Below are 45,554 nucleotides of genomic sequence, written 5' to 3' on the forward strand. Positions count from 1 at the left end.
GCTTCGCCCGTCGCCACGCCGACCGAGACGGCAAGCCCCATCTCCGTGATATGGCGACCGATGGCGCGGGCGGCATCCACGGCGCGGGCCGGGTCGTCGCGGTGAAACGTCCCGCGTGTCCCGAAAGCGCAAAGGTAAACGAGCCCCTTGTCGTCGAAGAGGAGTTCGCCCGGAGGACCGCCGTAGCGGTGCGAAATCGCCTGAAGCGTTGCGCAGAGGTTCTGGTGTCGGACGAGCGCTTGGGCATCTTGATGTTGCAGACCGATTATCCGGACGAAAATGACGGACACTGGTCTGATCTCCGCAAGCGTGTCCAGCCGTGCATCGCGATGGACATTGCCTTCGGCTAAGGCGTTGGGGGATGCGGGTTCGATGCCCATCATCGTCGGCGAGGGGCCAAGCAACTCCTGAAGCTGCATCGGCAGGAATGCGACGAGCCATTCGTGCGCGATGTGCGGATGCGCTGGAGCGGCGACGGGCGCGCGCGCATTTGCCTCGCCATCGGTCAGGACATTTGCCGCCTCTGGTGACAGAACGACTTCCCAGCGATGGGCAAGTGTCTGCGCACTTGCGGCCTGAACGACGGCATCGCCCCCAGCCACAAGGTTCCAGACCGGCTGGCCGCCGATGGCGGCCGCCCAGAGCTGCCCGGCGCCGATGCCGATATGTAGGGTAGGTCCGATTTCGCCTGCACCCGGATTTCGCTGCTCGCGGCTCTCCTTGCAGATCGCTTCGGCGCACTCGGCCGCACTCTTGACCGCGCGCGCCAGACCCGTTTCGTCGGCGGGCCAATAGGCCAGTAGCGAGTCACCCGCAAAGAGGAGGACTTCGCCGCCCCGGTCGCAGACATGGTCGGCGCAACGCGCGTAGGAAATACTGAGCAGCTTCGGGATCTGCACCAGCCCTTCCTTGCCGCGCCGCGCCAGTTGCTCGACGAGGGCCGTATAGCGCGAGACGTCGACAAAGATCACGGCGGCCGGAAACTCTACCGCCGACGGCCGCTCTCCGTGAGAGCCGTGAAGCCGGCCAAGCAAGTTCAGCGGCAAAAACCCTTCGAGCGATTTTGCGATCGTCTCCATGTTTCCTTCGCGCGGTGATTGATCACGAAATGCGCGAAACAGGGGCCATCTTCGCGCAGAAGTGCATTTATCCCTCGCCGATTTGCTGACTCTCGCATATTATTTAGCAATCGCTAAGAGGGCTAGCCGACTTCGATCGATCGGCTTTGGCGGAAACCGCACACGTTTCGGATTTTTGCATTCTTCCCGGATGTCGATGCCCCCTGTTGGGGATCACCGAAAGACATGAGCCATCGCGGCTCGCACACCGAGTTCAGGCGTCAGACGCATCTTATGGAGAGCGTTATGTCCGATTGGAGCTACGGATACCCGCACCGTGCCCGAGACCGACGTCCCGGAGGCGACCATGGCCAGCATTGACTTCGACAACACCTCGCACACCGCGTGGATTTCCCAGGGTTTCGAAAGGCTGGTCGACCGGGTTCGGAAGACGCCGGCGGCGCTCCACTTTGATGTTCTGGTCGTCGGCAGTGGCTATGGCGGCGCAATCGCTGCCGCCACCATGGCCGGCCGCACGAAGGGAGGCGCTCCGATCAAGGTCGGGGTGCTCGAGCGGGGCAAGGAGTATCTGCCGGGCGCGTTTCCAACAGGTCTTGGCGAACTGCCTCGCCATATCCGCCGCGATCGCAACAAGGAAGGGCTGGTCGACGTGCGGATCGGCCCGGAGGTCGTCACGGTGGTCGCAAACGGCGTCGGCGGCGGTTCGCTGATCAATGCCGGCGTCATGGAAGTTCCCGACGAGCGCGTGTTTCACACGCGCTGGCCCGACGACCTCAAGGACCTGACGACCTGGCGGCAGTATTATGATCGTGCGGGCGAGCTTCTGGGCGGCACCGCAAACGGCGTCCCGAACAGCATCTCGAAACATCCCGACGGCATTCCCCAGAAACACAAGTCCTTCCGCAGCATCGCGTCGACGGGTTTTCGCGAGGCAGCGATTACGGTCGCGATGACCGACACGGTGAGCTCGGGAAATGTCAGGCTCAATAAATGCGTGCGCTGCGGCGACTGCGCGACGGGCTGTAATTTCGGCGCAAAGAACTCGCTCGACGTCAACCTGCTCGTGACGGCGCTGCGCAACGAGGCAGAGATCTTCAGCGGCGCGACCGTGCTCAGCGTCAAGCCGGACGGCGGCAACTGGATCGTCGATTGCGTCTACACCGACGCGGCCCTGCGCGCACGCGACGGCGACGTGCTGCAGGTGCGCGCAGACAAGGTCGTGCTGGCGGCGGGCACGCTCGGCTCGTTCGAAATCCTGAAGCGCTCACAGGCCAAAGGCCTCAGCCTCTCGGTGCATTTTGGCAACCATTGCTCGACCAATGGCGACATGCTGGTGACCGATTATGCCACGTCAAATCCGGTCAATACCGTCTCGGACGAGGCCGTGCAGCCCTCCAAGCGTGCGATCGGTCCCACGATCACCGGCGTGCTCGATCTTCGAAAAACGGCCGGTGTTCTGATCGAGGAACTCTCCGTTCCAGCTGGCCTGCGCCTCGCCTTCACCGAGATCTTTGCAACGCTCAACACGCTTCACGGGCTCGACCGGTTCGACTGGTCCACGCATACGCGGGGTTTTCCGGACGACGACGCCTATGTGGCGCCGACCGCCAGGATCGAACATTCCGCCGTCTATGCCGTCATGGCCGATGACGGCGCCGCCGGTCGTATGGAACTGGATGAAACGGCTTCCGACAGCGATGACGGCGCGGCGCGGATGCGCTGGGACGATCTGCCGTCCCTGCCGATCTTCGACACCGAGGTTGAGGCGCTGGCGCGGCTGGCGAAGAATACGGGCGGGCGCGTCATCGCCAATCCCGTCTGGAAGCTCCTGCCGGCCAGCCTGAACTGGCTGCTGCAAAACAAGCGCGGTCCGCTCACGACCGTGCATCCGCTCGGTGGCTGCGTGATGGGCAACACCGGCGCGACGGGCGTCGTCGATCATTTGGGGCGTGTTTTCAAATCGGAGCTCCCGAACGACTTCCATAATGGCCTCGTGGTCCTCGACGGCTCGATTATCCCGACGGCGCTTGGCACCAATCCGGCGCTCACCATAGCGGCAGTGGCCCTGCGCGCCTCGGAGACACTCGCGGCCGCCTGGAATTATGTCGCCCCGGCCCCTGCGGCGCCCGGCCTAGCTTTGGTCCGCCCGGTGTTTCGTGAAACCGATGCCGCTGCATCTGCCCCTGATACCGATGCCGAGATCATCGAGCGCCTTGCCGGCCGGGTCAGGTTTTCAGCGCCCGGGACGGCCTCTGAAACGAGAGTTGTCGAGCTCACACTGCGTTTCGAGCCGAAGGCGCTGGCCGATTTGGCGCCAAGCAATGGTGGCGATGGAACCCTTGAGGTCGCGACCGACGCCTCCGTGCCGTTGGCCCGTAGCATGATCCGAATTTTTCCGGCGGATCAGTGGGACAATCTCCATCAGACATGGGCGCCCGCCGGTCTGATGGAGCAGAAGCTCCAGGCGATCGCCGTCTTTACGGCGCCCCTGACCGGCAGCCTGCGGGTCCTCGAGCGCCAGTCGACGTGGGTCGGCGGCAGGATCTGGCGTGCCGGCAAGGCATGGGTGCTCAACCGAGGCCTGCGCGACAGCTATCAGGCGATCGTCGACGGCGACGGTGGGCCCGGCTTCTTTGAGCGCGTCCGCTCAGGTCTTGCCATCGCCAGCCGGTCCGGCGAGATCCGCGCCTTCGTCTATGATCTGAAGGTCGGCGCGCCGGACCCGATCACCGGTGGCATCTCGCTTGCGGGCGATCGTATCGTCGGCACCAAGCGCTTCACCTATGATCGGCGTTCCAATCCCTGGCGTCAGCTCATGGAAGTCGCGCTGGAGCAATTTCCGGGGTTGGAGGCAGCGTCCGGCGGGCGCGTGCTGACGCTCGACCTCGACTATCTCGCCCGTATCGGCGTGCCGCTCGTGCGCATCACGGAACAGCGCGACGGCGTCGCCGCGATCGGAGCGCTCCTGACTTTCCTCGGGTATTTTCTCCGGCTGCTTTTGGGAATGCATATCTGGAGTTTCCGCGCACCCGATAAAGACAAGGACCCGGCAAACGACGCGGTGGATTTCCGCCCGCCGGCGCAGTTGAAGATCAAGGGCGGCGGCACGGTCGCGGCGCAACGACAGACGCTCGTCGTCGGAACGAGCAAGCCTCAACTCGGCGGCCCGCCGGTTGTCGGGAAAGTACTGCTAACCCGCTATCCCTATCCGGGCACGACGAAGCGGCCGCTGGTGATGATCCACGGATACAGCGCCGGCGGGACGACCTTTGCCCACCACGCCGTCAATCCCAACTTCGCCAGCCATTTCTGGAAGACGGGGCGTGATGTCTGGATCGCCGACCTCAGAACCAGCCCGGCGCACCCGACCGCAAGTGCGGCCTGGAGCTTCGACGAAATCGGCAAGGAAGACGTGCCCTTGGTGTTGCGGACGATCGCCACACAGACCGGTGTGCCGAAACTCGACGTCATCGCCCATTGCATGGGCACGATGGTTTTCAGCATCGCCACACTGGAGGGTAAGATCCAGGACCTCGTCGACCGGGTGGCCTTCACGCAGGTCGGTCCGCTGGTGGTCTTTACGCCTGCCAACATCTTCCGCGCCTATGCGGTGCGTTACCTTCTCGGCTTCCTGCCCGACAGCTACAGCTTCAATCCGGATAAGCCGACGCTCGCCGATGACCTTTGGGACCGCGTGCTTTCGACGCTTCCTTACCCGGTCGAGGAGTTCGACGTGGAAAATCCGATCTGGCCATGGAAGCGGACGCCGTGGACAAGAACCCGGCACCGGATGGACGCGCTCTACGGACGCGACTTCAACGTCGCCAACATGGAGCCTGAAATGCTGCGCTTCATCAACGAGCATTTCGGCGCGCTCAGCCTCAATACGGTCTCCACGACGGTGCATTTCGTGCGTAATGCCATGCTCACCGACTTCCGGGGGCAAAACCGACTGGTGTCACGAGAAGTCCTGCAGGATAAGTGGAAGTTCCCCACCTTTAGCGTCCATGGATCGGGCAACGGTCTCACGGATCCTGCCACCGTCGACCGCATGCGCCGCGTCTTCGACGATGCAGGTCGTGTCTACCTGGAACCCTATCTCAACCCTGGCGCCGGTCACCAGGACGCCCTTATCGGGACGACCCGGCATGCGACCTTGCAGAAGATCGAAGCTTTCCTCGACCAGAACATCCAACGCCAGCCTGTGGCCGCAGACACCGAGATGACGGCCTACCCGCCCTGGATCGGGCCGATCATTACCGAGGAGAACGGCGAGCTGACCATTCGCCTTGGCACGCTGCCGTCAATCCGCCAGACCGAGGGCGTGATCATGCTGCGCGTGCTGGTAAACGGCGACGACATCCAGCGCCCGGATGGCCAACCCTGGGATCTGCCTTACATCGTCAGCCACATGATGGTCTACTGGTCCCCGGCGTTGCGCGACAACCACTGGGATGCGTTCAAGGCGCCGCTCCCGACATCGATGCCGGGGTATGATCCGAACTTCCCGGGAAACGCGTTGCTCGTCTTGCTTGCCTACGCGGAAGACAAGCTTCTGCCGCCGTTCATTGAGGAGACATACTACGCGCTCGCCAAGAATGGCGTCGTCTATCGGGCGCTGCTTCGCGAGTCGAACGAGAACCCGGAGAGGGTGCTGGAGATACTTCCCTATCAGCGTTTCGAGCGGATCTCGCAGGCCGCCTCGCGGATGATGGATGCGCCGCAGCCCGACATCAATCCGGGCAAGGCTGTGAAATTTTCGCCGAACCGCCTCGTCTACAAGGACACGACCCCGACGACCAACCTGACGGTCGGCGCCGCTCCGCAGATGGCGACGCCTGCAAGTTCCTCGATGAACCTCAACTTCCTTATGGGAGCGTCGGTTCTGGAAAATCTGGTCGAGCAGGACCGGGCAATGATGGACGGCGTTATCCCCTACGATTCCCCGCTCGCTCCTCCTGTTCAGCCTTCGCCCGCCGGCACCAGCTTCATCCTGGCTTCGTGCCAGTACCCGGCCGGGTTCATCGACAGGAAGGTTGCCTATCGCTCCTATGCCGAGGTCGCTGACAGAATAGGGGCGGGGGTGGGTATCCAGCCGAAGTTCGCGCTCCTCGTCGGCGATCAGGTCTATGTGGATCCGACCGCAGGGCTCTACGATCCGGCCGCGAGCGATGACAGGTATCGCCTCCCTTACGAAGCTTGGTTGCAGGAACGCAGCGTGCGCGAGGTCCTGCGCCGCATACCGTCGTTCATGCTGCTCGACGACCATGAGATCGACGACAACTGGGAGCCGCTTGCCTCTCCGAACGATATCGATACGAATGCCAAGCTGAAGAAGGAGGGTTTCGCGGCCTTCGAGAAATACCAGCGTGGAGTGGATCCCAAGCTGAAGACGTTCGACTACGAGGGCTTCCATTTCTTCCTGCTCGACACGCGCAGCGAAAGGACGCACCGCAAGATCGGCGCCGGGCTTGCCAATGCGACCCTGTTCAAGACGGGCGTCGGCGAGACGATGAGCGACCTGGAGACGTGGCTTTTAAAAAATGGCCCGAAGTTCATAGCGTCGCCATCGATGTTTCTCCCGCGTCATCGCCGGGCGATCCAGCGCGATGCCAGCCTCAGCCCGGACAACCTGAGTGCGCTGCGTTCCGATGGCTGGGATGGCTATCCGAACAGTCTGCGTGATGTTCTCGGCGCCATCGCCGCCGGAAAGATCAAGCATGTCGTGCTCCTCTCCGGTGATGAACACCGGGGCTGCATTGCAACGGCGCTTCTGACGGAAATGGACGGCACGCCGATCACGACCGTGCATTCGATCCACACCGCGGCAATGTATGCGCCTTATCCTTTTGCAAACGGGATCGACGAGGATATCGTCGAGCAGGAGACGTTCGAGTTCGACTACAAGGCCAAGCGCTATCACTGCATCGTCGACGCGACCCGGCCGGCTCCCGGCGACGGTGCGACTTTTCTCCACGTCCGGCAGGATGGCGCCGATTGGAAGCTCGACTGCGAATATGCGGGGACTGTGCAGACGCTCACGCTCTGATCCCATCTCCTGGCGCGTTACTGGTTCAAATCCTTACGGGAAGGCTCGAGCGGGCCCGTTCACGAGGACGTGTCCGGGTGATCCGCCATGCCGTTTTGTCGCCCGATGCCGTCGCTTGACAGTCGGTTCAAAATAAACTTAACATGTTAATGGATTGAAGCTTTCCGATGAGGAGCAAAGGGAAGTTTCAAGCGACCGGGGAGATCTGCCCGCCGGATGGCCGTGAAGGATCAGGTGCGTGCATGCGATGTTCGCCGCGCGTGAATGTGGGGTCGACAGGGAGGAACCTATGAAACTGAGCAGACGGAATTTGATGAAGACCGGCGGCGCTCTGCTTGCAGCGCCCTTCGTTCTGAAAATCGGTGCGGCGCGCGCCCAGGAAACAGTCACGCTGAAGCTGCACCATTTCCTGCCGCCGGCATCCAACGTTCATCAGCGGCTGTTGACGCCATGGGCGAAATTGCTGGCAGAACAAAGCGGCGGTGCGCTGAAGGTCGACATCTTCCCGGCCATGCAACTCGGCGGAAAGCCGCCGCAGCTCTACGATCAGGCGTCGAACGGCGTCGTCGATATCGTCTGGACCTTGCCCGGCAACACGCCCGGACGTTTCCCGTCCACGGAAGTGTTCGAACTGCCATTCGTCGCCGCCAAGGAGGCGACCGTCAACGCGCAAGCCTGCCAGGAATATGGCCAGACGCACGTACTGAAGGAAACTGGCGATACCCAGCTCTTGTGCTTCTGGGCGCATGATCAGGGCCTGATCCACACCAATAAGGAAGTGAAGACCGGAGCGGACCTCGCGGGGCTGAAGCTTCGCAATCCGACGCGCCTTGCCGGTGAGGCGCTGGCGGCACTCGGGGCGACGCCGGTCGGCATGCCCATTCCGCAGGTGCCCGAAGCACTGGCCCAGCGGTCGATCGACGGCTGCGTGCTCCCGTGGGAAGTGGTTCCCTCGATCAAGGTGAACGAGCTCACCAAGTTCCATACCGAAATCCCGGGCTCGCCGACGCTCTATACCGCAACCTTCTTCCTGGCGATGAACAAGGGCAAGTACGACGGGTTGCCGGCCGACCTCAAGGACGTGCTGGACGCCAACAGCGGCATGGCCTTCGCCAAGAAGGCCGGCGAGATGTGGGACAGCGTCGGTGCCGAAGTGCGCGCGGCAATCGAGACATCCGGTGAAGGAACAATCAGCACGATCAGCGAGGACGAAAAGGCGAAGTGGGTGGAGGCAACCAGACCCGTCCACGACAAGTGGATCGAGGACATGAAGGCCAAGGACCTCGACGGCAAGGCGCTGATCGCCACGGCGCAGGCGCTTGTGCAGAAATATTCGAGCGCCTGAGCGCACTGCCGGCCGTACTCGCCTGAACGTGGCGCCTGAACGCGCCGCTGCATGAACCAACAGCTCGAGGCCTCAACAATGGAAGACGTAGGATACGAGGACGCGGTGAGGGTGCCGCGCCGCAGGGAAGTCGAACGCCTCGCGGCCGGTTTGGCACTGATCGGCGGCACGCTTCTTTGCCTTGCGGCGGGATTGGTCACCGTCAGCGTGCTGGGCCGATGGCTGTTCAATCGGCCGGTGCCGGCCGACTACGAGCTGGTGGAGGTGGCGGTCGGCGTCGCCGCCTTCTCCTTTCTCGCATACACACAGGCCCGCAACGGCCATATTGCCGTCGATACCTTCACGTTGGCTCTCCCCGCACGCGTCACGCGGGTCATCGACGGCCTTTGGGACCTGCTTTTGGCCGGCTGCCTGGCGTTTTTTGCCTGGGGTCTGTTTACTGGTGGCCTGGAGGCGAGGGGATACGGGACGACGCTGATCCAGCTGCCCTGGCCGATCTGGCCAGTCTATCTGACCTGTGCGGCGCTGGCGGCGCTCGCAGCCATCATCGGAGTTTCCGTTTCCCTCTTGAAAATCGGAGGCGGCCGATGAGCGGTTTTGCCATTGCCTTCGTCGGATTCGCAGCCATGCTGCTCTTGATCGCCATCCGGATGCCGATCGCCCTTGCCATGCTTGCGGTGGGCGCTGCCGGTTATGCCTATCTCTCTGGCCCGCATGCGCTGGTCTACTATCTGCAGACCAACACCTACAGCCAGTTTGCCAGCTACACGCTTTCCGTGATACCGCTCTTCATCCTGATGGGCGCGCTTGCCGAGCAATCGGGCATCGCCGCAACGCTCTTTCGCGTCGCCGAGCGAGGCTTCGGACGGTTCAAGGGCGGAATGCCAATGGCGGTCATCGCCGCCTGCACCGGATTCGGCGCGATCTGCGGCTCGTCGGTCGCAACCACGGCGACCTTCGGGCGTGCGGCCCTGCCGGAACTGCGCCGGGCGCGCGTCGATGTCGGTCTTGGCACCGGGACGATTGCCGCTGGTGGCACGCTCGGCATCCTCATTCCCCCATCCGTCATCCTGGTGATCTATGCGATCACCGCCGAGCAGAACATCGCCAAGCTGTTTCAGGCCGCCCTGGTGCCGGGGCTGCTGGCGGCCGCCTTCTATCTGATCGCGATCGCCGTCGTCGTCCGGCGCAAACCCGATCTCGCGCCGCCGGTCACGGCGACCGAGGCGGTTCGAACCCCCCGTCCTTTCTGGGCGAGGCCCGTAGGGCTGATCATCTTTGCCGGTGGCGCGATCGGCTGGCTGCTCGGCTCGCTCGGGACGGTAGGGGGCGTATTGCTGGCGATATTCGGCCTGCTGCTGCTGGCTGCGGACTTTGCGATCGTGCCCGCGGCGGCGGTTGCCGTCACGGTGGTCGGCGGCATCTATGGCGAAGTGTTCACACCGACGGAAGGTGCCGCGGTGGGTGCCGCCGTAACGCTGCTGGTGGGGCTGCTGCAACGGACCCTGAGCCTTGGCGCCCTGAAAAACGCGCTGCTGCAGACGGCTGAAACGAGCGGGATGATCTTCCTGATCCTGCTCGGCGCCGAGGTCTTTGGCGCGTTTCTGGCGCTAACGCAGATGCCGGCGACGCTGGCCTCAATGGTCGGACAGTCGGGCCTGCCGCCCTATGTCGTCATCTGCGGCATGCTCGTCACCTATTTGGTGCTCGGCGCCGTCATGGATGAACTGGCGATGATCCTGCTGACGTTGCCGGTCTTCATTCCGATCATCCTGACGCTGGACTTGGGCATGCCGACCGAGGACGTTGCCATCTGGTTCGGCATTCTCGTGCTCATCGTCGTCGGCATCGGTCTTTCCGCCCCGCCGATCGGCCTCAACGTCTTCATCATCAACAAGCTGGCGACCGACGTTCCGATCGTTGAGACCTATCGTGGCGTCATGCCCTTCGTCATTGCCGACCTCATCCGATTGGCGATCATCACGCTGTCGCCCGGTGTCGCTTTGGCACTGGTCCGGCTGTTGAATTGAGAGGAAGCAGACAGGAGCACACCCTCCGCCTTGGGCAGCGCGCTTACAAATCCTTCCAGCTGTGGAACATGGCGGCCTGGCCGGCATGTTCGCCGTTGGCCCGCACCAATTGCCAGACGATGGCGTTCTCGATCCAGAAGCGGCGTCCGGATTTTGCGATCCGAAGGCCGCGATAGCTGTCGATGAAGCCCTTGGTGGAGACGCTGTCTAAAAGACGCTGCCGTTCCTCGCGGTTCGGCGCCTCGGCCGAGAGGCGCGACGGCATGCCGATGAACTCCTGCCAACTGTAGCCGAAGCAGGCCTGGGCGGTTTTGTTCGCGTAGAAGAAACGCGGGTCCTCCGACCGGTCGTGCGCCAAAAGCGCAAAGGGTGCGCTCTCGTAGAGCCAGCGGCCGTCGAACGGATGGTCGACCAGCTCTTTGCCGGTCACCTGGCGGTAACTTGCAACGATCAGGGCGAAGGCGTCATCGGCATCATATTCGGTTGTCATCGCCCTTCGACTCAATGGCCCAGGGTAGGGGCGTCAGGCGTTCAAGGACGGAATGAACTTCCCGTCATAACGCACGCGGAAATTCCGGCGTTGCGCATCTTCCTGGAAGCAGACGAACACCAGCTCGAGGTCATTTGCGCTGCTGCGCCTTCCAAGCAGGCTGAGCGTGATCACGACCACGCCGCCATAGGTGCGGGTCAGGGCGATCGCTGCCCTTCGAATTTCGTTGGTGCCGGCGTCGTCCCGCTCTTCGCGGCGCTCATAGACCTGCCAGAAGGGCGAAGCTTCCCAGGCCGCGCGCAGCGCCTCGGTGATCTGGTCCTTGAACTCCTCAACGGATCTGCCCTTGCTCCACGAGACGGTCTTTTCGGTGTAGTCGGCAAAAATGTCGAGATAGCCGTCATAGTCGTTCGCATCGGAGAAACAACGCTCGATCATCCCGAGCGCCATTTCATCGGAAATTCCTGCCTTGAAGTATATCGTCATCGAATCGCCAACCCTGCCTTGAACGCCTATCTAGTCAAAGCGCTAAGGATGTATCTAGTCCCCGATTGTCATATTGCTGCGGCCGAGAGGTTCCCCGCGTAAGGCGATCGGCTCTGGTGTTAAAGATCACCATTCATGCCAGTTTTTGCCGAATGCGCTATTCTGCCACCCATGAACACCATGAACATTTCCCTCCCGGACTCTCTCAAAAGCTTCGTCGACGAGCAGGTCGCCCGGCGAGGCTATGGTACGAGCAGCGAGTCTATCCGGGAGTTGATCCGCCGGGATCAGGACTGGCACAATCTGCGTCGGCTATTGCTCGATGGTGCCTCTTCCGCACAAGCCGACCCGACCGACGCTGGCTACTTCGCCGATTTGCGTGACCGAGTTCGTGGTCGATCGGCCAAGTGAGCAACAAGCCGGTCATTTCGCGTCAACCGGCCAGCAGCGACGTCGAGGCGGCGATCGAGTGTTATGCAACGTAGGCTGGGGCTGACGTCGCTCACGCTTTTGGCGACGCGTTTCAGGCTGCCTATGCGTTGATTGTTGCGCGTCCGGAATCCGGTTCGTTGCGCTTTGCCTACGAACTGGCGCTCCCTCATTGGCGAAGTGTCGGTCTGAAGGGGTACCCATACCTCGTGTTCTATCGTCAACGGGCCGACCATATCGACGTGTGGCGCGTGCTGAATAAGCCCTGACTGTAAGCTATTGGTTGCCTTGGGAAAGCTGAGGCAAAAACTCCGCGAAACTGAGCGGAAACGAGACGAAATTTCTAAGGCTTGGCACAACCAGGGTCCGCGTTCCCTCGCGCTCCCACACGCCTGCCGATAGGTTCTGGGTCAGCATCAACACCGGAGAACCGCATGAAACGCCTCCTCATTCTCGGCGCCACCCTTGTCGCGCACTTTGTGACCCCTGCGCTGGCACAGGAGCCGACGAAGCTTCTCAACGCCTCCTACGACGTTTCCCGCGAGCTCTTCGTTGCCGAGAACGAGGCCTTCATCAAGCAGCATCCGGGCGTGACCATCGACCAGTCGCATGCCGGCACGTCGAAGCAGGCCCGCTCGATCCTCGAAGGCCTGGAAGCCGACGTCGTCACCTTCAACCAGACCACCGATATCGAGTTCCTGGCCAAGAACGGCTTTGTCTCCAAGGATTGGGCGAAGGCGTTCCCGAACAATGCCTCGCCGTTCTATTCCTTCCCGTCCTTCCTGGTGCGCAAGGGCAACCCGAAGAACATCAAGGACTGGTCCGATCTCGCCCGTGACGATGTTCACGCTGTCTTCCCCAATCCGAAAACGTCGGGCAATGCGCGCTACACCTATCTGGCGGCCTATGCCTGGGCCAAGGAGGCCTATGAAGGCGACGAGGCGAAGATCGAAGCCTACATTACCAAGATCTTCGACAACGTTCCGGTGTTCGACACCGGCGGCCGCGCCTCGACAACCACCTTCGTCGAGCGCGAAACCGGCGACGTCCTGATCACCTTCGAGGCAGAGACCCGCAGCATCGCCAAACAGTATGGCGCCGACAAGGTCGAGGCCGTCATCCCGTCGGTCAGCCTGCTCGCCGAGTTCCCGGTCGCGGTCGTCGACAAGGTCGCCGAGAAGCACGGCACTCAGGCGCTCGCCAAGACCTATCTCGATTTCCTCTATACCGAGGAAGGCCAGCGCATCGCCGCCGAGTTCGGCCACCGCGTCCGCAACGAAAAGGTTGCCGGCGAATTCAAGGCGCAGTTCCCCGACATTCGCCTCGTCAATGTCGATGACGTCTTTGGCGGCTGGAGCAAGATCCAGGCAGAGCACTTCGCCTCGGGCGGCGTTCTGGACAAGCTCTACGGCAGCCGCTGATCGCTCTTTAAACTCGCATTCAGTCAGCCCGGCAGACGAACCGTCTGCCGGGTTTCACCATGACATGACAAGGAAATGAACGCTTGAGACGCAATGTCCTGCCCGGGTTACGCCTGTCGCTGGGGGTGACGCTGCTCTATGTGAGCCTGATCGTCGTTCTGCCGCTGGCAGCCCTCGTGTTCAAGGCCGCAAGCCTCGGCCCTCTCGACTACTGGCAGATCGTCTCGTCGCCGCGGGCACTCGCAAGCTATCGCGTCACCGTGACGGCCGCCCTTGGCGCGACGCTCTTCAATCTCTTCTTCGGCCTGGCGCTCGCCTGGGTGCTGGTGCGCTACCGCTTTCCGGGGCGCCGCATCGTCGATGCCATGGTCGACCTGCCTTTTGCCTTGCCGACGGCCGTTGCCGGCATTTCGCTGACCGCACTTTTCACGACCAACGGCGTGTTTGGCTCAATCCTCGAAAACTACGGCATCAAGGTTGCCTATACGCCTATCGGCATCATGATCGCCATGTGCTTCACCTCGCTGCCCTTCATCGTGCGCACGGTGCAACCGGTACTGGAGGATCTCGATCCGGCGCTGGAGGAGGCAGCCCAGTCGCTTGGCGGCTCGGACCTCGCGATCTTCCGCAAGGTCATTCTGCCGCTACTGACACCGGCGCTTCTCGCCGGCGTCTCTTTGTCCTTCGCCCGCTCGCTCGGCGAATTCGGCGCGATCATCTTCATCGCCGGCAACCAGCCGATGTCGACCGAGATCACCGCGCTGCTGATCTTCATCCGGCTTGAGGAATACGACTATCAGGCAGCGGCGGCGATCGCGTCCGTCCTGCTGCTCACGGCGTTCCTCATGCTCGCGGTAACCAACTGGCTGCAGGCGCGGGCGCTGCGCTACACCCGGAGGTCTTGACGATGAGTTTCAAAAAGACCGTACGCACGCTGCCGCGGGTCGGTGACGGCCCCGTGTTCCGCCGCGCCCTTATCGGTATCGTGCTGATCATCGGCGCATTCCTCATTCTCGCGCCGCTGCTGATCATCGGTGTCGAAGCCTTTGCCAAAGGCTGGCAGGTCTATCGCGACACGATCCTGCATCCCGACACGCGCCATGCGATCATGCTGACCGTGCTTGCGGCGCTGATCGCCGTACCCATCAACACCGCCTTCGGCGTCGCCGCCGCCTGGGCGATCACCAAATTCGATTTCCGCGGCAAGGGCTTCCTGCTGGTGGTGATCGAGATCCCGTTCTCGGTTTCACCGATCGTCGCGGGTGTTGCCTATCTCTTGGTCTACGGGCTGCAGGGCCTGTTTGGTCCGACACTTGATGCCTATGGCATCAAGATCCTGTTTGCCATTCCAGGCATCGTGCTCGCCTCGATGTTCGTCACCGCGCCGTTTGTCGCCCGGGAGCTCATTCCGCTGATGCAGGCCCAGGGGCGCGATCTCGAAGAGGCGGCCGTTTCCCTCGGCGCTTCCGGCTTCCGCACCTTCTTTTCGGTGACGTTGCCCAACATCAAGTGGGCGCTGCTCTACGGCGTCGTCCTTTGTAATGCGCGCGTGATGGGCGAGTTCGGCGCGGTTTCGGTCGTCTCTGGTAACATCCGTGGCCAGACCAACACCCTGCCGCTCCATATCGAGCTGCTCTATCACGACTATCAGGCGGCGGGCGCTTTTGCGTCGGCGTCCATTCTGGCGCTCATCGCCGTCTTCACCATCATCGCCAAGGTCGCTCTGGAGCGCCAAGGGGCGGGCCGCGTCCGCCCAGTTGCCAATTCCGCGGAGAATGCATCATGAAGATCCGCCTTGACCACGTCGTCAAGACTTTCCAAACCTTCCGTGCCGTCAAGGACGTCTCCCTGGAGATCGAAAGCGGCGAGCTCGTCGCGCTGCTTGGGCCCTCCGGTTCTGGCAAGACGACGATATTGCGCATGGTTGCCGGCCTCGAATTCGCCGATGGCGGTCACATCTATTTCGGCGACCAGGATGCGACCGACATCCCGGTGCGCGATCGCGGCGTCGGCTTCGTGTTCCAGCACTACGCGCTTTTCCCGCATATGACCGTGGCGCAGAACATCGCCTTCGGCATGGAGGTCTCGAAGGTCAAGCGCGACAAGGCGGCCATCCATGCGCGGGTCGCTGAACTGTTGCGCCTGGTTCGCCTCGAAGGGCTCGGCGACCGGTTTCCGGCGCAGATCTCCGGCGGTCAGCGCCAGCGCGTCGCACTTGCCCGCGCGCTTGCCGTCGATCCAAAGGTGCTGCTGCTGGACGAGCCTTTCGGCGCGCTTGATGCCAATGTCCGGCGTGAGCTGCGGCGCTGGCTGCGCGAAATCCATAGTGAGCTCGGCATCACCACGCTCTTCGTCACGCACGACCAGGAAGAGGCGCTCGATCTCGCCGACCGCGTGGTGATCCTGAAGGATGGCCATATCGTTCAACAGGGGACGCCGGAGGAGGTCTGCCGCGAGCCGAAATCGGCCTTCGTCATGAAGTTCCTCGGCGATGCCAACATGCTTCCCGCCGAGGTGCGCGATGGTCGGGCCTATGCCGATGGCGCGGTCATCGATGCCGCAGGGATCGCCGACGGCAAGGCCGAGCTTTACGCCCGGCCGGTCGATCTCGACTGGGCGGCGGGAGGCCCGGGTATCGCGGCCAATATCAGCCGGGTGATGGATCGCCCTGGCGGCCGCCGGGTGGTCGCGACGACGGAGCGTGGCGTGCCGCTGGAGTTGGACCTGGAGCCGGAGCGGATCGTGAAGGCCGGCGACACCGGTTACGTGACGCTGCGCCGGGCAACGGTATTTGCGATTTAGGCTGAGCGCGCGGCCAGCCTCTTGCCGCCGTCAGGCGAAGCGGAGGGCGGACCGAGCGCGCGCCTTGGCTGCTTCTTCTTCCCGGTTGCGTGGGGGCTGTGACGTCTCGAGCGCATCGAGCAGTTCTTGCGCGCATGCCGCAATCGAATTGACCGCGTGCTCGAACGCCGCTTCGTTCCGCTTGGACGGCTTGCTCGTTCCGCTTAGCTTGCGCACGAACTGCAGCGCAGCGTCATGGATCTCGGCGTTCGTCGCCGGCGGCTCGAAATTGAACAGGGGTTTGATGTTTCGGCACATGACGGGCTCCCGGTCCTCTTCGTTCTCGCTCCTGTCGAGGGCCGGATCTTAGTGCCCGTTCCTCGTCAGCGAAAGACCTTTACCGTCCGCTGCCTGCAATCCGACCGTTGGCCGGCTCCGCTCAGGAGTTCCGGCCGTTCTGTGCCAGGCGCATGCCGGCCGCGCGTCCGCCGCTCGGCACCACGACGATCTGCTTGACCTTGCCCTGCTTGAAGGCGGTCAGGAATCGCGGATAGTCGGCGAAGGCGACGCAGCCATGGGATTCCGCGCGCTTGCCGCGCAGCAGGTAGCTATGCGTCAGGAAGCCGTCGCGGCCGTGCTTGTTCCTTCCGTCGACCGGCAGCATGCGGATTGCCTCAACCCCATGGAAACGCGTTTCGCGCATCCTGAGATTGTAGGTGTGCGGCGGGGTCGGTCCGGTCATTTTGACGTCGACGTAGCGCGGGTTGTCGGCCATCTTGCCGATACCGGAATGCGCCTCGAGCACGCTGCCGTCAGGCATATAGACCTTGGCAGCGGTGATGTCGTAGACGGCGACGCCGTTGCCGGCCTTCGCTCCGCCGCCAAACATGTTACGCAACGCCTGGCCGAAACCGGTGCCGGCACTGTTCTCGGTCGGATCTTCCGGCCGTGCATAGGCAAGTTTCTGCTTCTTCGGCGCTTCGTCCGCGTCTGCCTTGGCGGTCTCTTCTTCCTTTTTCACCGCTGCGTCTTCCGCCTGCTTGGTCGCAGGTTTTTCGTCTTCGGCGGGCGGCTTTTCCGCTTGCGCGGTGCGGGGGCGGAATTGCGGCATGGGACCGACCGAGGGCGTGTCCTCATGGCTCGGCAGGGCGGCCGTGTCTTCAGCCTGGTCCTGGTCCGGTTGTTCGGCGAGATCGTCCTCGGACGGCGCCGTCAACAGAGCCGAAAAGGCGCTGCCTTCTACGTGGCTCTGGGAGGGGGTGGCGTAGGCGAGCTGGACCGGGTTCTTGGCAATGGCAACAGACGCCACCGGCGCGAAGCGTTCTGGCGCCGGGAGCTTTACCGTGGCGATCTGATGGTGAACCTGGGTAGCGGGAACGGGGATGCTCGCGACTTTCTCGGACGAGAGAACAGCCTTTTTCACCGCGGCTGCAATCCGGGCGCTCTTGCCGATCGTTTCCGCATCTATCGGGAACAGGGCATCGTGCCCGAACCTCGCCTCGCTGGGAGCGAGGCTTGCGACCATGACGGGCTGCGCCGCGGCGGCGGCCACGAGCCGCGTCGCCTGGTTGGTTCTGGCGTGCTTGTCCCAGGCGCGCTCTTTGGTCGTCTCGGCCAAATGCAGCTGCGGCTTCGGCAGCAGGCGGCCGGAACCATGCGCGTAGGAACTGCCGATCGCGGCCATGCCGACAAGCGACCACGCAGCCGCGCCGACGAGGGCGGTGCCGCAGCAAGTGATCAGCAATGGGCGCAACAGACGGTGCAAAGACTGTGGGCGAATGATCTTACTCAACAACGCAAATCAAGCCAGAAAATCTCACAAAGGCTCTCAGCCCGGCGAGCGAACGCCGCTGCGCGATTTCTGGATTGTCCCCTTCTTGACGACTGATGGACAAAAGATGGAGAAGTATGGTTAAATTTTGCTTTCCAACCGCCGAAATAGATCCCGGATCGATTTTTTTCCGCCGAAAAGGCCCATTTCGGCCCCTTTCCGGGCGACTAGTACTCGGACTACGCTCACACTTGCCTGTTGGGGGTACTACGGATTGCAGCTCAGATGCGTCCGTTCTCAAAGGCCAGCCGGAAGCAGGCACCGCCGCTCTGTGAGGTGAGGATGCTCACGCGGCCTCTGTGTCGCTGCGCGATCTGCAGAACGAGATTGAGGCCGAGACCAGCGCCACGTTCGCGCGGCTTGAGGCGGTAAAAAGCCTCGAAGACGCGCTCGCGTTCCCCCTCCGGGATGCCCGGGCCGTCGTCGCTGACTTCAATCACGCCGTCCGGTGCGACCCGTACGACGATCACGCCCTGGTTTCCGGCATGCTCGATCGCGTTCTGGACGAGATTGGTAACCGCCCGTTCAAGCGAGACTGCGTCGCCCTGTATCAGCGACTGCTCGGTGTTTTGTTCAAACGACAGGTCGTAGCCTTCGTCGATGGCGAGCGGAGCAAGGTCGGCAACGACGTTGCGGCAGAGCGCGACGAGGTCCACGGCGGTGAAGGGCCTGGCGTCGGCTTCCAGCCGTTGCAGATCGAGCAACTGCTCGGCAAGCGCTGAAATCCTCTCGCAGTCGGAGATCAACCGGTCGCGCTCCGGCCCTGAGGCGAGCAAGTCGAGCCGCGCCTGAAGAATGGCCACAGGCGTCCGCAGCTCATGGGCGGCGTCGAGAATGAAGCGCTGATGTTGGCCATAGGATTGATCGAGCCGGTGAAGGGCGCTGTTGATGCCGCGCACGAGCGGGCGGACCTCGCTCGGAACCGCCGTTTCGGCCAGCCGGTGGCTCCGGTGCGTAATGTTGATCTCATCCGTTTCGCGGGCGAGATCGGAGATGCCCCGGATCGCCCGGTTGACGATGCGGGGCACCGCGAAGATCGTGACGAGCGCGAGCAGCACCAGCATCGGCGCGACGAACAGGCGTGAGAACGAGAGGATGAGCGAAGGTTGGCTCAGAAGCGTTCCCTGTCCGAATACGGTGAAGCTGCCTTCCTCGTTTGTCATGCGCCGGATGACGGCGAGATAGTTCGATGGCGGGCCGTCGTCGCGGATGTCCGAATAGGTCATTCGGTCGAGGGCCACGGTCATGCCGCGGTAGATCTCCGGTACGTCGCCGGACTGAACGATCTCGCCCCCGTCGCTGCGCGCGATGAACCAGAAATGCGGTTGCTCGCGACGAACGCGTGCCAGTTCCGCGGTGTCAGCGAGTTCGAGCTTGCCGCTGGCACTCCGCTTGATCGCGCGGAACGCCGTCTCGACCGGGGCGGGACTGACGAGCGCGCCGCCTTCGTCAGCGACGACGAGCAGCGTGACGAAGGATAGGCCGAACGCAAGAAGCACCGCCAGCTGCAGAACCAGCAAGTGTGCAATGAGACGTTGCTTGAGAGACCGTGGCCAGAGCTTCCACACTATCCGCACCATGTTGTTGGACCGGCAACGCCGTTCGGCTTACGCTTTTATTGAGGCGGCATAGACCGATGTCAGTAAAACCTTGCCGAGACGATTGTAAACGCGAGGTTGCACGGACATTACGCGGAAAGGCGGGAGAGCAGCGAGCGGGCTCGACGATCGCTTGCGCTGTTCCGACTCAAGGCGTTGACTTGTCCCAGACCCTGGCGAAATCGACGAATGCCCTGAGCGCCGCCGGCATCTGGCGTCGGCTCGGATAATAGAGATAGAAGCCACCATAATAGGGGCACCAGTCTTCAAGGACGCGGACCAGCTTGCCCTCGTCGATGAGCGCGCGCACCTGGTCCTCGAAGGCAAAGGCGATCCCCGCGCCGAGAAGGGCCGCGTCGACCATCATGTCCTGGTCATCGACGATCAGGGCACCGGTCACCTCGACCTGAACTTCGACACCGCCGCGCTCGAACTCCCAGGCATAGAGCCTTCCGCTGCCGAAGCGCAGTCCGATGCAGGACAGCGCCTTCAGATGCCCGGGAGCGGTAGGCCTTGCGTGGCGCTCGAAGAAGGAAGGTGTTGCCACGATCGCGGTACGCTGGCGCGGACCGATCGGGACGGCGATCATGTCCTGCGCGACGATCTCGCCAAAGCGAACACCCGCATCGAAACCCTCCGACACCATGTCGACAAGGTCGTTATCGACGACGATCTCGATGTTGACCTTCGGATGACTTTCGAGAAACCGCGCAACGATTGGCAGGAGAACCATTTTTGCCGAAGCGCGCGCCGTGTTGAACCTCAACCGTCCGATCGGCGCTCCCCGGAAATTGTTGAGATCGTCAAGGGCGTCCTCGATGTCGCGGAAGGCGGGCGCCACGCGGGCAAGCAGAAGTTCTCCCGCCTCGGTCAGCGCAACGCTGCGGGTGGTCCGGTTGAAGAGCCTAAGGTCCAGGCGCTCCTCAAGCGCCTTCAAGGCGTGGCTGAGTGCGGACGGCGTGCAGCCGATCTCGTCGGCGGCACGGCGGAAGCTCTGGTGGCGGGCGAGCGCAAGGAAAGGCGACAGGTCGGACGGCGATATGGTTCGCATTGATGAATGCTATTCAACAACTCAACAAGAATCCAGTCGATTATCTCAGCAGACGTCTCGCAGTACAACCTTCCCAGCCGCCGACGATGGAGCGGCGAAACAACCCGGAGGTTCACATGCATACGTGGTTCATCACTGGCGCATCCCGTGGATTTGGTGCTCTTATCGTTGAAAAGGCCCTGGCGAAGGGTGATCAGGTGGTCGCGACGGCGCGCAATCCCAGGGCGATCGCGGACCGCTTCAGGGATCATCCCAATCTCCTGGCCGTCGCGCTCGACGTCACTGACGAGGCCCAGGCGCATCAGGCTGTGGGCCAGGCGATCGCGCGCTTCGGGCGCATCGACATCCTGGTCAACAACGCCGGCTACGGTCTCCTGGGCGCGGTCGAGGAAGCGACAGGTCCCGAGATTGAAGCGCTCTATCGGACCAACGTCTTCGGACTTCTGGCCGTGACCCGCGCGGTGCTGCCACACATGCGCCGCCAACGCCATGGGCGGATCCTCAACTTCTCATCCGTCGGCGGCTACCGCAGCGGACCTGGTTTCGGCGTTTACTGCTCGACGAAGTTTGCCGTCGAGGGACTGACCGAGGCTTTGGCGGCGGAACTCGCGCCCCTCGGAATCTACGCGACGGCGATCGAGCCCGGCTATTTCCGCACGGATTTTCTCGACTCGACGTCACTGAGCATCAGCCCGATCGAGATCAGCGACTATGCGGAGACCGCAGGTGCCGTTCGCAGCAAGGCGAAGGAGATCAGCCACAACCAGCCGGGCAACCCCGACAGGCTTGCGAACGTACTGATTGCGTTCGTCGATGCGGAGCAGCCGCCGGTCCGGCTTCCGCTTGGCAGCGACACGGTGGCTGCGATCGAGGCCAAGCACGCTTCGGATCGCGATCTTCTTGCCCAGTGGCACACGGTTTCCGTTTCGACAGACTTCGAACAGGCCGTTTGAAACAGAGCCTGGATCGATTTTCTTCTGATCAGCAATAAATGCCGCCGGTACCGACTGCCCGGAACCATCCGGGGTTCGGTGCCGGCGATCCAATCCCAGCGTTTTCGCGCAAAGGCGCTTGTCGGGCTCTAAAACATGAGTATAAGAGACAAGTATTGGCGTGCGGCATCGGACGAGCCGCAGCTTTTCCCGCGAAGTTTGCATCATGCCTGAAGAAATCCACCCCCAAGACCGCCGTGGCGCGCTTCGCTAGGAAGGGTGGCTGATGGCAAGCTCTCTCAATCACTGGCTCGGTCTGCTCTTCAGGCGTCACCACAAGGAGGTGGTGCGCTACGCATCGCGCCTGATCGGCAATCGGGATGACGGTGAGGAAGTTGTGCAGAACGCCTATCTGCGCATGGTGAGGGTAGACCGCCGCAGCGTCGAGCACCCGCGTTCCTACCTGTTCAGGGCAGCGCGAAATGCGGCGATCGACTTTCGCATCAAGCTCGAGCGGGAGTGGTCGCGCCGGGTCGAATTGGACCAGGCAGACCGTCTGTCATCGTCGGACGATTTTGCGTTGCGGCTGGAATTTCGCGACAAGGTCGCAGCCCTTTCCGTTCTCTTGAACGAGTTGCCGGTGGCCTGCCGAACGGCCTTCATCATGAACAAGGTCGAGGGCCTTTCGCACCGCGAAATAGCCGAAACGCTGGGCATCTCGGTCAGCATGGTCGAAAAGCACATGCTGCGTGCCCTGAGCCATTGCCGCGACGTGCGGCGCGAGCTGGACCATGTCTGACAAGGGGCGGCGATGAAACCGGCATCAGCGACAACGCAATGTCCCGCAAGGGACATCTCCAACGCGGCGCTCGCCTGGGTCGTCCGGCTGCATTCCGGCGAGGCGACCAGCGAGGATCAACGCGCCTATGATGCGTGGCGCGGACAAAGTGCCGAGCACGAGGCGGCGGCGATCGAAGCGGAAGCCTTGTGGGACGATGCGGCACACCTGCGCCGCGATCGCCAAACCGGTCTCGTCTATCCCGGCCGCGACACCGCGCTCCTTTCGCGCCGCCGTCTTCTGACCGGCGCGTTCGGCATCGCTGTTCTGGGAGGCGGGCTTGCCGCTTCGCGCCCCTGGCTGCGCATCCTCGGCTCCGACTATGCGACCACCACGGCAGAGACGCGTTCGATCGACCTGCCCGACGGGTCACGGGTGGTCCTCAACGCGCGCACTGCGATGGACGTGGATTTCGACGAACGGGCGCGCCGGGTGGTTCTGAAGGAAGGCCAGGCATTCTTCGACGTGGCGGCGGACGCACGACCCTTTCAGGTTGCCTCAGGTGAAACCATCGTCAAGGCCCTTGGAACCGCCTTCGACGTGGACGCCAATGCCGCCGATGGTTCGCTCGGCATTGCTGTCACCCGCCATTCCGTTCGCGTATCGCCAATGGCAGGCGGGGACCTCATGGGCGTTACGATCGCCGAGGGAGAGCGCGTGTCGGTCGGGAGTGACGGCGCCATCGGTAACCCTGTCGTGCAGGATCCGGCAATCGCACTCGCATGGCAGTCCGGCATGTATGTCGCCGAAAACCGCAGGCTCGGCGACGTCGTCGCTGCCCTTAGCCGCTATCACGGCGGCTGGATCGTCTTCAGCCACGACCGCTTGAAGTCGACGCTGGTCAGCGCGGTGCTGGATCTCAGAACCCCTGACGCCTCGCTTTCAGCACTTGCGTCCGGCCTGCCGATCCGGGTCACGCGCATGACGCGCTTCGTGACATTGATCTCGGCGGTCTAGCCGGTTTCACTTTTTTTCGAACATCGTTGCGGGTTTTTGGGTGACGCCTCGTCTCGGCTTTTGAGGGGTGTGTCCTGCCAGCAGGAAGAACGATCCCTCGCTCAAAGCATGGGAATAGGGATCAGATGTCCAGACAAACGGGGCGAAACAAATTTCTTGGCGCGGTCGTGGTCGCAACCACGGCGGTCGGTTCACTTCAAACGGCAATGCCGGCTCTGGCACAACAGGAACGGTCTGCCCGTTCCGGCGCCACCACCTTCGACATACCGGCGCAGTCCCTGACCGCGGCGCTTACGGCATTTGCGCGGCAGTCGGGGCTGAGACTTGCCTATTCGGCATCGCTGACCCAGGGGAAATCCGCGCCTGCCGTCAGCGGACCGATCCCCCCGGCAGAGGCGCTCTCGCAGCTTTTGTCCGGCAGCGGCCTCTCCTATAGCCTGAACGGCGGGACCGTCACGATCACCGAGCGCGTTTCCGGTGCGCACGCGGTCGGTGCGGCCAACGGCGAGACGATGCTTGCGCCGATCGTCGCCGGCGGCGGCATCATCAATCCGGTGGATGCGCCCTATGAAACGGCTGCGCCGACCGCCTACATCTCGCAAGAAAACATCGACCGCTTCCGCGGATCGAGCCCGGCCGACATTTTCCGCGGCACGCCGGGCGTGCTTTCCGGCGAAGCGCGCAACGGCGCCGGCGCCGTCGACGTCAACATCCGCGGCATGCAGGGTATGGGCCGCGTTGCCGTCACCGTCGACGGAGCCAGCAATTCGGCCACGGTCTATCAGGGCTATCAGGGCATCTCCAACCGGACCTTCGTCGATCCGGATTTCCTGGGGGGCGTCGATATCACCAAGGGTTCGGACGTCGCATCGAGCGGTATCGCCGGCACGGTGGCGATGCGCACGCTGGACGCCGGCGACATCGTGAAGGAGGGGCACACATTCGGCCTTCGGGTCAAAGGCGGCTTCGGCACCAACACATCCACGCCGCCGCCTGCCGGCACCACGGCGGGCTATGCCTGGCCGGGGGGCACCTGGGCGCCTCCGGTCGCAACGGCAAAAAGCGACGGAATGGACCGCCCCTCGTTCTTCGATCCGACCAGCGGCTCGGGCAGCATCGTCGGTGCGATGCAGGAAGAAAACGTCGACCTCCTTGCCGGTTACGCCTATCGCCGGCAGGGCAACTATCACGCGGGCACCAACGGACCCTCGGCAGTACCGGTGAGTATGGGACCGCGACCCTTCTGCTATGAGAGCGGCGTATGCCTGCCGCCCGCCCGGGGCTGGAAAGACTATATCGACAATATTGGCATCGCCAACTACCGCGCCGGCGAGGAGGTGCTGAACACCCAGCTCCAGACAAAGTCCTATCTCGCCAAGGGCACAGTTCGCTTCGAGAACGGTCACAGCCTGCAGTTCGGCTACAATGGTTTTCGCAGCGAGGCCGGCGACCTCCTGGCGTCGCGCCTGACCTCGGATCGGGGTCAGGCGATGCAGCAGGGCCAGACGGCGGGAACGAAGGTCGATGCCGGCACGCTCCGTTACGGCTGGAAGCCTGATGACAACGACCTCATCGATCTCAAGGCCAACCTCTGGGCCACGCGGCTGGAGCTGCGCAATCCCCGGCGGAGTGGCGTGCTCTATCCGCAGCCCGGAGATTTCGGCCTGCCGGCCGATTTCCGCACCGGCTCCGACACCTTCATGTGGGGCGCCGATGTCGCAAACACGTCGGTCTTGACGACCGACTACGGCGGGCTCGACCTGACCTACGGCCTGTCGTTCCTGAGCGAGGATACGCGACCGAGCAAGTTCACACCGGAACTGGAGACCTGGCTCGACCTTCGCGATGGCACGCGGCAGGAGGCGGCGGCCTTCACCAAGGCTGCCTGGAAAGCCACCGATTGGCTGACGATCAAGGGTGGCCTGCGCTACCAGCACTACTGGACCGAGGATCGAAATGCCCCCGAACAGGCCCGACCGGGCTACACCTACGACACGGCCCTCAGCGACGGCGGCTTCAGCCCCTCGGTGGGCGTGACGTTGGAGCCCTTCGACGGCACCCAGTTCTACGTGAACTACTCGAGCGCACTGCGCTCGCCGAGCATCTTCGAGGGCGTTTCGGCCTTCACCATGAACGTCAATTCCAACCTGCGGCCGGAACGGTCGAGCAACTGGGAAGTGGGCACCAATCTCAGGCGCGAGGGCGTGTTTTCGGCCGACGACCAGGCGATGGTGAAGCTCGGTTTCTTCGACTGGAACGTCGACAACTACATTTCGCGTGAATGGTATACCGACCCGCGCGGAGTTTCCGGCATGCGCATTCACAACATTGCCGGCGCGCATTTCCAGGGCATAGAACTGTCGGCGCGCTATGAGCGCGGCGGCTTTACCGCCGAGCTTGCCGCCAACTACTACACCGATGTCGCATTTTGCCGAACGGCCACCACCTGCGGGAACAAGTCGCTCTACGCCGACTACGCCACCAACCAGGTGCCGCCGGAATACACGGTCGCGCTGACGCTGTCGCAGACATTCCTCGACGACGCCTTGACGGTTGGCGGGCGGATTTCTCGCACAGGATCGCGCGCGATCGGTCATGGCGACGTGACCGCGCAGGGCGCTTCCCAGTTCATCTCGCTGATCGACTGGAAGCCCTATACGCTGGTGGACGCGTTCGCCGAGTACCGGATCAACGAGACCCTGACCGCCAGCTTCCGCATCGAGAACCTGACCGACGCCTACTATGTCGATCCCTTGAGCCTGGTGCAGCAGCCCGGCCCGGGACGTACCTTCTACGCGTCGCTGAAGGCGGAGTTCTAAGCCCGCGAACCGCATGCCGTTCATGACCGCGCCGGCGCCGGCGCGGCCAGCTATTCGACGACTGCGGCGACAGGATTTTCGTCGCGGCCTCGCAGTGGTTTTTCCGGCATGAGATGAAAGAAGACGAGCGCCGCCGCCATCGCTGCGGCGCTCGCGATGAAGATATAGGTGAAGGGCACGGCCGACGTAACCGTCGTGCCGAGCGGTCCCACCCCTTCGCCAGCAAGCGGCAGTCCGTTGCCAAGAGCGATCGCGCCGAATGCCGCGACGCCGAGGGCGCCACCGAGCGATCGCAGGAACGTCAGAACACCGGTTGCGACGCCAAGATGCGCCTGGTCGACGGCGTTCTGAACCGAAATCGTCGCCACCGGAAAGGTCATGCCCGAGCCGAAACCGGCGGCGAATGTCAGCATTTCGAGGACGACGAGCGAGGTCCGACCGGCGAGAGCAGCAAGGACCGCCAGGCAAAGGAAGGCCAGCGCGCCGCCGACCAACGCCATCCTCTTATAGTGAACGATGCGCGGTATCGTCCGCCCGCTGGTCGTCGCTCCACAGACGGTCCCAAGCAGCAGGCCGAGCATCACCACGCCCGAACTGCTGGCCGACAGGCCGTGGAACGTTTGCGCATAGACGGGGATATAGACCGAGAGCCCGACATTGGCGCCCTGCGCCAGAAACATCGCGAGCGTTCCGTAGCGCACTATGGGATTGGCAAGCACTTCCAGCGAGATCAGCGGTTCGCTCGCCCTGCGCAGCCGCATGGCAAAGGCGAACCAGAGCACGACGGAAACGCCAAGCAAGCCGAGTATGACGGCGGAAAGCCATGGGTAGCGGCTGCCGCCCCAGTTGAGCGCAAGCAGCAATAGCGAAGTCGCAGCGACGAGCAATAGGGCTCCGGCCCCGTCGATACGATGCGCGCGGGCGACGGTCGGCAGCTTCCTCAGGGGCTTGTTGATGATCGCCATCGCCACCAGCCCCAGCGGGATATTGATCCAGAAGATCAGCGACCAGTGCAGATGCTCGGCGAAGGTGCCGCCGAGCAGCGGCCCGGCGATGCTCGCAACCGCCCAGGTTCCCGATATCCAGGCGGCGTAACGCGCCCGTTCCTTGGGCGGTACGAGATCGCCGATGACGGTCTGCGCCAGCGCAAACAGGCCGCCGCCACCAAGACCCTGCACCGCACGGCCTACGATCAGTGTCAGCATGTTGGGCGCCAGCGCGCTTATCAGCGATCCCGCAAGGAAAATGATGATGGCCGCAAAGATCGTCGGCCGCCGTCCGTAGATATCCGAGATCTTGCCGTAAAGGGGCGCCATTGCCGTCGCGGTCAGCAGGTAGCCGGTCACGACCCAGGGCAGATAGTCGCTATGTCCCAGCGCCTTGCCGATGGTCGGCATCGCCGGCGCCACGATCGTCTGGTCGAGTGCTGCCAGAAGCATGGAGAGAAGAACGCCGCCGATGATGACGTTCTTTTCCGGCTCGGAAAGGGCGGACCCCGTTGCTGCCATTGCATTTCGATGAAGCGTCTCAGTCATTCTTGCGGCCTGATTGCAATCCGACGTTTAGTAGTGCCGACGGCATTCAGAAAGGCTGGCATGCCGATAGTCAACCGCCTTGGCGATCAGACCGGACCGGCGCCTCCGATGCACCGCACGATGGTCTGCACGAGCGTAGCAGGATGTGGGGCTGTGCGGGGCGAAAACCGGCAGCCTGGGCTTGCTGATTTGACAAACTTTGCCAAAGTATGCCATGCTTGCCCGCAGGAAATGGAGACCGACATGGCGACGATGAACGTATCCTTGCCCGACCCGATGAAGGATTGGGTGGAAGCGCAAACGCGCACGGGCCGTTATGCCAACGCCAGCGATTATGTGCGCGACCTCATCCGCAGGGATCAGGAGCGAAATGACAAGGTTGCGGTGATGCAACGCTTTGTCGACGACGGTCTGAAGAGCGGCGTCGGGTCCCGCTCCAAGGACGAGCTCTTTTCCGCGGCGCTTACGCGCGCTGAAGTGCCGCGCGGATAATGGCGTTTCGGCTTTCCGTCGCGGCAGAAGAAGACATCATCGCGATCGCCGCAGATGGGGTGCGCCTTTTCGGCTCCGCCCAGGCGCGGCGATATCACGATGAACTCTTCGCCGTATTCGCCTTGATTGCCGCCAACCCGCGCATGGCGCGCGAACGCACGGAGCTGTCGCCGCCGATGCGCATCCATCCGTTCAAGGCGCATCTGGTCGTCTACCGGGTCGAGGCGGACGGCGACATCCTCGTCGTTCGCGTCCGTCATGGGCATGAGGACTGGATCAGCAACGCATTTTAAGCAGGGGACGGCGCCATCGGGCGCCGTCCCCTGTTGCTTCTCGGTCGCGAGGCAGTTGCCTGCGGCCGGTGTCAGACGCTCTTTCGCGTGACGAAGCGTGTTTCCAGATAGGCCTCGATCGCTTCGGAGCCGCCCTCGGTGCCGTAGCCGGAATCCTTGATGCCGCCGAAGGGGACTTCGGGGAGCGCCAGGCCCAGATGGTTGATCGAAATCATTCCGCTTTCGACCTCGCTTGCCAGGCGGTGGGCGCTGCGCTCCGATCCGGTAAAGGCATAGGCCGCAAGACCGAAGGGCAGGCGATTGGCCTCGTTGATCGCCTCGTCGAGATCATGGAAGCGATTGATGATCGAGACCGGGCCGAACGGCTCGTCGTTCATGATCCGGGCGGAAAGCGGCACGTCTGCCAGAACCGTCGGCTCGAAGAAGTAGCCGCGGTTGCCGATGCGATGGCCGCCGGTCGCCAATCGGGCACCATGCTCGAGCGCGTCGGCAACCAGGCTTTCGATCGCCGGGATGCGCCGCTCGTTGGCAAGCGGCCCCATGTCGACGCCGGCTTCGAGACCGTTGCCGACCTTGATCGTCTTCGAGGCGGCGACGAAGCCGTCGAGGAACTGATCAGCGACGCGCTCCTGCACGAGGAAGCGGGTCGGTGACACGCAGACCTGGCCGGCATTGCGGTACTTGCTGGCGGACATGATGGCGACGGCGCGTTCGACATCGGCATCATCGGTGACGATGACAGGCGCATGCCCGCCCAGTTCCATCGTCGCGCGCTTCATGTGCTGGCCGGCAAGGGCCGCCAGCATCTTGCCGACCGGGGTCGAGCCGGTAAACGACATCTTGCGGATCACCGGATGGGCGATCAGGTATTCCGAGATGACCGAGGGCACGCCGTAGACGAGGTTGACGACGCCGGCCGGAAGCCCGGCATCGACGAAGCAGCGGATGAGTTCGGCCGGCGACGCCGGTGTTTCCTCGGGCGCCTTGACGATGATCGAGCATCCGGTGGTCAGCGCCGCCGACAGCTTGCGCACCACCTGGTTGATCGGGAAGTTCCAGGGCGTGAAGGCGGCAACCGGACCGACCGGCAGCTTGACGGTCATCTGGGTGACATCGGGTGCGCGCGGCGGAATGATCTGGCCGTAGGCCCGCTTTCCCTCCTCGGCGAACCACTCGATGATGTCGGCGGCGCCAAGGATCTCGCCCTTCGACTGGGCAAGCGGCTTGCCTTGCTCGCGCGTCATCAGAAAGGCGATGTCGCCGGCCCGTTCGCGCAGCAGGGCGGCTGCCGACCGCATCACCTGGGCGCGGTCGAAGGCGGAGGTTGCCCGCCACGTCTTGAAGCCCTTCTCGGCGGCCGCAAGCGCCTCATTGAGGTCTTCCACTTCGGCCCAGGCCACCTGGCCGATCGTTTCCTCGTTGGCCGGGTCGATGACGGGAATGGTCTTGCCGGAACGCGCCGGCCGCCAGGCGCCGTCGATATGAAGCAGGATGTCTGGGTAGTGAGCCATGGGAAACCCTTTACTGAATGAAGTTCGCCGCTTTGAGCGCGATGCCGTAGGATCAGGTCAATGGGGAACAGGTCGCCTGGCCAGGCGACCTTGAGATCTGGAGATGGGGACGTGGCCGCCCCGTTGCAAGGCGGCAACCCTATTCGGGGCAAACTGAAGACGCTCCGCTCGCAGACGTCAACCCCCTGGCTGCCTTCTCGAACTCGTCTGCGTATTGCTGGCCCGATCAGGGGAGCGCCGATGTGGCCTGCGGCTGACCGCCGAAGTGGGCAATCATGAGCCTGCACAGGCTTTCCATTGCGGGTCCGCGGACCCGATCGATCCGGCGGATCGTGTAGAGGGGGAGAAGCGGGCCGGGGAGACCGTTGCGGGCCGCGAGTGGCACTTCGCAGAGCCGCCCTTCGCCAAGATCTGCCGCGACCAGCCATAGCGGCAGATGACCCCACCCGGCCCCGGCAAGAATGAGGGCGTGTTTGGTCGCAAGGTCGCTGACCCTCAGCGTTTGCTGCGAGAAGACTGCGTAGCTCACCGCCTGCGCATCGGCTGCAGGATCCGCAACGACGATCTGCAGATGGTCGGCAAGGTCGACCGTCGTCAGGCCAACGGTTCCGTCGCGGGGTGCGGCGAGGGGATGACCGCCGGCGCATACCGGAACCATGCCCGGAAAGGCTGCGACCGCCTCGCTTTCGATATGTGCGTCCGTTTCCTGTGCCGCCGTCAGGCCGAGGTCGCAGTCGCCGTCGAGCACCAGGCTCAACGCCATCGTCATCGGCGCCGTCACAAGCTCCACCCGCACGCCGGGATGGGCGCGGGTAAAATCGCTGATGACCCGTGCGATATCCGGCAGAGGAAGCAGCGGGTCGAGCGCCACGCGCAGCGCCGATTCCATGCCCTGATTGAAGCCGTTCGCCTTGGCCCGCAGCGCGTCGGCCTTTATCAGCAAGGTCCTGGCTTCTGCAAGCAAGGTCGCTCCGGCCTTCGTCAATTCGGGGCGGTGCTGGGAGCGGTCGAACAGCGGCAGGCGCAGTTCCGTTTCGAGGTTCAGGATGGCGCTGCTGAGGCCGGATTGGGCACGCCCGAGCGCGCGCGCTGCCGCCCGGAACGAACCGTGGTCGACGACGGCGACGAATACGCGCAACTGGTCGAGCGTCAAGGCATCCAGCATGATCGGCCATCCCGATCAAAGTGATCGATATTTGAGCAATTACATTGATCATTTGAATTGGGCAATGCTCCGCCCACGGGTCAAGGGAGCAGGCAATGGAACGGCCGATCATCAATCACACCTCCGACACGCGGGAGGCATGCGACTGTGATCGCATCACCGTCCGTATCTTCGCCTCTTCCGTCCCGTGCAACGTCGATGAAGCTTCTATCGCCGGCCGGCCGCCGGACGAGGCTTTCCTGCTGCTAGGGCCTGGCGTGGATCCGGTATTTCGCACCCACGTTTCCGGATCTGTCGCCCAGGCTCTAGCGGTCGGGTACCGCACCGTTGGGAGCACGCCGTGATGCCGCGCATGCGCCCCATTCCCGCAATCGGCCAAGCTCGTGGCGTATCGTCACCTGATGCCCGCGATGTCAGTGCCGTTCTCGCGCTCGTCGCCCGGGTCGAAGAGACCCAATGGCTCCGGGACGTCGACGGTTTCGTCTCGTTGCTGGCGCCACAGGCCGTGTGGACAACCGCATTCGGGCGCCAAATCGTCGGCGCGCCGGCAATCCATGCCTTCACCGCCGCCGTACTCCCGAACCTGTTTCGCGATTTTCAGGCGCTCTACGACGTCGAGCGCATCACCTTCCTGCATGCGGATGTCGTCGCGGTGAACGTGCGGCAAATTCCTGTCGATGCCGAAGGCAACCGCCGGCCGGGCGAGGACGAGGGGCGGCCGCTCTATATTCTTCGACGCCACGATGGCGCCTGGAGGATCGTTGTCGCCCAGAACACCACGCACCAGAACGAAAAGATCGCCGCCCAGCAGCGGGCGGTGGATGAAGCAACCAGCGGCGAGACCCATGCGCATGAATGAAAGATCTGCCGGCCACGCCACCTTCGTCATTTGCCGCAGCTACGCCGCAACACCGGCGACCGTTTTCCATGCCTTTGCGGATCCCGCCACCAAACGACGCTGGTTCATCGAAGGGGAGGGGTGGACGGTCGACGAATTCACCTCGTCTTTCGAGGTCGGCGGCCGCGAGCACAGCCGCTTCCGCTTCGGAAACGGCCCGGTCATGTGCAACGACACGATCTATCTTGAGATCGTTGCGAATAAGCGCATCGTCTTCTCTTACACGATGACCGTGGCGGGAACGCCGATTTCGGCTTCTCTCGGAACCCTCGAATTTTCCGCCGACGGCGAGGGAACGCGCCTCAACTACACCGAGCAGGCCGCTTTCCTCGATCGTCTCAACGAGCCGGGCGAACGTGAGGTTGGGTTTCGCGAATTGTTTCAGGCGCTTGCCGACGAAATCGAGCGCGCGCCGGCCGATGCCTGACGGACGGAGGAACCGTCACCACTGAAGCGATGGCCGTCAAAACCTGATGAGCGACACCCGAAGATGAACAATTTTTAATTGTTTTTCAGGGTGTTGCGCCATTGAAGCGGCCACATTTAGGCCCAGCTTCCGATAGTCGGCACCACCTATAGCCGCGTGCCGACAGCAAGGTCTGGGGAGGCGCCGATGCTCAGCCGATCAAGTGTCACGTGTCGTATCGCCGTCGTTCTTCTCGCAATCGCCGCCGTCGGGTTCGTGGTGGCGCGCAAGCCCGTGCCGAGCGAAGCGAAATTGCCAGCCAACGCGGCCGTCAGCACCAAGCGTGGCGCCGTGTCCGTGCAGACGGCGACAGTGACGCTTAAAGATGTTCCCGTTGTCGTCCATGCCCTGGGCAACGTGCAGGCCCCCGATACCGTGGAAGTGGGCGCGCGCATTGCGAGCCAGATCACGGCCATCCACATCAAGGACGGGCAGATGGTCAAGGCGGGCGACCTGCTGTTCACGCTCGACGACCGCACGATAAAGGCCGGGCTTGCCCGTGACCAGGCGATCGTCGCCAAGGATACCGCGCAGCTTGCCGACGCCAACACGGAACTCGAGCGTGCCAAAACCTTGCGCGACGACAAGACCGGCACCCAGCAAAGCTATGACACCGCTCTCTCGCTTCAGCAGGCGGCGCAGGGGACCCTGGATGCCGATCGCGCCACCGTGGATGCCGATCAGGTCGCGCTGAGCCTGACCGAGATCACCGCGCCGATCGGTGGACGCCTGGGCGCCGTGCAGGTCGCGCTCGGAGATCTTGTCGGCCAATCGGGCGCGACATCGAACAATCTGGTGACGATCACGGCGATCGACCCGATCGACGTTACGTTCCGCCTGCCGGAAGAGCGCTTGCAGACGTTCAAGGATCTGATTGATCGCGGGACGCCTCCACCGGTTCGTGCCAGGTCGAGCGGCACGCAAACAGTGATCGGCCAAGGCGTACTCGATTTCATCGATTCTGCCGTCGATACCGCATCCGGCACCATCGCCATGCGCGCGACCTTCCCCAATACCGCTCAGCAGCTCTGGCCGGGCCAGTTCGTGGATGTCGATATCGATCAGGCGCAACTGCATCAGGCGCCTGTTATCCCGAGCGTTGCGGTCCAGCCCGGGCAGGACGGCCCGTTCGTCTTTGATGTGAAGGATGACAACACGGTCGAGACCCGCGCCGTGTCCGTGCTGGCCGACGACGGCAAGGAGGCCGCCATCGGCACGGGCCTTGCCGCCGGTGACCGGGTCATCATCGAAGGACAGGCGCGGCTGAAGTCGGGTGATGTCGTTGTCGCTGCAGGCGCGGCCGATCTGGCCGCGGATTAGGATTTGCCATCATTCGGGAGTGCGTGAAATGCCGCTGTCCGAGTTCAGTATCCGCCGCCCGATCGCGACCGTATTGTTATCGGTCGCGCTCATCCTGGCAGGCGTTTTCAGCTATCTAATCCTGCCGATTGCCGCGCTTCCGCGAACGGATTTCCCGGTCATCAACGTTTCTGCCTCGTTGCCCGGCGCCTCGCCCGAGACCATGTCGACGTCGGTCGCCATTCCACTGATCAAGCAGTTCGCCACCATCGCCGGGATCGACACGATCTCGACGACGAATGCACTCGGCTCGACATCGATTTCAATCGAGTTCGTGCTCGGGCGCAACATCGATGCCGCCGCCGCCGACGTGCAGGCAGCCATCACCAGGACGCTCAGGCTGCTGCCACAGGACATGCCGGCGCCGCCAAGTTACCGGAAGGTCAACCCGGCTGATGCACCGGTTTTGCTCCTGGCGCTGAAGAGCAGCACGGTGCCGCTCACCGCCCTCGACGCCATCGCGCAGCAGGTGATTTCGCCGACGCTTTCGGTGCTCGACGGGGTGGCGGAAGTGTCCATCTTCGGCAGCCAGCAATATGCCGTGCGCCTTCAGATGCATCCTGACGCGCTTGCCGCGCGCGGCATTTCCGTCGACCAGTTGAGGACGGCGGTTGCGGCGGCGAACGACAATTCGCCTCTCGGCACCGCGCAGACCAGCGATCGTCAGGCGGCGATCGTTGCGGACACGCAGCGCATGAATGCCGCCAGTTTCGCGGATATTATCGTCAAGAGCGTCGACGGCAGGCCCGTGCGGCTCGGTGACGTCGCGACGGTGATCGATTCCGTTGCCAACAACCAGACGGCAAGCTGGCACGACGGTTCGCGGGCGATCATCCTGGCCATCCAGCGGCAGCCGGATGCAAATACTGTTGAAGTCGTCGACCGGGTGCAGGCGCTGCTGCCGTCGCTTCGCCAGTCGCTTCCAGCCGCAGCCTCGATCGAAACGCTCAGCGACCGGTCCACGTCGATCCGCGGGGCGGTGCACGACGTCCAGTTCACCCTGATCCTCACCGTCGGCCTCGTGATCCTCGTCATCTTCGCCTTCGTTCGCCGCCTCTGGGCGACGCTTATTCCGGCGCTTGCCGTTCCGATCTCGATCATCGCCACCTTCGCGGCGATGTATCCACTTGGCTTTTCGATCGACAATATCTCGCTGATGGCGCTCACGCTTTCCGTCGGGCTGGTGGTGGATGACGCCATCGTCATGCTGGAAAATATCGTGCGGCACATGGAAGAGGACGGCATCGATGCTTTCTCGGCGGCGCTCATCGGTTCGCGTGAGATCGGCTTTACGATCATCGCGATTTCGCTGTCGCTCGTCGCGGTCTTCATTCCCGTCTTGCTGATGGGCGGCGTGATCGGCCGCATTCTCAACGAATTTGCGATCGTCGTCACCGTTGCCATCCTCGCTTCCGCCTTCGTTTCCCTTACCCTGACGCCGATGCTTGCAGCGCGGCTTCCGGCGAGGGCGGATGGAGCAGAGAAAGCGCGCTGGCTGCGGCAGCTGGATCTTGTATTCGAACGAGGTTTCGACGGGCTTCTGCGCGCCTATGAGCGGCTGCTATCGCTCTGCATAAAGGCGCGCGCGCTGGTGTTTCTGCTTTTCCTGTTTACCGTCGCGATCACGGGCTACCAGATCGCCACGATCCCGAAGGGGTTCTTCCCGCAGGAGGACATCGGCCAGTTGCAGGTTACGACCCAAGCACGCCAGGACATTTCCTTCGCCGCCATGTCGAAGCTCCAGTCCAATGTGGAGGCGGCGTTTGCCAGTTCGCCCTACGTGGCCCATGTGGCAAGCACGATCGGCTCGGGCGGCGCGTCGAGCGCGCTCAACTCCGGTCGGCTGTTCGTCGAGCTAAAGCCCAAGACCGAGCGTCCGCCGCTTGAAACCGTCCTTGCGGATTTGCGCCGGAAGCTGGCGGCGATCCCCGGTATCCAGGCCTTCATGTCGCCGGTCCAGAACCTCTCGGTCGGATCGCGCGCGTCGGCCAGCCAGTACCAGCTGGTGCTCCAGAGCCTCGATCAGCCGTTGATGAACGAATGGGCGCAGAAGCTCCATGATGCGATGAGCGCGGATCGGACCTTCTTTACCGACGTCAACAGCGACCTTCAGATCAACGCTCCACAAACACGCCTCGTGGTCGACCTCGACAAGGCGGCAACGCTCGGGGTCAACGCGAGCGAACTGCGCACCACGCTCTATGGCAGTTTCGGTACCGAGCAGATCTCGACGATCTACACGGCGGGCGACAGCTACGAAGTGATCCTGGAACTCGATCCCTCGATGCAATGGTCAGCCGACAAGTTCGACGAACTGCGTGTCGGCAGTGCCAATGGCGGCCTTGTTCCGCTCGGGGCCTTCGCCCGGGTCGAGACCGTATCCGGACCGCTCACCGTCAACCAGCTCGGCCAGCTGCCAGCGGTCACGCTTTCCTTCAACCTGCCGGCCAAGGTCGCCCTCGGTGACGCCCTTGCGGAGATCGACCGCCTCAAGGCAGAAATCGGCATGCCGTCTGAGGTGACGACCCGCAATTACGGCACCACGCAGTTATTCGAAGACGCCGCCGCCAACCAGGGTCTGCTGGTGCTGGCGGCTATCCTCACGATCTACCTCGTGCTCGGTATTCTCTATGAAAGCCTGATCCATCCATTGACCGTGCTTTCCGGTCTGCCGTCAGCCATATCCGGGGCGTTGCTTGCCATCTATTTCGGCGGTTTCGACCTCTCGATCATCGCTATTGTCGGCGTGCTAATGCTGATCGGTATCGTCAAGAAGAACGCCATCATGATGATCGACGTTGCGCTGACGCTGCAGCGCGCCGGTTCGCCGGCCGCCGAGGCCATCCATAAGGCTTGTGTCATGCGCTTCCGCCCGATCATGATGACCTCGGTTGCTGCGATCATGAGCACGCTGCCGATCGCGATCGGCAGCGGCGCCAGCGCAGAACTGCGCCAGCCGCTTGGGGTCGCCGTCGTCGGCGGCCTGCTGGTGTCGCAGCTTGTGACCCTCTTCGTGACCCCTGTCATCTATCTATACATGGAAGATTTCATGCGGGTCGCTTCCCGCCTGGTTCGCCAGGGGCTGCAGATCACCAGGGGCGAACGACCGACTGCGGTCGACGATCAGCCGGGACACGGATAGCCCGCCCGTTCCGGGATCACGCTACCCTCAGGCGGATGAGGCGGATGTGAAGACCGCAAGCTGCGCATCGAAGGCGCGCTTGTAGGCCGGCCGCGCCTTGCCGCGCGCGACGTAGGCGGAGAGGTTGGGATACGCGTCGAGCAAGCCTGAGTTTTCCAGCCTGCGCAGCACCGTTACCATCAGCAGGTCGCCGGCACTGAAGGCGCCATCGAGCCAGTCGGCCTCCGCGAGCCGCCTGGACAATTGGGCGAGCCGAACTCGGATACGATCTTCGAGCATCAGCAGGCGCTCGTGATACCAGTCCTTGTCCCGCTCCACGTAGGTGGTCGCTTCACGCTCGAGGATCGGCGGCTCCACGGTGTTAAGCGAGGCAAACATCCAAGTGATCGCCCGTGCGCGGGCATCGGCGTCACTTGGAAGCAGGCCGGCATGACGCTCCGCGACATGAAACACGATGGCACCGGTTTCGAACAGGGCAAGGTCGCCGTCCTGATAGGTAGGGATCTGCCCGAACGGCTGAAGCGCGATGTGCGCAGGTTCCTTCATCGTCTTGAAGGTAACGAGGCGAACCTCGTAGGGCTGCCCCACTTCTTCGAGCGCCCAGCGAACGCGCATGTCGCGTGCGAGACCTCGGCCGCGATCGGGCGATTTTTCAAAGGCGGTAATCGTGATCGTCATCTTATCCTCCACGGCTTGCCTGTCCTGAAGACGATTGGCCAAGCGGGATGCCGACATTCATTTTCGCCGCTCGGCGCCGGAAGCGGAAACCGCGATGATGCTGGCAGATAAAGTGATCTCTTCCTCGGTCGGAGAACAGCCGGCTCGCTTCAAAAAGACGTACTGCTCGTCGAGACTAGCCCGAATGGACAGCTTGCTCCAACAGCCGTGGCGAAGTATAAAAGTGTCATAAACGTTATTGTCGAGCGCAATGGAAGTTGATGCCGGCAATTGCGTATCGCTTTCGCCTTTTGACCATGGATGTACTGGCAGAAGCCTTGAGAGCGAAAAAGAAAAGAAGGCCGGAGCCAGCGCGCTCCGGCCTTTTTTGCTGTCTGTTTATCGCTGCGATGCGCAATCCTATTGGCGCGGGCTTGCACCTTTAGCGGTCATGCATTGTTCCTGCTCCACGAGGGCTAATCCAGGGGTAGGTTTCCCCGTTTCGTCCTGTGGATGTTCGCGCCCCGTTCGCGATGGAGGGTCTAGGTGCTGCGATGCCGTGCCATCAGCTTTGCCTGAAGCACGACCACGACGAGCAGGAAGGCGCCGCGGATAACGGACTGCCAGTAGGCGGAAAGCGAGATCCAGCCGAGGCCGTTTTCGAAGTTCAGGATGTTGAAGACCATGGCAAGCAGCAGCGCGCCGGCAAGCGTCGCACCAACTGAGCCGGAACCTCCGGTCAACAGCGTACCGCCGACGACGACGGAAGCGATCGCGAAGAGTTCCCAGCCCACGCCTTCCGTCGGTTGCCCCGCGCCGAACTGGGAAGCGAGGATGACGCCGGCAAGACCGGCGAGCGTGCCCGAGGCGAGATAGACGCCGGCAAGCGCGCGCTCCACCTTCAGGCCCATCAGGCCAGCCGTCGCCTCGCCGTCACCGATCGCCAGGATATGCCGTCCGATCGGGAGCTTTTGCAGCACGAGCCAGCCGAGCACATAGGCCGCAAGCGCGATCCAGGCGGGAATGGGGAACCCCAGGAAATCGTCCTGCCCGATCACCGTGAAACCGGTGTCATAGGAGACGGAGACAGACTGGTTGTCCGCTAACAAAAGGCCGGTGCCATAGGCGGCGAGCATCGTCGCGAGTGTGGCGATGAAGGGCTGGATCCGCATCTTCGTAATGATGAAGCCGTTGAGCGCGCCGACGGCAAGGCCTGCCGCCATGCCGCCCGCAAGCCCCGCCGCCCAATGATAGGGGGATAACAGGGCTGCCACCACGCTTGCCATCGCCGCCGTGCCGCCGACCGACAGGTCGATGCCGCCGGTGATGATGACAAAGGCCATGCCGAGCGCGATCAGCGCGAACATCGAGTTGTAGCGCAGGAAGCTCAGGATGTTATAGGGCGACAGGAAGTTTTCATAGCGCAGCGCCCCGAAGAGGATGAGACCGGCAAGCGCCAGGATGACGCCGAACCGGGCAAGGTCGCCGGAGTTCTTGACCAGGAAGAGGCGGAGGATCGGTTGCATCGTGGTTGCCTCTAATGTTTGCTGGCGCGCTGCTGGATGAAGACGGCGGTAACAATCAGCCCGGCCTTGACGATGAGCGCTGCCGCATCCGGAACGCCATTGGCAAGCAGGGTGTAACGCACCAGCTGGATCACGAGGGCGCCGAGTACCGTGCCGACGATATTGGCCCGTCCGCCCGTCAGTAGCGTCCCGCCGACAGCAACCGCGGCGATCGCATCGAGCTCCATGCCGAGGCCGACAAGGTTGGCATCGCTTGCAGAGTTGCGGGCAACGACGATGAGACCGGCCACACCGGCAAGCGCGCCGCTTATCATGTAGACGAAGAGCTTGACCCGTTTCACCGGTATGCCGGTCAGGCGGGCGGCCTTCTCGTTGCCACCGACGGCGATGATCTGTCGGCCGATGACGGTGTAGCGGATCATCGCGAAAGCCGCTGCGACGATGACGATCATCAGCAGGACCTGGGCCGGAACGCCGGCGATGCGACCGAGTGCGATGAACTGGAAGCCTTCATTCTTGAAGACCTGCAGGTTGCCGTTGGTCATCACCTGGGCGATGCCACGGCCGGCGATGAACAGCACAAGCGTGGCGATGATCGGCTGGATCGAAAAGCGGGTGACGAGGAAACCGTTGAAGAGGCCGAAGAGGGCAGCGGCGGCGATCGGCAAGAGGAAGGCAAGAGCCACCGCGAGCGCCATGTTTTCCACCGGCCAGAACTGGCCCATGAAGATCATCGGCGCCAGTGCGCCGGCAATTGCCATCAACGAACCGACGGAGAGGTCGATGCCGCCGGTGGCAATAACGAGCGTCATTCCGGTCGCGACGATGACGATTGTCGCAACCTGGGTGAGGTTCACGTTCAGCGTCTGCAAGGACAGGAAGTTCGGCGTGACGGCGACGTTGAAGAGGATCAGCGCCAGGAAGGCGACGAAGGTGCCGTAGCGGCTGGCGAGCGTCAAAAGCCTGTTTCCGGACGAAAGGGTTCCCGACGGCTGCGGGGCAGGGGTCTCGATCGTCGTCATGTCATTCTTCCTGGTGGGCTTCCTGGTGGACTTCCTGGTGGGCCATGGCGGCAAGCAGCGCCGTCTCGCTCAAGTCCTTGCGCGACAGCGTCGCGACGGAAGTACCGTCGCTCAGGACCGTCACGCGGTCGGCGGCGGCAAGCAGTTCTTCGAGTTCAGACGAAATCATCAGCACGCTCAAACCCTCGTCGGCGAGACTGCGCAGGAGTTTGAGGATTTCCGATTTGGCGCCGATGTCGATGCCGCGCGTCGGCTCATCTACGATGAGGACCCGCGGGTCTGTGGCAAGCCAGCGGGCGAGCAGCACCTTCTGTTGGTTGCCGCCGGAAAGCTCCTTGATCGGCTGATCGGGGGAGGCACATTTGACGCCAAGCGCCCGGATGTAGCGGCTGACGATCTCATCCTGGCGCGCGCGGTCGACGATACCGGCTTTCTTCAGCTTTGGCAGCAAGGCGAGCGTCATGTTTTCGCGGATGCTCATGTCGGGCACGATGCCATCGATCTTCCGGTCCTCGGACACGAGGCCGATCCCATCAGCGATCGCATCCGCCGGTTCGCGATAGCTGCGTCCCTGTCCCTCCATGCGGATCGTGCCGCGCTCCATCCTATCGGCGCCGAAGATCAAGCGCGCCGTTTCGGTGCGGCCGGAGCCGAGCAGTCCGGCAAGGCCGGAGATCTCGCCCTCTCGCACAGCAAGGCTGACGTCGCGCACGCGCACGCCGGCGCCCGCCTTGTCGAGTTCGAGGCGGACGGGCCGCACCGGCGCGTCCTTCTCCGGTGCCATGGCCTGAAAGGCGGCAAGCTCCTTGCCGAGCATGTGGCGCACCAGCGCCATTTTCGGCATGTCCGCCATCGGGCTCTTGGCGACCGTCTGACCATCGCGCATGATCGTCACGCGGTCGCAGATCTCATAGAGTTCGTCGAGCCGGTGGCCGATGAAGATGACGGCGACGCCGGAGCGTTTCAGCGTGCGGATCGTATCGAAGAGGATGGCGACCTCGCGCTCGTCGAGCGAGGAGGTCGGTTCGTCCATGATGACGAGCCGGGCGCTCTGCGTCACCGCGCGGGCGATCGCCACCATCTGCCGTGTCGCCGCATCGAAATGCGCGACGGGACGGTCGACGTCGATCGTCAGGTTGAAGGTTTTGAGCACCGCTTCGGCCCCGCGCCGCATGGCGGAATAATCGATCATGCCGAACCGCTTCGGCTCGCGGGAGAGGTAGATGTTCTCCGCCACCGAGCGCTGCGGGGCGAGATTGATTTCCTGGTAGATCGTCGCGATCCCGGCGGCCTGCGCCTCAGCCGGCATCGAGAAATCGACATCCCGACCGTCGTAGGCGATGCTGCCTTCGTCCCGGCGATAGACGCCGGTCAGGATCTTGATGAGCGTCGACTTGCCGGCGCCGTTCTGGCCGACAAGCGCCATGACCTCCGCCGGTTCGACCTCGAGCGAGGCGGATTTCAGTGCCGGCACGCCGGCGAACGCTTTGGAAATGCCCTGCATGGACAGAAGCATGGGTCTCCTCCCTATCTTCGCCATCCGCCGCCCCATTTGGGGGTGGGCGTCATCAGCCTACACTTGAACGGGCTGAAGGTCATGCTGCCGTCAAAAAGACGGCCGAGACGGTTGCGCCGTCCCGGCCGTGGAGGCTCGGGAGATTGGATCAATAGGCGTTGGCGAGTTCGGCGGCCGCGTTGGAGGCGTCGTAGAACTTGTCGTCGTTGATGATCATCGGGTCGATCTTTTCGCCCTTGGCGTAGCGCATCATCGTCTCAAACGCCTTCGGCCCGAAGCGCGGGTTGCACTCGACGACGGCTGCGATCTTGCCGTCGACAACCGCCTGCACGGCCTCCTTGCCGCCATCGATCGACAGCACCAGGACGTCCTTGCCCGGCACCTTGCCGGCCGCTTCGAGTGCCGCGATCGCGCCGATCGCCATTTCGTCGTTGTGGGCGTAGATCACGTCCGCATCCGGATGGGCCTGGAGCAGGGCTTCTGCCACCTGGCGCCCTTTGTCACGGGCGAAATCGCCGGTCTGTGAGGCGACGATCTCGAAACCGCCGGCCGCTTTGATCGCCTCGTCAAAGCCCTTCTTGCGGTCGTTGGCGGGCGACGACCCGGTCGTGCCTTCGAGCTCGATGATCTTCGACTTGCCGTTGGCGTTCTTTACCAGCCATTCGGCAACGCGCTTGCCTTCTTCGACGAAGTTCGAGCCGATGAAGGTCAGATAGTCCTCGCCGGCCTTGGCCAACGACGGATCGACCGAGCGATCGAGCAGGATCACTGGAATGCCCGCCTTTTTCGCGGCCATGACGGCGGGGATCAGCGGCTTTTCTTCGCGCGGCGCGAGAAAGATCACATCGACGCCTTGAGCGATCATCGAGTTGACGTCGGCGACCTGCTTGGCGGCGGAACCGGCGGCATCCGTATAGACGAGCTGGAAGCCGAGCTTTTCCGCTTCGGTCTTCATGCTGTTCGTCTGGGCGATGCGCCAGGGATTGTTGGATTCGGTCTGCGCGAAGCCGACCTTGTATTTGTCCTTCTGCTCGAGCTTCGGCACTTCGGCGATCGCGACACCCGCAAGGGCGAGCGCGCCGACGGCCGTTGCCGCCAGCATGAAGGTACGACGGGAAATCGTGGTCATAATCGGGTTCTCCTCCCAGATTGGCCGGTGCTCCTCTACCGGACGTGAGCGTTTTTGCGCTTCACATCTCCAAATCTTGCGCTAATAATATTAGCAGTCAAGGCCAAAATTTATGAGCACTTGCAAAAGCCCGCGTGCGGTGCAATGCACGCTCAACTGCATGTTTCCTTTAATCGTCTCCGATTGAAGGGGAAAAACATGCAGAAATTCAAAGTGCTACAGCGACCTTTGCACGTCTCCTAGACGCGCGGTGCTGTAGGGTAGGGGAGCACACATGGCCAAGGGAAACGGGCGAAATCTGGAGAAAAAGGGGGAAGGACGCCCAACCATGACGGATGTCGCCAGGATAGCCGGCGTTTCCCAGTCAAGCGTTTCCCTGGTGCTGAACGAGATGTCGGGCTCGCGCATCTCGCCCGAAACGCAGCAGAAGGTGCGCGAGGCTGCTCATAAAATCGGTTATAAACTGCCAGCGACCCGAGGTCCGGTTGCAGCGGCGCCGGCGGTAGAGAAGGACACAATCGCCTTCATCGTCGATGAAATCTCCACCAGCCCGCACCCGGTCGTCAGCCTCGACGGCATTCGCGATTATGCTTTCGAGCAAGGCATGCTGGTCTCGGCGCATGTCACCCGATCGAACCCGGAACTCGAGGAAGCGGTTCTGCGGTCGGTCCTGCGCGACCCCTCCATCGCCGGCGTCATTTACGCGACGATCTTCACCCGCAAGGTTGCCGTTCCCGGGGCGTTGGCGCCGCTGCCGACCGTGCTTCTCAATTGTTACTGCGAGCCGCGCCAGCATGTGGCGATCGTGCCGGGGGAGGTCGCCGGCGGTTTCGCCGCCACAGCGCATCTGACGGCGCTCGGCCACAAGCGCATCGGCTTCATCAACGGCGAGTGCTGGATGGACGCCGCCATGGATAGGCTAAAAGGCTACAAGCAGGCGCTTGCCTCAGCCGACATCGCCTTCGACGAAACGCTTGTGCGCGATGGCGACTGGCTGCCGCTCCGCGGCTACGAGGCCGGGCTGGACCTGCTCTCCATGCCCAACCCGCCGACAGCCATTTTCTGCGGCAATGACCTGATGGCGATCGGCGTCATGGAGGCGGCCCAGGAAAAGGGCTTGCGGGTGCCCACCGATCTCTCGGTGATGGGCTATGACGACCAGGAACTGGCGCGCTACACCCATCCGCCGCTCTCGACCCTCGTGCTGCCGAACTATGAAATGGGCCAGAAGGCGGCCGAACTTCTGATCGACATGGCGATCCACGGAAAACACATGCGGCCGATGACAATAAAAGTCGACGGACCGCTGGTGGTTCGCGATACCACCGCTCTCCTGTCCGCAGCCAGAGCTTCAAAGAACGCTCGATAAACGCCGCCAGCAGCGCTCCCTCCCTTGCCCCGCCGCGGCGCGCGCGAGGCCGTGACGCCGACGCCGGTAATCTAGATACTTCGGATCCCTTGCTCAACGTGTGTCATCAGCACGACCGCCATAAAAACGCTCGTTTGTACACAACGGTTACGTGTGTTATCCGGCCGCCGTGATTTTCGGCGGTCCGTGAGTCTGCGTCCAGCAGACTGCAATCGCGGTATTGGGATTGGTTATTGATGTTTGAGAAGGAAGCCTACTGGGTTTCGTGGTTGCGCTGGCATCTCTATCGAAAGCGCAGGGGCAAGCAGGGAGATGCCTTCAAGGGTGCCCTGCTGAAAATGCGGACGGCCGTGCGCAGACTGCCAAGGGGTGCACTGGTGCTTGATTGCGGCGCCAACGTGGGTGATGTCAGCGGCTATTTCCTGGCCAAGGGAATGAAGGTAATTGCGTTTGAGCCGGATCCGACTGCACTTGCGGTCCTCAAAGCGCGCTTCCCGAACGAGCCGCGACTAGTCATCGAGCAGAAGGCTGTCGGGGCGGCCGCCGGCTTTGCGCCATTCTATCAGACCGAGGCGCTTGCCGATGGCAACATCAAGGAGACGATTGCCTCCTCCTTGATGCGTCGCGACGTTCACACGACGGCACCCGTTGCTCAGGTGGAGATCGCCAACCTGGCTGAATACATTCGTGGTTTGCCGGAGCGCGTGCGCATCCTCAAACTCGACATTGAAGGTTACGAGGCTGAAGTCCTCGAAGCCCTGCTCGCGGAACGCCTCGAGCGTCAGATCGACTTGATCCTGGTGGAAACCCATGAATTCTTCTCGGAAGAGTTAGCCGCCCGGATCGGTGCGCTGCGCTTGCGGATCGAACGGGAGAAGATCACGAACGTCTGCCTGGATTGGCACTAGAGCAGGTGGATCGTCGCTCTCACCTGGTTGCGCTTGGGTACTTGGTGGCGATCTTGCCACATCCATGGCACCCGGGAGGTGCTTCCGGTCGAAGTCCCGCGCGAACGTCGAGTCTTGGTTTGAGGGGCGAAGCCGGGGGCTCGTTTCTCGTCGTCATGCTCCGCGCAGTTAGGTACATGGTCGCGCTCGGCCGGCGCGTCGAAGGGGCACGGCTTTGACCAGTGAGCCGAGAGGCGAGACTGTCGCATCTCTAACTGGCCCAACTGTCGCACTTCAAATTAGAATGTACCTGGCTACAAGTTCTGTCAAAGCTGAATAGGGCTGCGACGTCGCCAGCCATTTAGAAATGCGACACTGCCCGCCGGCTTGCTCTGCCAGTCAGCCCCCGATCCGACCGGCTGGTCCGGGTTGAAAGGGCGGAGCGGGGGCG

Annotated in this window: 37 protein-coding genes and 1 pseudogene (1 of these 38 running past the window's edge); 23 read left to right on the forward strand and 15 right to left on the reverse strand. The window is 62.9% G+C overall.

The annotated features are described in order from the left end of the window. Positions 1-1,079: the 5' portion of an AAA family ATPase gene (locus IB277_RS35620; RefSeq protein ID WP_192373049.1), read on the reverse strand. Its footprint begins 2,935 nt before the window's first position; the window shows 1,079 of its 4,014 coding nt (coding positions 1-1,079); it begins with the start codon at positions 1,077-1,079; its stop codon lies off the left edge, out of view. Positions 1,080-1,425: 346 nt separating this feature from the next. On the opposite strand from IB277_RS35620, the gene IB277_RS35625 reads away from it, so the two are divergent. The 4 genes from IB277_RS35625 to IB277_RS35640 all read left to right on the forward strand — a co-directional run bounded on the left by IB277_RS35625 (position 1,426) and on the right by IB277_RS35640 (position 10,503). Then, positions 1,426-7,128 (forward strand): alpha/beta fold hydrolase, encoded by a 5,703-nt coding sequence (locus IB277_RS35625; protein ID WP_192373051.1) that lies wholly within the window; start codon positions 1,426-1,428, stop codon positions 7,126-7,128. 289 nt (positions 7,129-7,417) lie between these two features. Continuing rightward, the gene (locus IB277_RS35630; RefSeq protein ID WP_192373053.1) at positions 7,418-8,473 is read left to right on the forward strand and encodes a TRAP transporter substrate-binding protein; all 1,056 of its coding nucleotides are present in this window, start codon (positions 7,418-7,420) and stop codon (positions 8,471-8,473) included. A 51-nt stretch (positions 8,474-8,524) separates the two neighbouring features. Next, on the forward strand, positions 8,525-9,064 hold the full coding sequence (locus IB277_RS35635) for a TRAP transporter small permease (RefSeq protein WP_051659401.1): 540 nt from the start codon (positions 8,525-8,527) through the stop codon (positions 9,062-9,064). After that, entirely contained in the window at positions 9,061-10,503 is a 1,443-nt protein-coding gene (locus IB277_RS35640) for a TRAP transporter large permease (protein WP_060581410.1), read from the forward strand. Before IB277_RS35635 ends, IB277_RS35640 begins: the two co-directional genes overlap by 4 nt. Before the next feature lie 43 nt (positions 10,504-10,546). Here the strand turns inward: IB277_RS35640 and IB277_RS35645 are convergent, their stop codons facing one another. Continuing rightward, the gene (locus tag IB277_RS35645) at positions 10,547-10,993 is read right to left on the reverse strand and encodes an MEKHLA domain-containing protein (protein WP_060643654.1); all 447 of its coding nucleotides are present in this window, start codon (positions 10,991-10,993) and stop codon (positions 10,547-10,549) included. Positions 10,994-11,026: 33 nt separating this feature from the next. Beyond that, the gene (locus tag IB277_RS35650; protein ID WP_034798155.1) at positions 11,027-11,479 is read right to left on the reverse strand and encodes a hypothetical protein; all 453 of its coding nucleotides are present in this window, start codon (positions 11,477-11,479) and stop codon (positions 11,027-11,029) included. A gap of 135 nt (positions 11,480-11,614) precedes the next feature. Between IB277_RS35650 and IB277_RS35655 the strand changes: the two genes are divergently transcribed. The 6 genes and pseudogenes from IB277_RS35655 (at position 11,615) to IB277_RS35680 (ending at position 16,131) form a co-directional block, all read left to right on the forward strand. After that, entirely contained in the window at positions 11,615-11,890 is a 276-nt protein-coding gene (locus tag IB277_RS35655) for a type II toxin-antitoxin system ParD family antitoxin (RefSeq protein ID WP_168711270.1), read from the forward strand. Then, positions 11,887-12,177 (forward strand): annotated as a pseudogene (locus IB277_RS38480) (type II toxin-antitoxin system RelE/ParE family toxin). Before IB277_RS35655 ends, IB277_RS38480 begins: the two are co-directional and overlap by 4 nt. A 165-nt stretch (positions 12,178-12,342) precedes the next feature. Continuing rightward, positions 12,343-13,329 (forward strand): thiosulfate ABC transporter substrate-binding protein CysP, encoded by a 987-nt coding sequence (gene cysP, locus IB277_RS35665; protein ID WP_034798159.1) that lies wholly within the window; start codon positions 12,343-12,345, stop codon positions 13,327-13,329. 83 nt (positions 13,330-13,412) lie between these two features. Next, positions 13,413-14,234, forward strand: coding sequence for a sulfate ABC transporter permease subunit CysT (gene cysT, locus IB277_RS35670; RefSeq protein WP_060581413.1), 822 nt, complete (start codon positions 13,413-13,415; stop codon positions 14,232-14,234). A gap of 2 nt (positions 14,235-14,236) precedes the next feature. Next, positions 14,237-15,115 (forward strand): sulfate ABC transporter permease subunit CysW, encoded by an 879-nt coding sequence (cysW, locus tag IB277_RS35675; protein ID WP_110819800.1) that lies wholly within the window; start codon positions 14,237-14,239, stop codon positions 15,113-15,115. Then, on the forward strand, positions 15,112-16,131 hold the full coding sequence (locus IB277_RS35680; RefSeq protein WP_110819799.1) for a sulfate/molybdate ABC transporter ATP-binding protein: 1,020 nt from the start codon (positions 15,112-15,114) through the stop codon (positions 16,129-16,131). Before cysW ends, IB277_RS35680 begins: the two co-directional genes overlap by 4 nt. Before the next feature lie 30 nt (positions 16,132-16,161). Here the strand turns inward: IB277_RS35680 and IB277_RS35685 are convergent, their stop codons facing one another. From IB277_RS35685 to IB277_RS35700, 4 genes are all read right to left on the reverse strand, one after another. Beyond that, positions 16,162-16,428 carry a DUF2277 domain-containing protein gene (locus tag IB277_RS35685; protein WP_034798165.1) on the reverse strand — a complete coding sequence of 89 codons (267 nt, stop codon included), beginning with the start codon at positions 16,426-16,428 and terminating at the stop codon, positions 16,162-16,164. A gap of 121 nt (positions 16,429-16,549) precedes the next feature. Continuing rightward, a complete protein-coding gene (locus IB277_RS35690) occupies positions 16,550-17,902 on the reverse strand; it encodes a DUF2778 domain-containing protein (protein WP_234824504.1) in 1,353 nt (450 codons plus the stop codon). Between the two features lie 260 nt (positions 17,903-18,162). Beyond that, entirely contained in the window at positions 18,163-19,440 is a 1,278-nt protein-coding gene (locus tag IB277_RS35695; protein WP_371813765.1) for a sensor histidine kinase, read from the reverse strand. A 247-nt stretch (positions 19,441-19,687) separates the two neighbouring features. After that, positions 19,688-20,590 (reverse strand): LysR family transcriptional regulator, encoded by a 903-nt coding sequence (locus IB277_RS35700; protein WP_113554230.1) that lies wholly within the window; start codon positions 20,588-20,590, stop codon positions 19,688-19,690. 116 nt (positions 20,591-20,706) lie between these two features. Between IB277_RS35700 and IB277_RS35705 the strand changes: the two genes are divergently transcribed. The 4 genes from IB277_RS35705 (at position 20,707) to IB277_RS35720 (ending at position 26,136) form a co-directional block, all read left to right on the forward strand. Next, positions 20,707-21,543, forward strand: a complete 837-nt coding sequence (locus IB277_RS35705) for an oxidoreductase (protein WP_192373057.1) — start codon at positions 20,707-20,709, stop codon at positions 21,541-21,543. Positions 21,544-21,808: 265 nt separating this feature from the next. After that, positions 21,809-22,321 carry a sigma-70 family RNA polymerase sigma factor gene (locus IB277_RS35710; RefSeq protein WP_060530493.1) on the forward strand — a complete coding sequence of 171 codons (513 nt, stop codon included), beginning with the start codon at positions 21,809-21,811 and terminating at the stop codon, positions 22,319-22,321. A gap of 12 nt (positions 22,322-22,333) precedes the next feature. Continuing rightward, positions 22,334-23,317 (forward strand): FecR domain-containing protein, encoded by a 984-nt coding sequence (locus IB277_RS35715; RefSeq protein WP_192373059.1) that lies wholly within the window; start codon positions 22,334-22,336, stop codon positions 23,315-23,317. A gap of 125 nt (positions 23,318-23,442) precedes the next feature. Further along, the gene (locus tag IB277_RS35720) at positions 23,443-26,136 is read left to right on the forward strand and encodes a TonB-dependent receptor (RefSeq protein ID WP_192373061.1); all 2,694 of its coding nucleotides are present in this window, start codon (positions 23,443-23,445) and stop codon (positions 26,134-26,136) included. Positions 26,137-26,186: 50 nt separating this feature from the next. Here the strand turns inward: IB277_RS35720 and IB277_RS35725 are convergent, their stop codons facing one another. Further along, positions 26,187-27,644 carry an MDR family MFS transporter gene (locus tag IB277_RS35725; RefSeq protein WP_246812896.1) on the reverse strand — a complete coding sequence of 486 codons (1,458 nt, stop codon included), beginning with the start codon at positions 27,642-27,644 and terminating at the stop codon, positions 26,187-26,189. Positions 27,645-27,914: 270 nt separating this feature from the next. On the opposite strand from IB277_RS35725, the gene IB277_RS35730 reads away from it, so the two are divergent. Further along, positions 27,915-28,163, forward strand: coding sequence for a type II toxin-antitoxin system ParD family antitoxin (locus IB277_RS35730; protein WP_034798187.1), 249 nt, complete (start codon positions 27,915-27,917; stop codon positions 28,161-28,163). Beyond that, positions 28,163-28,456 (forward strand): type II toxin-antitoxin system RelE/ParE family toxin, encoded by a 294-nt coding sequence (locus IB277_RS35735; RefSeq protein WP_034798189.1) that lies wholly within the window; start codon positions 28,163-28,165, stop codon positions 28,454-28,456. Before IB277_RS35730 ends, IB277_RS35735 begins: the two co-directional genes overlap by 1 nt. A 71-nt stretch (positions 28,457-28,527) precedes the next feature. Here IB277_RS35735 and IB277_RS35740 read toward each other — a convergent pair whose 3' ends face one another. Continuing rightward, positions 28,528-29,967, reverse strand: a complete 1,440-nt coding sequence (locus IB277_RS35740) for an NAD-dependent succinate-semialdehyde dehydrogenase (protein ID WP_034805416.1) — start codon at positions 29,965-29,967, stop codon at positions 28,528-28,530. Between the two features lie 226 nt (positions 29,968-30,193). Next, positions 30,194-31,132, reverse strand: a complete 939-nt coding sequence (locus tag IB277_RS35745) for a LysR family transcriptional regulator (protein WP_113136078.1) — start codon at positions 31,130-31,132, stop codon at positions 30,194-30,196. A 95-nt stretch (positions 31,133-31,227) separates the two neighbouring features. Here IB277_RS35745 and IB277_RS35750 point away from each other — a divergent pair, with 95 nt between their 5' ends. From IB277_RS35750 to IB277_RS35770, 5 genes are all read left to right on the forward strand, one after another. After that, positions 31,228-31,476, forward strand: a complete 249-nt coding sequence (locus IB277_RS35750; protein WP_060529873.1) for a hypothetical protein — start codon at positions 31,228-31,230, stop codon at positions 31,474-31,476. Beyond that, positions 31,476-31,991: an SgcJ/EcaC family oxidoreductase gene (locus tag IB277_RS35755; protein ID WP_060529874.1), complete on the forward strand. Its 516-nt coding sequence runs from the start codon at positions 31,476-31,478 to the stop codon at positions 31,989-31,991. Before IB277_RS35750 ends, IB277_RS35755 begins: the two co-directional genes overlap by 1 nt. Beyond that, the gene (locus tag IB277_RS35760) at positions 31,984-32,457 is read left to right on the forward strand and encodes an SRPBCC family protein (RefSeq protein WP_192373065.1); all 474 of its coding nucleotides are present in this window, start codon (positions 31,984-31,986) and stop codon (positions 32,455-32,457) included. Before IB277_RS35755 ends, IB277_RS35760 begins: the two co-directional genes overlap by 8 nt. Before the next feature lie 258 nt (positions 32,458-32,715). After that, the gene (locus IB277_RS35765) at positions 32,716-33,816 is read left to right on the forward strand and encodes an efflux RND transporter periplasmic adaptor subunit (protein WP_371813766.1); all 1,101 of its coding nucleotides are present in this window, start codon (positions 32,716-32,718) and stop codon (positions 33,814-33,816) included. Positions 33,817-33,844: 28 nt separating this feature from the next. Then, a complete protein-coding gene (locus IB277_RS35770) occupies positions 33,845-36,997 on the forward strand; it encodes an efflux RND transporter permease subunit (RefSeq protein ID WP_192373067.1) in 3,153 nt (1,050 codons plus the stop codon). A 27-nt stretch (positions 36,998-37,024) separates the two neighbouring features. Here the strand turns inward: IB277_RS35770 and IB277_RS35775 are convergent, their stop codons facing one another. The 5 genes from IB277_RS35775 to IB277_RS35795 form a co-directional block, all read right to left on the reverse strand. Continuing rightward, positions 37,025-37,675 carry a glutathione S-transferase family protein gene (locus IB277_RS35775; protein ID WP_034803369.1) on the reverse strand — a complete coding sequence of 217 codons (651 nt, stop codon included), beginning with the start codon at positions 37,673-37,675 and terminating at the stop codon, positions 37,025-37,027. Positions 37,676-38,196: 521 nt separating this feature from the next. Beyond that, positions 38,197-39,180, reverse strand: a complete 984-nt coding sequence (locus IB277_RS35780; RefSeq protein WP_034803377.1) for an ABC transporter permease — start codon at positions 39,178-39,180, stop codon at positions 38,197-38,199. Positions 39,181-39,191: 11 nt separating this feature from the next. After that, complete coding sequence (locus IB277_RS35785; protein ID WP_034803379.1) at positions 39,192-40,202, reverse strand: ABC transporter permease; 1,011 nt, start codon at positions 40,200-40,202, stop codon at positions 39,192-39,194. Between the two features lies 1 nt (position 40,203). After that, entirely contained in the window at positions 40,204-41,718 is a 1,515-nt protein-coding gene (locus IB277_RS35790; RefSeq protein ID WP_060521186.1) for a sugar ABC transporter ATP-binding protein, read from the reverse strand. A 148-nt stretch (positions 41,719-41,866) separates the two neighbouring features. Next, complete coding sequence (locus IB277_RS35795; RefSeq protein ID WP_192373069.1) at positions 41,867-42,847, reverse strand: ABC transporter substrate-binding protein; 981 nt, start codon at positions 42,845-42,847, stop codon at positions 41,867-41,869. A 274-nt stretch (positions 42,848-43,121) separates the two neighbouring features. Between IB277_RS35795 and IB277_RS35800 the strand changes: the two genes are divergently transcribed. Both IB277_RS35800 and IB277_RS35805 read left to right on the forward strand, forming a co-directional pair. After that, complete coding sequence (locus IB277_RS35800) at positions 43,122-44,216, forward strand: LacI family DNA-binding transcriptional regulator (protein WP_060521185.1); 1,095 nt, start codon at positions 43,122-43,124, stop codon at positions 44,214-44,216. A gap of 236 nt (positions 44,217-44,452) precedes the next feature. Continuing rightward, complete coding sequence (locus tag IB277_RS35805) at positions 44,453-45,124, forward strand: FkbM family methyltransferase (RefSeq protein WP_034803387.1); 672 nt, start codon at positions 44,453-44,455, stop codon at positions 45,122-45,124. The last annotated feature ends 430 nt before the right edge of the window (positions 45,125-45,554 follow it).

The organism is Ensifer sp. ENS07, from assembly GCF_014852185.1.
GTDB classification, from domain to species: domain Bacteria; phylum Pseudomonadota; class Alphaproteobacteria; order Rhizobiales; family Rhizobiaceae; genus Ensifer; species Ensifer adhaerens.

Bases quoted from the DNA above. Each gene is read 5' to 3' on its own strand.
- IB277_RS35625 (WP_192373051.1), top strand. From the start codon at position 1,426: ATGGCCAGCATTGACTTCGACAACACCTCGCACACCGCGTGGATTTCC.
- IB277_RS35630 (WP_192373053.1), top strand. From the start codon at position 7,418: ATGAAACTGAGCAGACGGAATTTGATGAAGACCGGCGGCGCTCTGCTT.
- IB277_RS35635 (WP_051659401.1), top strand. From the start codon at position 8,525: ATGAACCAACAGCTCGAGGCCTCAACAATGGAAGACGTAGGATACGAG.
- IB277_RS35640 (WP_060581410.1), top strand. From the start codon at position 9,061: ATGAGCGGTTTTGCCATTGCCTTCGTCGGATTCGCAGCCATGCTGCTC.
- IB277_RS35645 (WP_060643654.1), bottom strand. From the start codon at position 10,993: ATGACAACCGAATATGATGCCGATGACGCCTTCGCCCTGATCGTTGCA.
- IB277_RS35650 (WP_034798155.1), bottom strand. From the start codon at position 11,479: ATGACGATATACTTCAAGGCAGGAATTTCCGATGAAATGGCGCTCGGG.
- IB277_RS35655 (WP_168711270.1), top strand. From the start codon at position 11,615: ATGCCAGTTTTTGCCGAATGCGCTATTCTGCCACCCATGAACACCATG.
- cysP (WP_034798159.1), top strand. From the start codon at position 12,343: ATGAAACGCCTCCTCATTCTCGGCGCCACCCTTGTCGCGCACTTTGTG.
- cysW (WP_110819800.1), top strand. From the start codon at position 14,237: ATGAGTTTCAAAAAGACCGTACGCACGCTGCCGCGGGTCGGTGACGGC.
- IB277_RS35680 (WP_110819799.1), top strand. From the start codon at position 15,112: ATGAAGATCCGCCTTGACCACGTCGTCAAGACTTTCCAAACCTTCCGT.
- IB277_RS35685 (WP_034798165.1), bottom strand. From the start codon at position 16,428: ATGTGCCGAAACATCAAACCCCTGTTCAATTTCGAGCCGCCGGCGACG.
- IB277_RS35700 (WP_113554230.1), bottom strand. From the start codon at position 20,590: ATGCGAACCATATCGCCGTCCGACCTGTCGCCTTTCCTTGCGCTCGCC.
- IB277_RS35705 (WP_192373057.1), top strand. From the start codon at position 20,707: ATGCATACGTGGTTCATCACTGGCGCATCCCGTGGATTTGGTGCTCTT.
- IB277_RS35710 (WP_060530493.1), top strand. From the start codon at position 21,809: ATGGCAAGCTCTCTCAATCACTGGCTCGGTCTGCTCTTCAGGCGTCAC.
- IB277_RS35715 (WP_192373059.1), top strand. From the start codon at position 22,334: ATGAAACCGGCATCAGCGACAACGCAATGTCCCGCAAGGGACATCTCC.
- IB277_RS35720 (WP_192373061.1), top strand. From the start codon at position 23,443: ATGTCCAGACAAACGGGGCGAAACAAATTTCTTGGCGCGGTCGTGGTC.
- IB277_RS35725 (WP_246812896.1), bottom strand. From the start codon at position 27,644: ATGGCAGCAACGGGGTCCGCCCTTTCCGAGCCGGAAAAGAACGTCATC.
- IB277_RS35730 (WP_034798187.1), top strand. From the start codon at position 27,915: ATGGCGACGATGAACGTATCCTTGCCCGACCCGATGAAGGATTGGGTG.
- IB277_RS35735 (WP_034798189.1), top strand. From the start codon at position 28,163: ATGGCGTTTCGGCTTTCCGTCGCGGCAGAAGAAGACATCATCGCGATC.
- IB277_RS35740 (WP_034805416.1), bottom strand. From the start codon at position 29,967: ATGGCTCACTACCCAGACATCCTGCTTCATATCGACGGCGCCTGGCGG.
- IB277_RS35745 (WP_113136078.1), bottom strand. From the start codon at position 31,132: ATGCTGGATGCCTTGACGCTCGACCAGTTGCGCGTATTCGTCGCCGTC.
- IB277_RS35750 (WP_060529873.1), top strand. From the start codon at position 31,228: ATGGAACGGCCGATCATCAATCACACCTCCGACACGCGGGAGGCATGC.
- IB277_RS35755 (WP_060529874.1), top strand. From the start codon at position 31,476: ATGCCGCGCATGCGCCCCATTCCCGCAATCGGCCAAGCTCGTGGCGTA.
- IB277_RS35760 (WP_192373065.1), top strand. From the start codon at position 31,984: ATGAATGAAAGATCTGCCGGCCACGCCACCTTCGTCATTTGCCGCAGC.
- IB277_RS35770 (WP_192373067.1), top strand. From the start codon at position 33,845: ATGCCGCTGTCCGAGTTCAGTATCCGCCGCCCGATCGCGACCGTATTG.
- IB277_RS35775 (WP_034803369.1), bottom strand. From the start codon at position 37,675: ATGACGATCACGATTACCGCCTTTGAAAAATCGCCCGATCGCGGCCGA.
- IB277_RS35780 (WP_034803377.1), bottom strand. From the start codon at position 39,180: ATGCAACCGATCCTCCGCCTCTTCCTGGTCAAGAACTCCGGCGACCTT.
- IB277_RS35785 (WP_034803379.1), bottom strand. From the start codon at position 40,202: ATGACGACGATCGAGACCCCTGCCCCGCAGCCGTCGGGAACCCTTTCG.
- IB277_RS35790 (WP_060521186.1), bottom strand. From the start codon at position 41,718: ATGCTTCTGTCCATGCAGGGCATTTCCAAAGCGTTCGCCGGCGTGCCG.
- IB277_RS35795 (WP_192373069.1), bottom strand. From the start codon at position 42,847: ATGACCACGATTTCCCGTCGTACCTTCATGCTGGCGGCAACGGCCGTC.
- IB277_RS35800 (WP_060521185.1), top strand. From the start codon at position 43,122: ATGGCCAAGGGAAACGGGCGAAATCTGGAGAAAAAGGGGGAAGGACGC.
- IB277_RS35805 (WP_034803387.1), top strand. From the start codon at position 44,453: ATGTTTGAGAAGGAAGCCTACTGGGTTTCGTGGTTGCGCTGGCATCTC.